Here is a 57,106-nt window from a genome sequence, read left to right as displayed (position 1 = left end):
CAGGAGGCGTAGCCATGACTTCACCCGATTTTGAAACCCACAAGATCATTTGTCCGGAGTGCGGCACCGTCAATTCGGTTATGTCGAACGCCATCATGGTGACCACACCGATCGATTGCTCGAAATGCCGCCTGCCGCTTGGCATGTGGGGCGAAGCCCGCACAAAATACGGCACCCTGCCTGCAGCCTTGCCCGAAGGCGCCTAACCCTCCGCGACAAACGCGTCCGCTTCGATCTCGACGAGAAAGTCGGGACCGATGAAGCGTGACACCTCGACCATCGTGGTTGCCGGCGGGTGCGCTGCGAAGACGCGTCCGTGTACCGCGCCGATCTCTTCCCAGCGGGCAATGTCGGTGACGAACATGCGGGTGCGCACGATGTCCTGAAGGCCGGCGCCAAGTTCGCCCAGCGCCCGGGCAATGATCTCGAAACACCGTTCCGCCTGCGCCCCGGCATCGCCGGGGACATGCGGGCTGCCGTCTTCATTGATCGCGACCGTGCCGGTCACCCAGATATGGGGACCGGCGCGGACCGCGCGGCAATAGCCGACCGTGGCTTCCCAGGGCGAGCCGGAGAAGACGCGCCGGACGTCGCTCACTCGGCGCCATCCGCGGAAGCGGCCGGAGCGAGATAGTCGAGCGCGAGTGCCGTCATCGCCTCGGTCGCCAGCGTGATCGAGCCTTCCGCGTCCGGGGCGAAAAAGGGTGAGTGGTTCGAGGGCGGCGTCTCGCCTCGCTCGCGATAGCTGTCCAGCACCTCCTGCGAGGTGCCGCCGACCCAGAACATGAAGACCGGGATCTCCTCCGCCGTGCGGTGATACTGGGCGAAGTCCTCACCGCCCATGACCGGGCTGGCTTCGCGCACGACCGTGGAACCGAACTGCTCGCGCAGCATTGCAGCCGCTTCCTCGGCGAGGCCCGGATCGTTGTAGAGCGAGGGCGTGTATTCCTCTTCCCAGTTCACATCCGGCCACAGGTTTTCCGGCAGGCCGTAGGATTCGGCCTGCGCGTGCGCGATGCGGCGAATGCCGTTCAGCAGATGGTCCCGCACATCGTCGGAATAGGACCGGACGGTCAGTTGCATATGGACCTGATCGGAGATGATGTTGTGCTTGGTCCCGCCATGGATCGCCCCGACCGTGATCACCGCCGGATCGAGCGGCGAGACTTCCCGCGACACCAGCGATTGCAGCGCCATGATGATCTGGGCGGAGAGATAGACCGGGTCCTTCGTCGTGTGCGGATACGCCCCGTGTCCGCCGACGCCGTGAACAATGATATCGACCGAATCGACATTCGCCATCGCATAGCCCGGCGCGTAATGAATCTGACCGGTCGGCACCCCTGCGAAGGTGTGGAAGGCGATCACCGCCTCCGGCGTCGGGAAGCGCTCATAGAGCCCGTCTTCCAGCATCGCCTGCGCGCCAAGTCCGATCTCTTCGGCCGGCTGGCCGATCAGGACCAGCGTGCCCGACCAGCTGTCGCGCCGCTCCATCATCTGGCGGGCCGTACCGACCAGCGCCGTCATGTGGGTGTCGTGCGCGCAGGCATGCATGACCGGAGACGTCTGGCCGCGCAGATCCGTGCCGGTGACGGTGGAGGCGTAGTCGAGCCCGGTCTGTTCCTCCACCGGCAGGCCGTCCATGTCCGCCCGCAGCATCAGCGTCGGTCCCTCGCCGTTCTCCAGCACGGCCACGATGCCGGTCTGGCCGACATTCTCCGTCACCTCGTAACCGAGCGCGCGCAGCTCTTCGGCCAGTCGCGCCGCCGTCTCGACCTCGCGGAAGGACAGTTCGGGGTTGGCGTGGAAGTGCTGGTAGAGCGCTTCGAGATTGGCGTCGTAATCCTCGGCGATCGAAGTGCGCAGATCGTCCTGCGCGAATGCCGGCGCGGCAAAGACAAGCGCCGCACAGGCGGCGAGATAGCGGATACGCATCGGAAGGCCCCTTCCCGGTCAGACAGATTTCGGCCATTCGAAAGGAGCCGCAACCATCCGTCAACGGGAGGGACGATTTACGCAACGTTCCCGGTAGGAGAAATTGCCGGACGAATGCCTCATAGCCGCATGAATGATTGGGTAATCGAAACCGAAGGCGTCAGCCGCCGCTTTGGCAGCATTCAGGCCGTCGACAGCCTCGACCTGCACGTGCCGAAAGGCGCGGTCGCGGGATTCCTCGGCCCGAACGGGGCCGGCAAGACCACGACGATTCGTATGCTGCTCGGCCTGATACGGCCGCAAGGCGGGTCCATCCGCCTCGGCGGTCACGACATCCACAGCGCACGCCGCAATGCGCTGACGGGAGTCGGATCGCTGGTCGAAACCCCGGCCCACTACCCGCACCTCACCGGCGCGGAGAATCTCGACATCGCCTGTCACATGGCCGGCCTGCCCCGACGGGAGCGTGACCGGGTGCTCGATCTCGTCGGACTCGCCGGCGCGGCAAGAAGACGGGTGAAGGGCTATTCGCTCGGCATGCGCCAGCGCCTCGGCCTCGCCCGCGCCCTGCTCGGCAACCCGAAACTCCTGATTCTCGACGAGCCGACCAATGGCCTCGACCCGTCCGGCATCCACGAGATGCGCACCCTGATCCGCGAAGCGCCGGAACGCTTCGGCGCAACCGTCCTCGTGTCCAGCCACCTGCTGGGCGAGATCGAGCAGACCGCCAACCACGTCGCCCTGATGCACCGTGGCAAGCTGCTCTTCCAGGACACGATCGCCGCCCTCATGGACGCCCATCCCGGCGGCCTGACCATCCGGCTCGACCGTCCGGCTGAAGCCCTGGCGCGCGTTCGGGCCAGCCATGCGGACGCGGCGCAACTCGAAGATGGCATCCGCCTGCCCGGACGCTTCACCGCGGCGGAGCGCGCTACGATCAACCGCGATCTCGTCGAGGCCGGCTTCGCCGTCTCCGACCTGACCTTGGTCAAGCCATCGCTGGAATCCATCTTCCTGGAACGCACCGGCGGCACGGGAGACCTGCAATGATCGGTGTAATGCGCGCGGAGGCGCTGAAACTCAGACGTTCCCTCGCCATCATCGTGATGGGCGTTGCCCCGGTCATGACCTTCATCCTGACCGTGCTGATCCAGCTGTCCGGGGAATCGCCGGGTATCTGGGCCTTCCAGATGATGTCGACCTCGGCGATCTGGGCCTATTTCCTGCTGCCGATGACGGCGACAGGTCTCACCGCCCTCCTCGCCCAGATGGAGCATGGACCGGGTACCTGGTCGCAAATCCTCGCAACCCCCGTCCCGAAATGGCAGGTCTTCACCGGCAAGGTCGTGATGGCGCTCGCCCTGATGGCGATCGTCACGGCGCTGATTTACGTCTCGATCTTCGCGTCGGGCTTTGTGGCGGGCTGGATCAATCCGGCCGAAGCGCTCGAAGGCAGCCCGCCCTGGTGGGACGCGGCTAAGCTGCTCGGCAAGATGTATCTCGCCTCATTCCTGCTGATTGCGGTCCAGCTCGGCGTCGCGCTGCGCTTCAACAGCTTCGCCCTGCCGGTCTCGGTCGGCATCGGCGGAACCTTCGTGGCCGTCGCGGCGACCTCGTCGAAATACGGGATCTTCTTCCCGTGGCTTCTGCCCGTGAACATGCTGGCGAGCGAACCGGAACGCGCCGAATTCGCGCTGATGCTCGGAGGCGTGGGCGGAGCGGCCTTGCTGGCCCTGATCGTGCTCTACCTGTCCCGGCGGGACTGGCACTAGGCGCGGTCAGTCCTTCGGCGCCCCGCCGAAGCGATCCGACCACTCCTCGACCTGCTCGTCGGCGATCTTGGCGAACAGGACGTCCGGCGGCGTGATCGGATGGCCCGACGCGAAGGCCGTCAGCATCGCCTTCGCCTCGTCGTCCGGCCAGTCGCGCTCGGTTGCCCCCACGGCATCGAGAATCTTGGCCGCGGCCTCTGGAATGATCGGCTGCGCCACACGGCCCATGATGGCCGCCAGCGCGATGCCGGTGCGCACACCGACCGCCGCCTTGTCGCGGTCGGTCTTGAAATGCGTCCACGGTTCGGCGCGGGTCAGATACTCATTTCCTGCAGCCCAGAGCGCGCGGGTTTCCGCCGCCGCCTTGCGGTAGTCCATCGCCTCATAGTGCGCAGCGATGGCCTTGAGGCGCGTTTCGACCTCGCCCGCCAGCCAGTCTTCCGCCTGGCTCCAGTCCCCGCCTTCGGGCACCTGCCCGTCGAAGCGGGAATGGGTGAAGCGCAGCAGGCGGTTCACGAAATTGCCCAGCACGTCCGCGAGATCCTTGTTCACCGTCGACTGGAAATGCTCCCAGGTGAATTGCGTGTCCGACCCTTCCGGCGCATTCGCCGTCAGATACCAGCGCCAATAGTCGCCCGGCAGCAGGTCCAGCGCCTGATCCATGAAGACGCCGCGCTTTTCGCTGGTCGAGAATTTCCCGCCATACCAGTTGAGCCAGTTGAACGCCTTCAGCCGGTCGACCGTCTTCCAGTCCTCGCCGGACCCCAGAATGGTCGCCGGGAAACTGACCGTGTGGAAGGCGACATTGTCCTTGCCCATGAACTGGACATAGGTGACGTCATCGGCGCCCTTGCCGGTCTTCCACCAGCTTTCCCAGTCGCCGCCATTCGCCTCGGCCCATTCCGCCGTCGCGCCGATATAGCCGATCGGCGCGTCGAACCAGACATAGAAGACCTTGGTTTCGAAGCCCGGGCGCGGCTTGCCGTTCTTGGTAACCGGGACGCCCCATTTCAGGTCGCGCGTGATCGATCGGTCGCGCAGTCCCTCGTCGAGCCATTTGTAGGCGATCGACTTGGCCAGGGACGGCCAGCCCTCGGCGGCATCGACCCAGGCGCGAAGCTTCTCCTCCATCTGCGTCTGCAGCAGGTAGAGATGCCGGGTCTCGCGCACTTCGAGATTCCGGCTGCCGGAAATCTTCGAATACGGATCCTTCAGATCGGTCGGCTCCAGGAGGCGGCCGCAATTGTCGCACTGGTCGCCGCGCGCGCGCTCGAAACCGCAATGCGGGCAGGTCCCCTCGACATAGCGGTCCGGCAGGAAGCGGTCGTCGTCGATGGAGAAAACCTGCTCGTCGCTGCGTTCCTCGATCAGACCGTTGGCTTCCAGCACTTCGGCAAAATGCTGCGTCAGCGCGTAATTCTGGGGCGAGGAGGTGCGGCCGAAATAATCATAGGACAGCGAGAAGCCCTCGCCCGCCTTCTTCTGGACCTCGTGCTCGCGGTCGCAATAGGTCCGCACGTCGAGCCCGGCTTCTGCGGCGGCGAGTTCGGCTGGCGTGCCGTGCTCGTCCGTGGCGCAGATATAGAGCACCTCGTGGCCCCTGAGGCGCAGATAGCGCGCATAGACATCCGCCGGCAGCATCGACCCGGCCAGATTGCCGAGATGCTTGACGCCGTTGATGTAGGGTAACGCGCTCGTGATCAGGTAGCGGGCCATGTTTTTTCTTCGTCCACGGATTGAGTCGGGTATAGCCTTTCGCCTCCGGCGCGAGTGACGCCGGTGACAGGATGCGGGCGTCTCCTTACCCGCCCGCGGCTGGGGAGGGAACATTCATATGGAATTCTACGGCATCAATATCATTGCCGCGCTGCTCGCCGCGCTCGGCTTCATGGTGGTCGGCTTTCTCTGGTACGGCCCGCTGTTCGGCAAGACGTGGATGAAGCTCCACGGCTGGACCGAGGCCGACTTCAAGGGCCAGAGCATGGCCCCGGTCCTCGTCCAGGGCGTGATCAATGCGCTGATCACCGCCATCGGCATGGCGCTGGTCTTCCATTGGCTGGGCGTGGATTCGGTCGGCGAAGCCCTGCACATCGCCTTCGTCCTGTGGATCGCCTTCTCGGCCACGACACAGGCCCTCGCCTACATCTATGAACGCCAGAAGCTGGGCCTGACGCTGATCCATTTCGGCAATCAGCTCGTCGGATTCCTGCTCGCCGCGACGATTCTCGCGCTGTTCTAGATTGCCTGCCGGAGGCGCTTGCCGCTTGCGGGCGGCGGCGCCTTCGGTCTATTCCGCCAGCCTGACACCAGGGCCGGCTTAGCTCAGCTGGTAGAGCAGCGGTTTTGTAAACCGAAGGTCGGGGGTTCGATTCCCTCAGCCGGCACCATAACCTCGCGTTTCCATGACCGGCCGACAGCACACTCTGGGGCTTGGCAGAGGGCGCGATGACACTCGACGACGCAAAGCAATTCGCCCGCAGGCTGGGTCTCCACCGGATCGAGCTGAAAACCGTCCTCGCCTTTGCGGCGATCGGTCTCGGACTGTGGGTCTTTGCCTCGATTGCCGACGAAGTCATGGAGGGCGAGAGCCATTGGCTCGATGGGGCCATCCTTCTGGCTTTGCGCGAGCCCGGCACGAATGACCCGATCGGTCCGGCCTGGTTCGAATACGCCGTGTCCGACATCACGGCTCTTGGCGGCTATGCCGTGCTGACGCTCCTCGTCGTGCTCAGCACCTTCTACCTGATCCTGCAGCGGCGCGCCGGAACGGCGGCCATGATGGTGGGCGGGATCATCTCGGGCACGTCCCTGGTGTCGCTGTTCAAGCTGTTCTTCGACCGCGACCGGCCCGATCTGGTCGAGCATCTGACGCACGCGACCAGTTCCAGCTTCCCGAGCGGGCATGCCTCGGCGGCGACGCTAACCTATCTCACGCTCGGCCTTCTGCTTGCCAGCGCACAGGAGCGTCGCCGCGCGCGGGTCTTCATCATCACAAGCGCCTTGCTCATCGCCGTCCTCGTCGGGTTCAGCCGGGTTTATCTCGGCGTCCATTGGCCCAGCGACGTGGTGGCCGGGTGGGGATTCGGCGCCTCCTGGGCGGTCGCATGGTGGTTCGCCGCGCGCCTTTTCAGCCGGTGGCGCGACTCGCGAAAAGTCAATTGACGAAAGCCTGCGACATCCGAACCACTGGCCTCGGCCCCGGAACCTTCTAATCTTCGCGGCGATTACCGGGACAAGGGAGATTTGCCATGCGTCACATCCTGCTTCTTACCGCCGCCGCCTTTGCCCTGACCGCCTGTGGCGGCTCCGGCGACAGCGAACCGGCTGCGTCGAACGCGGCCGCGCCTGCCCAGCAGTCCGCTGCGGTAGAGGATCCGGCCCCGGCAACCACCGACACGCCGACCGAAACCGAGGACGCCATCGAGGCGGCCGCCGTCGAAGCCGAGACCGACATGACCGCCGCTCTAGCCGCCCTGCCCGCGCCATACAGCGAGGCCGACCTTGCCAATGGCCGGCGCCAGTTCCGCCGCTGTTCCTCCTGTCACACGATCGCGGAAGACGCGCGCAATCTCGTCGGGCCGAACCTGCACGGCCTGTTTTCGCGTAATGCCGGCGAGGTCGAGGGCTTCAACTATTCGGCGGCGGTTCGCGACTCGGGCATCGAGTGGTCGCCGGAACATCTCGACAGCTGGCTGCAGGACCCGCGCGGCTACATCCCCGGCAACCGGATGAGCTTCGTCGGTCTGCGCGACGCCAACGATCGCCGTGACGTGATCGCCTATCTGATGATCGAGACGGCCGCCGAATAGCCTATTCGGCGGGCACGTCCGCCGCGCCGACCTGCTTTCCCGACTGGCTTTCCAGCTGTTTCGCCACCCAGTTCGGCGTCTTCGTGTAACGCCCGAGGACGCCGTACACGGCCGGAACGATGAACAGGGTGAAGAGCGTCGCAACCAGCACGCCGGTGAAGATCACCACGCCGATCGTGGCGCGGCTTTCCGCCCCCGCCCCGCTCGCCAGCATCAGCGGCAGAGCCCCGATGGCGGTTGAAATGCCGGTCATCAGGATCGGACGCAGACGCGTTTCCGCGGCATTGATCGTCGCCTCGGCGATATCCTGCCCTTCGTCGCGCAACTGGTTGGCGAACTCCACGATGAGGATGCCGTTCTTGGCCGCCAGGCCAATGAGCACGACCAGTCCGATCTGGCTGTAGATGTTCAGCGACGACCCGGCCATGTAGAGGCCGAACAGGCCGCCGGCGATGGCCAGAGGCACGGTCAGCATGATGACGAAGGGTTGGATCAGGCTCTCGAATTGGGCTGCGAGCACCAGGAAGACGATCAGCAATGCCATGGCGAAGGCGAAGAGCGCGGCCTGGTTGGCGTCGAGGAATTCGCGCGCATTGCCGAGGAAGCTGGTCTGGACATTTGCCGGCAGATTGTCGCTGGCATAGGTCTCGAACCATTCCACCGCCTCGCCGAGCGTATAGCCTTCCTCAAGCGTCGCCGAGATCGTGACCGACCGCAGGCGGTTCACCCGCGGACGCTCGGACGGCTCGCCGGCCTCGCGCAGATTGACGAGGTTCGACAGCGGGATCAGCTGCCCGCGGGACGACCGGACATAGAGCGTCTCGAGATCGCTGCGGTCGGATCGTGCCTCGCGGCGGTTCTGCAGGATGATGTCGTAATTCTCGCCCCGGTCGACGAAGAAGCCGACCCGGCGCGAGCCGAGATGCGATTCCAGCGTCCTCCCGATCGTCGCGACCGAAACGCCGAGATCGGCAGCGCGTTCGCGGTCGATATCGACCAGAACGCGCGGCGCGGTCGGCTCGTAGTCGCTCGACATGCGCAGAAGGTTCGGATTGGTCTCGCGCGCCGCCGCGATGATGTCCTCTGCCCAGGCCGCCAGCTCTTCATAGTCGCCGCCGCCGAGCACGAATTCGATGTCGGAATTGCCGCCGCCACCGCCGAGCGCGGAGCGCATCGAGGCGAAGGCGCGCACGCCGGTCAGCTGGCCCAGCCGGCCGTTCAGTTCACCGACGATCGCCTGGCCGTCGCGTTCACGTTCGTCCCACGGCGCGAGCGAGGCGAACATGATCCCGGTGGAATAGCCGCCCCCGCCCCAGCCGGGCACGCGGATCATCGCCCGGGTGATTTCGCCGCTCTCGACATAATCGAGCAGGATTTCCTCGATCTCCGCGGCTTCCTCCGCCGTGTAATCGAAGCCCGCGCCTTCGGGACCGGAGAAAAAGGCAAAGAAGGCGCCGCGGTCCTCGGTCGGGACAAGCTCACCCGGGATCTTGGTCAGGAAGAATCCGGACCCGGCAATCGCGACCAGCAGGATCGGCAGAACCGTCCACGGCCGGCCCATCACCACGCCCAGCGAATTGCGATAGGAGCGGCGCATCGCCTGCACCGCGTCATCGGTCCACTTGGCGATACCCTTGGTCTTGGTCGCCGGCACCACCAGCTTCGACGCCATCATCGGTGACAGGGTCAGAGCCACGAAGCTCGACAGGATCACCGCGCCCGAGACCGTGATCGCCAGCTCCACGAAGATCCGGCCGATCAGACCGGGCAGGAAGATAAGCGGCACGAAGACCGAGACGACCACCGCCGTCGTCGCAATCACGGCGAAGAAGACCTGACGGCCGCCCAGAAGAGCCGCGAGCTGGCGCGGCTCGCCGAGGTCGGCGCGCCGCTGGATATTCTCCAGCACCACGATGGAGTCGTCGACCACCAGACCGATCGACAGAACCAGGGCGAGCAGGGTCAGCGTATTGATGGAGAAGCCGAAGGCGGCGAGAATCCCGAACGTCCCGATCAGGCAGACCGGCACGACCAGTGCCGGGATCAGCGCCGCGCGGAACGACCCCAGGAAAAGATAGATCACCGCGATCACCAGCAGGGCGGCAACGATCAGCGTGCGCCACACCTCGGCGATCGATTCCTCGATGAAGACGGTGGAATCGAAGGCCGAAACCATGGTCATGCCTTCCGGCAGGCCCGGCGTCAGGGCTTCGACCTCCGCGCGGACGGCGGCCGCCACGGCAATGTCATTGGCCTGGCTCTGACGCACAATGCCGAGACCGACCTGGGTCACGCCATTGCCGCGGAAAAGCGACCGGGTTTCGGCCGCCGTCAGCTCGACATCGGCGACTTCGCCAAGGCGGATGACGTGGCCCTGGTCCGAAGCCCCGATCGGCAGGCGGCGGAAATCCTCCGGCGACTGGTAGCTGCGTTCGACGCGAACCGTGAGATCGACTTCCGCAGCCTCAAGCGAGCCGCCCGGCAATTCGATATTCTGGGCGCGCAGAGCGGTCTCGATATCCTCGACCGTCAGGCCGCGCGCGGCGAGTTGTTGCGGGTCGAGCCAGATCCGGATCGCGTAGCGGCGATCGCCGCCGATCATCACCTGCGATACGCCATCGAGCACCGAGAAACGGTCGACGACATAGCGCTGCGCGTAGTCGGTCAGTTCTTCGACAGACAGGCGTTCGGATGCGAGGCTGTACCAGATGATCGGCCGGGCATCGGCGTCCTGCTTGCGCACCCGCGGCGGATCGATTTCCAGCGGCAGACGGCCCTGTGCACGGGAGACGGCGTCGCGCACGTCATTGGCGGCGGCCTCGATATCGCGGTCGAGCGTGAAGGTGACATCGATATCGGCTTCGCCGTCCTGGCTCGTCGAGGTGATCAATTCGACCCCTTCGATGCCGGAGAGCTGGTCTTCGATCACCTGCGTCACGCGGTTCTCGACGACTTCCGCATTGGCACCGGGATACTGGACGTCCACCGAAACGACCGGGCGGTCGACATCGGGAAGCTCGCGCAGCGGCAGATTGCGATAGCCCAGCAGGCCGAACACCACGATCAGTGCACTGACCACCCCGGCCAGAACCGGGCGTTTGACGGCAATATCGGAAAGCGTCATGGCGCAGTCCCCACAGCGATCGCGCCTGTGGGCTGCCACTGGCGCGTGACCTGAACCGGCGCGCCTGGACGGACGCGGTGCGTGCCTTCAGAAACGACACGCTCACCGGGCTGGAGGCCCGAAATCACCTCGATCAACACGCCCGAGCGGACACCCAATTCGACATTGCGCGCTTCGAGAACCGGCGGGTCGCCCTCGGGGACGACATAGACGAAGGCCTGTTCGCTGCGGCGCATCACCGCGGTTTCCGGAATCGCCGGGTGTTCGCGCACATCGCGGCGGACCTCGATGGTCAGCAGCATTCCCGGAACCAGCCGGCCATCCTCATTGTCGATTTCGGCCCGCACCGTGACGGCCCGTGTCACCGGATCAATCCGCGAATCCACATTGGTGATCACCCCGTCGAAGGTTGCCCCCGGAAAGGCGTCGGACTGGGCGGCGACGTCCAGCCCGGGCGACATCACGGACAGGAAGCGCTCCGGCACGGTGAAATCGAGCTTGATCCGGGACACGTCGTCGAGTGTGGCAATGATGTCCCCCGGACCGACCAGCTCACCGGCCGACACATTGCGCAGGCCGACCACACCGTCGAACGGGGCCCGGATGATCCGGTTGGCGAGGCGCGCCTCGACGGCACGCACCCGGGCGGTCGCGCGATCGAGCGCCGCCTGGGTTTCCTGAACGCGCTGCGTCGGCGCAATGCCGCGCTCCGCCAGATCCTGAAAGCGTTCCTGCTCCTGGCGGGCTTCGCGCTCCGTCGCACGCGCCTCGTTCAGCGCGGCATATTCTTCGCCGCCCGCCTGCTCCACGAGAATCTGGCCCGCTGTCACGCGGTCGCCGGATTCAAAGGCGATACGGCCAATGATTTCACTGACCTGCGGGGAGATGGTGACCTGTTCATTGGCGCGCGCCGTTCCGATCGCCTCGAGCGTATCGGCAAACGTTGCGGTCGTGACCTCGGCCACCTCGACAGGCTGGGTTCCGCCGCCTGCGTAACTCTGTTCGGGCTCTCGCGTCAGTTCGCGCACGGCCACGGCGCCGGCCATCACCACGAAGATGGCCAGAGCGACAATCAGGAAAACGGCTTTGCGCATATCAGAAATCTACCCTTCGCATTGCCGCAGCATTTAGACCTCGGGCGCGCGGCGGCAAAGGCCTTTCAGGAACAAGTGCATTTCCGAGGTTCAGAAACGCCGCCACCAGGAGACGAGTATCGCCTCCTCGGCAATGGCGTTTCGTCCCGCTGGCGTGGCGATCAGCCCGGCCTGCAGCGTACCGCTTTCAAATTCCCAGGCTGCTGAAATCTGCAGCTTGTGCTGTGCGAATTCGCGCCGTCCCGGGACGATCTCGCCGACGCTCCAGGTCGAGAAGGATTGCGCCATGAACAGGAGTTGCGGCCTCGGCCGCCATCCCGCGGTCAGATCGAGCCTGACTTCATTGGGGTCCGGTGTTTCGCGCCAGCGACACGCAAGCTGCGCGTCGAAGAAGCTGTTCCGGCTTGCGGAATATCCGGCCAGGACCCGCATTTCACCGCCGAAACCGCCCTCTCCGAGGGGCAGGTCGGCGATATTCTCCGCTTCGCCCGGCAGCAGCACGACGCCCTGGATCGAGATCACGCCGCCGCCGCGCCGCCAGGCGGCGTAGCGCACGCCGGCCTCGCTCGACGCGAAGCCGTTCGCGCTGTCGACCAGACCGGCGTCGATTCTTGTGACGTCCTGCCAAGCCACCCGGCCGACCAGCGTGAACCGGTCCGTCAGCCCGTATTCGACGAAAAAGGCACTCTCGCGCTTGCGGTAATCGCCGCCCTCCCGGCGGTCGGACGTATCGTCAAACCAGGCCGTCGCCCGGTCGAACAGCGCGGTCGTGATGATCAGCCCTTCACCCTTGTCGAGCGGCCACGCCCCGGCAAAGGCCGGGGCGCCGGTCAGACCAAGGGAAACGGCAGCAGCTAGGTATCGAAGCCCGGAGACTCGCGGCGAACTCGGTCGAGCAGCGCCGCCCAGGCGATTTCGAGGAAGAATTCGTTGAGAATACCCTCCTCGCCCTGCTTGTAGACGCGGTCCTGCATCGCCTTGTCCCAATGGATCAGCTCCGCCCCACCCGACTGAGCCATTGTCTGAATCTTGCACGCACGTTCAAGTAGATAAATTCTGAGATACGCTTGGAACGGGTGCGCACCGACCGACAGCGTACCGTGATTGCGCAGGATCATCAGATGCTTGTCGCCGAGATCGGCGACGATGCGCGGCTTCTCGTCCTCGACCAGCGCGAGCCCCTCATAGTCGTGATAGGCCACGTCGCTCATGATGTTCATGGCGAGCTGGGAGATCGGCAGGAGGCCGCCCTTCTGCGCCGCCACGGCCACGCCCGCATCGGTGTGCAAATGCATGGCGACCGTCACGTCATGCCGCGCCGTGTGGATCGTGGAGTGGATGGTGAAGCCGGCCGGATTGATGCCGTAGCGCGAAGGCGGCAGCACATTGCCGTCCAGATCGACCTTCACGAGGTTTGATGCCGTGACGTCTTCGTAGAGCAGGCCGAACGGATTGAGCAGGAAATGCTCGGCCGGACCCGGCACCCGCATCGAGATGTGGGTGAAGAACAGATCGTCCCAGCCGTGCATGCGCACGAGGCGGTAGAGCGCTGCAAGGTCGCAGCGCGCCTTCCATTCCTCTTCCGTGACGAGGGATTTCACCGATGCCTGTTGGTCGTCCATGACCGTCTCCCCGGATGTTCCGCGTTTTTGCTGAACGCTGTTCACTGTGAAGAATTGCGCATCGGGGCGGGGTCCGTCAAACGTCGCGCGCCAGTCTCAGGCCCGAAAACTGCCACCGGGCGTTCGGTGGGAAGAAATTCCGGTAGGTCCGCCGGACATGGCCCTCCGGCGTGGCGCAGCTACCCCCGCGCAACACGTACTGACCGCACATGAATTTGCCATTGTATTCGCCGACCGCACCTTCCGGCGCGCGGAAGCCGGGATAGGGCGCATAGTCCGACCGCGTCCACTCCCAGACGCCGCCGAACATCTGGCGCAGCCCCGGTCCGGCGACGCCGGCAGGGTGCGTCGAAACGCCCGGGTCGAGGAAACGGCCCGGCTGGCCGGCCTTGCTGGCAGCATGTTCCCATTCCGCCTCGGTCGGCAGACGGTAGCCGGTCCACTCGGCAAAGGCGTTCGCCTCGTAGAAATCGAGATGGCTGACCGGGGCGTCCGGATCGATCTCCTGCGCGCCGTGCAGGGTGAACTCGAACCATTTCCCGTCCTGCTCACGCCAGTAAAGCGGCGCGCGGCGGCGATCTTCCTGGGTCCGCGCCCATCCGTCCGACAGCCACAAGGTCGCCGTCTCGTAACCGCCATCGGCAATGAATTCGGCATACTCCCGGTTCGTTACGGGATGATCGGCGAGCCCGAACGGTTCGAGCCAGATCTTGTGACGCGGCCCCTCATTGTCGAAGGCGAACTCGGCGCCGTCATATCCGACCTCGAACAGTCCGCCTTCGAAATCGACGAAGGACGTCTCGGCGATCCCGGCCGATCCCGGCAGAGGGGCCGGATAGGCCGCCGGTCCGAACGGGTGACGTGACAGCACGTGCTTGATGTCGGTGACCAGCAATTCCTGGTGCTGTTGCTCGTGCGCGATGCCGAGCTGGACGATGCCGATTGTCTTCGCGATCTCCTGATCATTGGCTGCCGACAGGAAGTCGGCGACCGCCTGGTCGACATGGCGCCGATAGTCGCCGATCTCGGCGCAGGAGGGCCGTGTCAGAAATCCGCGCTCCGGCCGAGGGTGACGCTCCCCCACCTGCTCGTAGTACGAGTTGAAGAGGTAGCAAAAACCCTCGTCGAAAACGCGGTAGTCCGGCCGGTTCGGTCCCAGCAGGAAAGTCTCCCAGAACCAAGTCGTATGCGCCCGGTGCCACTTCGTCGGGCTGACATCGGGCATGGTCTGTACGCACTGGTCTTCCGCACTCAACGGATCCGACAGGGCTTCGGTCGCCTGCCGCGTTCGTTCGAACGCCGTCAGCAGGGCCGTTCGCGCATCGTTGAAATCTTTCGCCATTCTTCCTGTCCTGCCGTCGCATTAATCAGTGAGAAACCATAAGGATTCACGAATGATTCGTGCGTATCCGCACGAAGGGCTCATTCGGGGGGCTGCCGTGAGCGGCATGATGACTGCGCTATCGAGTCTGGCCCGGGTCAAGGATCCGGCAAGCCGTGCGCAACTGGCACTGGGCGTGACTGATATCTGCGCTGCCTCCCCTCTTTCGCGCCGCGCCGAACCGATTGCCGATGAACTCCTTCTGACGCTCGCCCGAAAGGCGGAGCAGCGCGTCCGCATGGCGATGGCCGCGCGCCTTGCCGACTGCGCCTGGGCGCCCCACGAAGTCGTTCGCTTTCTCGCTTTCGATGCTCCAGCCGTCGCTGAACCTATCATTGCACGTTCGGTCCGGTTGACGGAAGGCGACCTCGTCCGGCTCGCCGATGAAGGCACGCGCGACCATCGCGTCCTGATCGCGAACCGGCCGAATATCACGATCGCCATTACCTCCGCCCTGTCGCGGCATTCCGAGATCGTCGTCATGCGCGCACTCGCCGCCAATACGACGGCCTCCCTGTCCGAACTGGCCTGCGAGACGCTCTCGGCCTGCGCACGGACTGACGCCATTCTGGCCCGCACCCTGAGCACGCGGCCCGACCTTCCAGAGATCCTCGCCGGCGAGATTGCCACCCATATCGCCGACGCTCTGGAAGACGAGCTCGTCGATGAATTCGGCAATGGCATTCAGCTTGATAACGCGGTGAAGCACGACACGGTTGCCTCTGCCATCGCAGACGATGACGACACGCTCGCACGCAAACTGGTCGAGAAACTCGTGGCGGCGGGAACGCTGAACGGAACCTTCGCCCTGCGATCCCTGACCGAAGGCAATGACGCGCTGTTCGACTATTCGATTGCCTCGCTTTGCACGATCTCGGCGACGCAATGGCGCAAGGCGCTCGCCGCCGGCGGGGTGCGTGCTGCGGCCCTCGCCTGCCGCTCGGCCCGGATCGACCGCAGCGTCTTCCCGACCATCCTGCGCGGCCTGCAACGCTCGGGGCGCATCCAGAGCGAACTCGGCGAGGATGCGATGACGGGCGCCGCGAAAGTGTTCGCGAACTACACCGTCGGCAGCGCACACGACGCCTTGCGCCGTCTCGCCGACAGCGTTTGAATGACCGCCAGTCAACGGCGGCCACAATGACTTCCAGCACCGAAAAGCCTTTGAAGCTGACCTTCATCGCCAGCCCGCGCCCGGCCGCGCAGGCCGCGTGCGACACGCTGACGGCACGCTATGGCCAGGCAGACCTCGCCGAGGCGGACATGATCGTCGCACTCGGCGGTGACGGGACGATGCTGGAAGCGCTGCACAAGTCGATGAAGCGCGGCCTGCCGGTCTTCGGCATGAATTTCGGCTCGGTCGGCTTCCTGATGAACGATTTCGCCGAGGACGACCTCCAGACGCGCCTGCGTGCCGCTGAACCGGCGCAAATCCATCCGCTGAAGGCGCGCGGCGAACGGATCGACGGGCACAGCTTCGAGGCGCTCGCCATCAACGAAGTCTCTCTCCTCCGGGAGAAGCGGCACACCGCCAAGATACGCATCTCGGTGGACGGGCGCGTCCGCCTCGAGGAATTGGCGGCCGACGGCGTGATGGTCGCTACCCCGGCCGGCTCGACCGCCTACAACGCGTCCGCCCACGGACCGATCCTCCCGCTAAGCTCCAGCGTGCTCGCCCTGACGCCGATTTCCGCCTTCCGCCCCCGGCGCTGGCGCGGTGCCTTGATCGGCAATGACAGCAAGGTCCGTTTCGACGTGATCGACGCCGAACTGCGACCGGTTTCCGCGGTCGCGGATTCCCGCGAGTTCCGGGAAGTCGCTTGGGTCGAGGTCGAAACCGACAAGGACCACACGCTGACCATGCTGTTCGACCCGGGCCGCCCGCTCGGCGAACGCATCCTGATCGAGCAGTTCCAGACCTGATTCCGGTTTAGCCGCCCGTTAAGCATCCTCCTCTATGGTCCCGGACAAGAAGATCGGAAAACTGCCGGGGTGAGCCGTGGGCAATCTTCAATTTGACACCAGCGAAATGCTGCGCGACCGCAAGATCATGCTGGTCGACGACAGTGCCGCGCTGCGCGGGGCGCTGCGTTCCATCCTGTCCTCTCTCGGGGCCGAACAGCTGACCGAAGCGGGCGATGCCGGCGAGGCACTCGGCGCGCTCTCCTGCGAGGGCATCGACCTCCTGATCACCGACTGGAAGATGGAGCCGCTCGACGGCCTGGCCCTCGTACGCGCCATCCGCGCCGGCAAGTCGGCCACCGCGCGCGACATTCCGATCGTGATGCTGACCTCCTACACGGATGCCCGCTACCAAGCAGAGGCGATGCGTGCCGGCGTGACCTGTTTCATGCCCAAGCCCTTTACCGCCCGCTCGCTGCTGGAGGGCCTGGCGGCCGTCCTGTCCGGCGAGGCGACCGAATCCGCACAATCCCCGGCCGAACTGGCCAAGACCGCTGAAGCCTGACCGGAGAGACGAGATGAAGCGCGAACAACCGATCGAAGTCATTACGCCTCCGAACATGCTGCGCGTGAAGGTTGGCGGCCGCGTCGGCCCGATCGACGAGGCGGCCATTGCCCGCGCCGAAGCGGCGCTGGAAGACATGAAGGACGACTTCAAGCTCTGGCTCGAGGATGAGGTCACCAAGCTCGAAAAGGCCGCCAAACTGGTTATGTCGGAAGGCGTGAACGGGGAAGCCGGCGAAGCCCTTTTCGGCTGCGCGCACGATCTGCGCGGCCTCGGCACGACCTACGACTACCCGATCATCACCCGCATGGCCGCGTCGCTGTGCCGGATGATCGAGACCGAGGAAAAGCGCGCCGAGGCTCCTGCCGCACTCGCCCTCGCCCACGCGCACGGTATTCGCGCGGCACTGCGTCAGGGGATCAAGTCGGACACCGACAAGATCGGTGCAATGCTGATCCATGAACTGGAAACCCAGGTCAGCGACTTCGTCGCGCCGTGGGAACCCGATCAGCCGGCGAGACGCGCCGCCGCGGGCTGAACCCCGATCTCGTCTTCGTCGAGCCGCGAGAGGATGTATTCCACGTCCTCGTCAGGCACGCCCTGAAACCGCGTGAACGCCCGCTCGGCGAGGATCTTGCGGAAGCGGGCGCGCCCTTCCGGGCTGTCTTCCATCTCGATTGTGTGAAGCGTGTCGATCGCGGCGCGGATCGCCGGGAAGAGACGCGCGGGCAGACCCGTCCGGTCGAAGATCGCCTTCATGCCCAGCGGCCCGGCATCGTGAATCAGCAGCCAGGCCTTGGCATGCGGCACGCTGCCAAGTTCCGCGAAGGCATGTTCCACGAAGCTGATATGTCCGCGGAAGGCCGCGCGCAGGATCAGTGACGGCGTCAGCCGGCCATTCATCTGCAATTGCTGCACGAAATGGCGCATGTCGGGGGCGATACCGGCCTGGTCGACAAGATCCACCGTCGCCCGTTCGCGCGTCGCCTCGGCCAGTTCCACTGCCAGCTGCGGCGGCAGGGCATGGCGCTTCACCAGGCGCTCCAGCGCCTCGTCGCTCACCCGGGAAATCAGCTTCTCGGTAAAGGCCAGCGGCAAGGCAGAGCGCGACACGAAGGAGTCCATGACCATCTTCGACTCGCAGAAGCGCGTGAAGGCTTTCTCGTAGGCCGCTTCGCCGAATTGCGCGCCATCATTGGCCGCGGTGATCGACACCGCCCGCTCGGTTCCGAACTCGACGATCGCCCCGACCACCTCCGCGGACACGGACTGGCGTGCGCCGATCGCCGACTGCTTCGCCTCGCCCTGCGACTTCACGATCTCGACCAGCTCGGCATCGGTGAAGACCGGGCTGCCGGCCAGCACGGGCACGGCGATGGAATCGATGTCGGCGGCGAGTTTCATCGCAACCGATTTCGGCAAGTTCGGAGACGTCCGGAGCGTGACGGCCAGAGCGCGGCGCACCAGCACCACGGCATCCTCAGCGATCATCTCGATGATCGAGTTCGCCGCGACGCGTTCTTCTTCGGTCAGATCGGGCGCATCTACACGCTGACAGATCTTGCGTGCCGCCATCGCCCGCTCTTCGGGGCTTTCGCCCTTCACCAGTCGGCGAATGTCGTCTTGCGTCAACTTGGCGCGCATTGTGACGAGGCTCATCGAGGCGCTCCCGGATCGAATCGTTTGTCCGGGTTAACTGTCGGCCCGCGGCCTTTAACGAAGCGTTGAGAAATTAAGCGCGATTTGCGCCGCGCGGCGCGTCGAGAGACGCAAGGATCTCGACCACGGCGGGAGACAGGACCGCGCCGCGCGGAATGGCGGCAAAGCCCTGCGATCCGCCGAACGTCCCGGCAAAACCACTCCCGATGCCCGTGTCCCGCACATCGCTGTCGCGGATCGTCCAGCTGCGCGATGGTGGCAGCGGCTGGTCGTCAATCGGATGCGGGGCGGCGCGCACCTCGCCCGGCAGGCGGGTGATGTTGGCCAGCACTTCGGACGCCGACCGGGCCCGCCCGTTCTCGTAGAAGATCGGACGGTTCGCGGATGCCGCCGCCGGGAAGAGTTGCGAAGCCGGCGTATCGGGTTCACTCCGCACGGTCTGGATCAGATCCGCCGCCCCGCTCGCACCCAGAAAGTGCGCGGCATAAAGTTCGCCGCTGGTCGGCTCGCGGCCGATCCGCGAACGCAGCACTTCGGCATTCGCCGCGGCCAGCTCGCCGGCCATCAGTGCGGATGTCTGCGCGTCGAAACGCATGTCGAGGATTTCCTGGCGCCGCGCCGGGTCACGCACCGTGTAACGCCCGTCCGCCCCGCGTTCGATCGCATTGGCCTCGCCGGCAAATCCGTGCGCCGCGCCCCGCGTATGCATCATGCCCAGCCAGGTCTGCTCCAGGAACTGGAACATGCCCGCCGCGCTCGATGTGCGCGCCTGCGCGCGCGCATCAAAGCCGCTCTCCCGTTCCGCAGTGCGGACGAGAAAGTCGAAATCCGCTCCCGTCGCCTGCGCTGCGCGGGCAATCAGGGTTTCGGGACGGTCCGAGGCCGGGGCAATCGTGGTCATGGCGCTCCTGCCGGGCGAGGCGGCGATTCCCGACGACACTCGCGCCTCGGAGCTAACCTTGTGTTAACGCTGTCAGCGGGCGGTCCGGAGCGAAGGCCGGGTCGGCCTTCCCCTGTTCCAGGACAATATCCCTTATCGTCTCCGCCATCGCCGGGGCCAGCAGCACCCCGTTCCGGAACGCACCGAGCCCCAGCACCACATGTTCAGCGACCGAACGGCCCAGTATCGGCAGACCATCCGATGTCCCTGGGCGCACGCCAGTCCAGACCTCGACTGTTGCCGCGTCCTTCAGTGCGGGCAGAATGGCTTCGGCGGCCTCTTGCAGGGCCGCTGTCAGATCAGGCTCGATCCGGTCATCACTCGCACCGGTCTCGCTGGTCGCGCCGATGACGATCCGCCCCGGCTTGCTGCTGAGATAGGCGTCGGCCGCCCTGATGCAGCCGGTCAGCGCGGCGACCGGCGCCACGCTCAGCATCTGGCCCTTCACCGGGACCATGAGGCGGGCCTCGGGCACGTCCTCGCTCAGATCGCGTGACTGCCAGCCGGCCGCGAGGATGACGCGGTCCACCTCCATCCGTCCGGCCGGACCGGACAGGACGACGCCGCCACTGCCGCTCGAAACCCGCGTCACAGGCCAGCTTGTGCGCACGTCTCCGCCTTCTGCGCGGATCGCGTTGACGAGCGCCGGGCCGAGCGCACGGTTGTCGATCTCGCCGTCACCGGGGAAACGCATCGCGCCAACCAGGCCATCGCCGAGACCGGGCTGGACGGCGCGGGCGGTGGCCGCGTCCAGCCGCTCGAAACCGATACCGTAGAGCGCCGCATTGGCCTCAAGCCGGTCGAGCCAGGCCTCGCCGCGCGCGCCGAAGCCCGGCGACAGCGACCCGCTTCGACGATAACCCAGCGGAGCGGTCGCATGCGGGGTGAGACGTTCGGCCCAGTCGTCCCAGAGCGACAGCGAGCGCTCCGCCAGCGCCACGAAGGCCCGGCCGGCATCTTCGTTCGCGCCCTCAAAGCCCTGCGCCAGCATGCCGCCCGAGGCAGCCAACGCCCCCTGTCCGGCCACCGGCCCGGCTTCCAGGACCGTGACCTGCGCCCCCTCGCGCGCCAGCGCCCACGCCGACGCAAGGCCGATGGCACCACCGCCCACGATGGCGACGCGGATTTGGCTGAGACCACTGCGGAACATTCAGGCTATGCTCATGTTGGATGAATTAGGGGTCCGTCCGGGACAGGACTCTATCCACCAGACAGAAGGCGTTGTCATGCAACCCGCTGCAATCCTCAAAACCGTCATCCTCGGTTCTGCCCTCGCCGCCGCGTCCGGCGCGGCTGCCTCGGCGGAATGCATCCGGATGACGAATGTTCACGGCTTCACCGTGATCGACGACACCCATGTCGTCCTCAATGGCGGAACCCGCCACCACTATCTCGTCACGACCCGTTCGCGCTGCCCCGACCTTCGCTGGGGCATGCAGATCGGCACGACCCTGCCGCGCACCGGCACGGTGTGTTCGCCGGTCGGCGAATACCTCGTGTCCGAAGACGGCTGGCGCTGCCCGATCGAGACGATCGAGGAAGTCGAGGATCTCGAAACCGCCCGGACGCTGGTCGAAGCGCGTAATGCTGCGGAGGGCGAAGTCGTCGTCGAGGAGGAAGACCGCTACGTTCCCGGCGGCACCGACGACATCTACGACGAAACCAACGAAGGCTGATCGCGCCATTGCCGCCTGCGCGCTTTCCTGATCCCCTGTGCGGGAAAGGGAGGCGCGCATGTGCGGACGCATCGGCATTCTGACGCTCAGCTGGCGTGAATATCACGAGCGGCTCAGCCTCATCCCCTCGCAGCCGCACTTCAATCTCCAGCCGAACTGGGACTGCGCCCCGACACAGGACGCGCCCATCGTCCGCCTCGCCGATGACGGCCGGCTGATGAGCATGGCGCGGTGGGGGCTCGTGCCCTTCTTCTGGCAGAAGCCGCTGAAGGAGATGAAATTCTCCACCTTCAACGCCCGTTGCGAGACCGCCGCCAGCGCCGCCAGCTTCCGCGAACCGTGGAAGAAGCGCCGCTGCCTCGTCGTGGCGGAGGGCTATTACGAATGGAACGGGCCGAAGGGATCGAAACGCCGCTTCTGCTTCCGCCCCACCGACGGTCCGCTCTTCACCTTCGCGGGGCTATGGGACCAGGTCACGGTCGAGGGCGAAGCCATCACCAGCTTCACTATCCTCACCTGCCCGCCGGGAGAGAAGGCCGGGCAGTATCACACCCGCATGCCGGTCATTCTCGATCAGGCCGGCCGTGAACGCTGGCTCGATCCGGACGCCGACCCCGAACCACTCTGCACCGCCGCACCGGATACGGCGATCGAGGTCTACGAAGTCGCCCGCCAGGGCCGCGGCCCGGAGCTGTTCGAGCCGAGGAAGAGCGAGTTGTTCTAGACTTTCGCGTTCAACCTTAAATAAGTTCACCCCTCATGCCGGGAGGTGCGAGGCTTGAACTCACGCAACTCATCAAACGACTTCGCAAGGAAGGCTGGGTTCAGATTGCTCAGGCAGGTTCGCACACGCAGTGGAAGCATCCCGATCGCGCTGGCCGCGTGACGATCAGCCACCCCAGCAAGGACATCCCGCTCGGTACGCTTCGGTCGATCTTTCGGCAGGCCGGTTCGACCTGGCCGCCACGGTAAAGATTGAAAGCAAAGCGGTGAGTAAGTATAGGATACACACCAAAGGAATGTGTCAGTGACCTATTTTGCGTTCATACATCGCAGTGAAAGCGGAGCGTTCGGCGTCTCCTTCCCCGACCTGCCGGGCTGTGTCGCGCTCGGAGACAGTTTCAAGGACGCGACGAACGAGGCACGCATTGCCCTGCGCTTGCACCTCGCCGGCCTGCACGAGGACGGCGAGGCAATCCCGTCCCCGCGCTCTTTCGAAGAACTCGAGCGTGATCCCGCCTTCCTCGAAGACCGGACCGATGCTGTCGCACTGGTGCAGATCGCGCCGCAACTCCGGACCGGTCAGGTCAAGCGCGTCAACATCACGCTGGATGAAGGCGTGCTGGAAGCCATCGACTGGCAGGCACGGCGGCTGGGCCTGACGCGTTCGGCCTTCATCGCGCGGAGCGCAACCGAAGCCGTCTCGGATTGATTGGAAAAATGGTACCGCCTCCCCGGATCGAACGGGGGACCTCTAGATCCACAATCTAGCGCTCTAACCTACTGAGCTAAGGCGGCACGGAAGGCGGCGGAACCTATACCCGGTCCGCGCGGGTTTCAAGCACCCCGCAAGGCCTGCTGCAGTGCCGTCCCGCGCCCCCGAAATCGCGTCCCGTCAGATATAGCCCATCGCGTCGATATGCGCGCGCATCGCCGCGATCCGGGCGTCGTCCGACGGGTGGGTCGAGGTGAATTCCAGCGCCCGCTCCTGGTGCATCGTCGACATGGCGAGCCAGACATCCATCGCGTCGCGCGCGGCATAACCCGCGCCCACCATGTAGTCGATTCCGAGCCGGTCGGCCTCGAATTCGTGCTCGCGCGAATAGGGCAGGATCACGCCGTACTGGATGCCCGCGCCCAGCGCCGCGGCCATGTCGGCGTCGTAGTCGACGCCCTGGGTCTGCAGCGCCATGCCGACAAGCTGCATGCCCATCTGCGCGGCGCGTTGCTGGCTCGCCCGCTCCGCCGCGTGCCGCCCGGCGACATGGCCCATCTCGTGGCCCATGATCGTGGCGACATGCCCGTCGGTTTCCACGAGGTCCATCAACCCCTTGTAGAAGGCGACCTTGCCGTTCGGCAGCACCCAGGCGTTCACCAGGTCGGAATCGATCACCACGAATTCCCAGTCGAGATGGCTGAGGCCGGACGTCTCGGCCATGCGCGTGCCCACGCGTTCCAGCCGGCGCGTATAGGCCGGATCGGTCAGAACCCGCTCGCGCTGGATCGTGTCGCGCCACGCCGTCGCCGACAGGCGCTCGATCTCCGCCTGGGAAACCAGCATCAGCTGGTTGCGTCCCAGCGCCGCATTGTCGGCGCATCCGGCGAGCGGAACGATGGTCCCGGCCGCGAGACCGATCACCAGTTCACGCCGGTCGAGCAGGATTTTTTTCGACATGACCGTATTCCCCCTGATCCCGTCACATTACCCCTGCTATACTAACCCGAGCGAAGGCCGGTCGCCATGAGTGATCGAACTGCCTGACGCAACGCCTGAATCTGAACGGAGGTCTCCCCGTGCGCCGCATCCTGACCATCCTCGGCATCCTGATCGTTCTGGTTCTGACGGTGGCCATCGCCCTGCCCTTCCTGATCCCGGAATCAGTCTACCGCGACCGCGCCCAGATCGCCGCCAGCGATACGTTGGGCCGCGAGGTCGTGCTGGCCGGGGATGTCTCGCTCTCCATCCTGCCACGGCTGGAGATTCGCGCGCACGATGTGACGATCGGCAATGCGGAAGGCTTCGGTGACGAGGCCTTCGCTGAGGCCGGCGAAATGCGCCTGGCCGTCCAGCTGTGGCCGCTGATCAATCGCCGTGTCGAGATTGACGAATTCGCGCTGATCGATCCGGTCATCCGCCTGACCGAGCAGGGTGGACGCAACAACTGGACGTTCGAACCCTATGGCGACCAGACCGATGCACCGGCCGCGTCCGGCACCGGCTTCCGCCAGGGTCCGGGCGCCCTGCCCTTCGATGGCACCATCTCCGACGTCCGCATCGAGAACGGTCTGATCATCTACACAAGCGGCGGCGAGACCCGCACGATCGAGGGGCTCGATCTCGGCCTGAGAATGCCGGGCGTCGACGAACCGGTCGAAATCGAAGGCGCTCTGACCGCCGAGGGCGAGAGCATCAGCTTCGACATCACGTTCGGCTCGCTGCGCGCCTTCTTCGAGGGCGCGCAGACAGAGCTCGACCTGACGCTCGGCGGCCGCCTCGTCACGCTGTCGCTCGACGGCGCGGTGCTGGAGGGCGAAGCCATCGCCTATGCCGGCGCGATGAACACGACCATTCCTTCGTTGCGCGACCTCGCCGATTTTCTCGGTTCGCCCATGCCGGACGGTGACACCTTCAACCGCTTCGAAGCCGTCGGCGACATCTCAGGCAGCCTCGAACGCGTCGCGCTGCAGAACGCCTCCCTCTCGCTCGATGATCTCGATGCGACGGGCAATTTCATCCTCACGCTTGGCGGCGCGCGCCCGGCAGTCTCGGGCGATCTCAACATCGCCGAGATCGACGTGAACCCCTACCTGCCTGCGGGCGGGGAAAGCACGGGCGGCGGCACCATCCAGCCCTGGCCGGAAACGCCGGTCGACCTGTCCCCGCTCGGCTTCGTCGATGCCGACTTCACGCTGACGACCGGGCGCATCCTGTTCGGCGATATCGTGATTGAGAGCGGCGACAGCCCGGTCCAGCTCGATCTCGACATCGTCAACAGCCGCCTCGCGGCCGCGATCACGAATTTCGTGCTCTACGAGGGCCGCGGGCGGATCGACTTCGTCGCCAACGGACGGGGCACGCCGTCCTTCTCGCTGAATGCCAATCTCGACCGGCTCGATGCCCTGCCCTTCCTCGAGGCAGCGGCCGGCTTCGACCGCCTGTCGGGGACCGGTGCGCTCAACCTCGACATCCTGACGACGGGCAACACCACGGCGGCACTGATGAACGGGCTGGGCGGCAATGGCCGTTTCCAGTTCGCCGACGGGGCGATCCGCGGCGTGAACCTGGCGCAGGTGCTGCGCAATATCCGCACGGCGATCACCTCCGGCTCCATGCCGGAAGGCTTCGGCGAGCAGGAGGAAACGGACTTTTCCTCGCTCAACGGCACTTTCACGCTGGCCAATGGCGTGGCGACGAACAATGACCTCCTGATGCTTTCCCCGCTCGTACGCGTGGCCGGTTCCGGCACGGTCGATATCGGCGGCCAGACGCTTGATTACAGCCTGCGGCCGCGCGCCGTCGCCTCGCTGCAGGGTCAGGGCGGCGACACGGATCTGCGCGGGATCGAGATTCCGATCCGCATTCGCGGCAGCTTTGCCGCCCCCTCCGTCTCGATCGATTTCGAAGCGATCAGCCGCGCACTGCTGCAGGGCGCGGTGACCGGTGCGATCAGCGGCGAAGATCCGGAAGACGCCATCCGCGGCGCGATCGGTGATGCGCTCGGCCTGGGTGGCCGCGACGATGGAGAGACCACCGGAGACGGCGAAGGCGAGGACGAACCCTCGACCGAGGAACAGATCATTCGCGGTCTTTTCGGCCTCGGCGGAAACCGGGATCGTCAGGAAGAAGAACAACCCGAAGACGGTGGACGCTAGGATTTACGTGAACCGTAACTGAAGATGACGCGTTAACGCGGTTAATATCGAACCGTTTAGTCTGAAGGTTCGATGCCCAAGAGGGAGGAGAAGACATGTCCTTGAAATCAAAGCTCGGCCTGTTGTGCGGAGCGCTGTTTATGTTGGCCCCGGCAGGCGCGCTTCAGGCACAGGAACCGCCGATCGCGGAATTCTATCCCGGCACGCCCGAGATCATCCTGTATTCGCAGCCCAATTTCGGAGGCCAGCGCGTCACGCTCAGCGATGACGCGGCCGATCTGCGCCGCCAGAACTTCAACGACCGCACCTGGTCGATCCAGGTCGAGGCGGGGGATTGGGAAGTCTGCGAGAACATCAATTATGGTGGCCGTTGCATCCGCGTGAACGGCGACGTGGCCAGTTTCTCTCCGGCCAACTGGGTGTCCTCGGTGCGGCTTGTCCGCAACGGGACCGGTCCCGGCGGCGGTGGCGGCGGTTTCGTCGACCGCCCGCTGAGCGGCATCCGCCTCTATGACGGCCCGAACTACACCGGCCAGCGCTTCGACACCCAGTCGGAAATCTACGATCTGAGCCGCACCGGCTTCAACGACCGCGCCTCGTCGATCGCGATCGCGCGCGGCGAAAGCTGGGAAGTCTGTCTCGACTCCAACTTCCGCAGCCAGTGCCAGGTCTTCTCGGACAATGTCCGCGACCTCGCCCAGTACGGCTATTTCAACAACTCGATCTCGTCCGTCCGCCGCGTCGGCGGAGGCGGCTGGCCCGGTGGTCCGGGTGGCCCCGGCGGTCCCGGCGGCAACTGGTACACCGACATTGACGGCGGCATCGAAGGCATCGGTACGATGTTCTTCCCGGTGCCGGAGATCAACGGAAGGTCGATCGACCGCTGCATGGCTTCGGGTGGCCGCGACTGCGACACGGCGGTCGCTGACGCCATCTGTCAGGAAGCGGGCTATCTGGAAGCAGCCTATTTCTCGGTTGATCGCGGACGCCGCTATCGCACCATTCACCTCGGTTCCGGCCAGGAGTGCCGAACCGGACGGTGCGAGGCGATGCTGAACGTGCTCTGCATTTCCGAGCGCTAGGCAAACCCGGCTGACATCTTGGACGCCGCCTCGGGCAACCGGGGCGGCGTTCGCATGTTTGCCCCTCGAAACCGGAACGATTCAGGTCTATAATAGTTACAAATGAAACTACCTTCAGGAGGTCAGCCATGCCTGTGAATGACCCCATCGTCGCCGAACAGACACCGCGCGCCGATCTGACGATCGACCAGAAATGGGATTTGTACTCGCGCGAGGAGCACGAGATCTGGAACACGCTCTATGAGCGCCAGATGGGCGTTCTCAAAGGGCGCGCCGCCCCGGAACATTTCCGCGGGCTGGAACTCCTGAATCTGAACGAAGGCGGCATCCCGGACTTCCGCCGGGTCAACGAGAAGCTGATGAAGCTGACCGGCTGGCAGGTCGTGACCGTGCCCGGCCTGATCCCGGAAAAGGAGTTCTACGACCACCTGGCCAACCGCCGCTTCGTGTCCGGCCGGTTCATCCGCGACGGAGACCGGCTCGACTACCTGCCCGAGCCCGACATCTTCCACGACGTCTTCGGCCATGTGCCGCTACTGACCCAGCCCGTCTTCGCCGACTACATGCAGGCCTATGGCGAGGGCGGGCTGCGCTCGCTGCAGTTCGATGCGATTAAGAGAATGGCCCGGCTCTACTGGTACACGGTGGAGTTCGGCCTGATCCGTTCCGATGAAGGCTTGCGTATCTACGGAGCCGGCATCGTGTCGTCGAAGGGCGAGTCAATCTTCTCGCTCGAGGCGCGATCGCCGAACCGGATCCATTTCGACCTCGAACGCGTCATGCGGACCGATTACCGGTATGATGACTACCAGCAGACCTATTTCGTCATCGACAGCTATGAAGAGTTGATGGAAGCGACCGCGGTCGATTTCGCCCCGCTCTACGAACGCCTGCCCACCCTGCCCGAGTTCAAACCGTCCGACGTGCAGGACGGCGACAAGATCTATCAGAAGGGCACGCAGGAATACGCCATGTCCGGCGGTCTCAAGGGCCACGCCATCGCGGTTTGATCCAATGGCTTTCTCCCCTCGCTTGCGGGGGGAGTGCCCCGGACCTGGTCCGGGGCGAGAGGGGCATTCCCCCCTCCACCACTTCGTGGTCCCCCTCCCCCGTAAACGGGGGAGGAAATACTAAACCCGCTGAAACGGATAGAAGCCTGAACCGAGTTCAAGAATCTGCGTCAGCGCATCAAGCGCGGCGCGGCTCTCATCCATCAGGGACGGATCACACAGATCATCGGGGGCCAGCGTCTCGCGATAATGCGTCTTCGCCCAGGCGATCAGCTGGTCGTAGACCGCATCGCTGAACAGCGCCGTCGGCGTCACCGCCTGGCGTTCCTCGTCCGTCAGCACGACGCGCAGCCGGAGACAGGCCGGCCCTCCGCCATTGCGCATCGATTGGCGCACATCCACGAAATCGACCCGTCCGATCGGACCGTTTCCTGCCACCATCGCCGCGCAATAGGCGCGCGTGGTTTCGGTTTCCTCGGTCTCCACCGGCGCGGACAGGACAAGACGGTCCTCGCCCGGCCATTCCAGAAGCTGGGAGTTGAAGAGATAGCTGGTGATCGCATCGGCGATCGGGACTTCGTTTTCCTTCACCTCGACGAATTGCGGCTCGAACAGACCATCAGCAGCCCGGCGGATCGCATCGAGCGTGCCCTCGCGGTCCTCGAACGCCAGCTCGTGGAAGAAAAGCGTCCTGTTCGTCCCGACACACACCACGTCATTGTGGAAGGCTCCGGCCTCGATTGCCGCCCGTCCCTGCCGCGCAATCACCGTGCGCTTCGGGTCGAGCCCGTGCGCCCGCGCAATCGCTTCACAGGCTTCCTTCGTCTGGCGCGCGGGAAATTTCGCGCTCCAGGCTTCGCTCGCCTCGCGGCCATAGATCAGGATGGAGACGCCCGGACTGCCCTGTCCGTCGCTGAGGCGGACATGATTGGCGGCGCCCTCATCGGCAAAGGCGGGCTGCATCGGCAAAAGCGGGTGAACACAGAAGCGGTCGTGGTCTGCAAACGCCCAGTCGAGCGCCCGCTTCGTCTGCGGACCTTCCAGCGACCGGTGCAGCGTGGTCAGCAGATTGGCCGGCGTGAAATGCACCCGCCCGTCGCGCGTCTCCGCCGAGGGGGAAACGGTCGCGGCATTGGCCGCCCACATCGGCGCCGCGGCGTAAGCGTTGCGCACCAGATCCGGGGCAGCTTTCCACGCCGATTCAAGCACCTGCTTGTCCGACCCGGAAAACCCCGCCGCGCGCAGGAAGGGAATGAAGGGTCGGTCGTGCGGCGGCAGCCAGCCCTGCACCAGGCCGGCCTCGTGAAGCCGCTTCATCTTGGCGAGGCCCTGCAGGACGCCGGCACGTGGCTCGCTCGTCAGGTTGCGGTTCTTCGCGCTGGCCAGATTGCCTTCCGACAACCCGCCATAATTGTGCGTCGGCCCGACAATGCCGTCGAAATTGGCTTCGACCGCGCTCACTTCAGCCCCTTGATCGCCAGCCGCTCCGGCTTCGCCGCGTTCTGGCTGGCGACCGGATAGGCGCAATAGTCTGCCGCGTAGTAGGCGCTCGGGCGCAGATTGCCCGACTGCCCCGGACCGCCGAACGGCATCGAACTGGCGGCGCCGGGCGTCGGCCGGTTGCGGTTCACGATCCCGGCCCGGCTTTCGGTCCAGAAGCGATTCCACAGCGCCTCGTCATCGCTGACGAGGCCCGCCGATAGGCCATAGGCCGTGTTGTTCGCCTCGGTCATTGCCGCGTCGAAACTGGCCACCCGGCAAACCTGCAGCATCGGGCCGAACACTTCGTCGTCTCCGGTGTCCATGCCGGTCACGTCGATCAGCGCCGGCGAGACGAAGGCGTCACCGCGATCAAGCCGCGCCGCGCTGACAATGGCCTTCCCACCACCGGAGATCAGCTTGTCCTGCGCCTTCAGCACCGTGCCGGCGGCATGACCCGAGACGAGCGGTCCCATGAAGGCCTCCTCGGCATCGTTCCACGCCCCGATGGTGAGTCGCCCGGCAAGGTCGGCGATCGCGTCGATCACCGCCTGCCCGGCTGCGCCGTCCGGCAGGATCAGACGGCGCGCGCAGGAGCAGCGCTGGCCGGTCGTGATATAGGCCGAATGCACGGCAATCCGCGCCGCAGCCTCGGCATCCTCGGCGTCCCAGACGACGAGCGGATTGTTGCCGCCCATTTCCAGTGCCAGCTGAACACCCGTACGGCCGGCGAACTTGCGGTGGATGAACTGCCCCGTCGCGTGCGAGCCGGTGAACAGCACGCCGTCGAGCTGATCGTGATCGAGCGCCGCCGCGCCGGTTTCGCGCGCACCGGGCACGAAGTTGAGCACGCCCGCCGGCAGGCCCGCCTCCTGCCATAGCGAAACCATGAACTGGCCCACCGCCGGGGTCAGTTCGGAGGGCTTGAACACCGCCGTATTGCCCGCGATCAGCGCCGGAACGATATGCCCGTTCGGCAGGTGTCCCGGGAAGTTGTACGGGCCGAGCACGAACATCACGCCAAGCGGCTTGTGCCGCAGCACCGCCTCGCCGAAATCGGTCGCATGGGCCTGTTCGCCGGTCCTTTCGTGATACGCCTTGACCGAGATGGCGATCTTGCCCGCCATGGCGGCGGCTTCGCCCTGGCTGTCCCACAACACCTTGCCGGTTTCCCGGGCGATCAGCTCCGCCAGCCTGTCCTTGTTCGCGGCCAGCAGCGCGCCGAAGCGTTCGACGATAGCGACACGTTCTTTCAGCGGCGTCTGCGCCCAGCCGGGAAAGGCCTTGCGCGCGGCGGTGAAGGCCGCATCGACATCACCGGCATCGGCGGCCGCGCCCTGCCAGACCGTCTCACCGCTGGCCGGATCGGTGGAGGTGAAGCTTCCGCCCCGTCCGCTGCGCCACTCGCCGTCAATAAAGCACTGACCTTGCATGACTATTCGCGCACCCAGATGCGCGCCCTTTCGCCTTCGGTGAGATTGAGTGCCCGCAGATCGTCCGGGCCGAGCGCCACACCGTCAGCGCTGACATCGGCCTGGGTCTGGATCGAGCGGAAATCGCTGAACCGGTCGGTCGTCACGATCACCCGCTTGGGATCATCGAATGCACGCGCCGCGCGGACCTTGACCTGCCGGCTCTCGCGCGCCGACCGCGCCTGGCGCGTCGGCACCGACATCAGCGGCCCGCCATCGAAAATGTCGATATAGCGGTCATAGGTGAAGCCTTCCCACTCGAGCAGGCGCCGTGCGCCGACACCCAGCTCGTGGGTCACGCCGATCACCTTCTTCGCCTCGGGCGACAGCAGGTCGACATAGATCGGATGCTTCGGCATCAGGTCGAGAATGAACTGGTTGTCGCTCGCCGCGCTCATCCGGTCGGCCTCGTCGAACGTCATCCGGAAGAAATGCCGCGTGACTGCATCGAAGAAGGGCGAGGATCCGTCGTCGCGGACCACGCCGCGCAATTCTGCCAGCACGCGCTCGCCGAAGCGGCGATAGTCCGCGGCCATCAGGAGATAGCGCGTCTGCGCGATCAATCGTCCGGCGCCGGTGCCGCGTGCCGCATCGCTGACAAAGAGCGAGCCGACCTCGCTGCAGCCGGCGAAGTCGTTCACGAGGAGCATCACGTCCATGTCGAAGCGGCGCTGCGCCGCGCGCGAGGATTGCGCCAGGGTGACGATCTTGAAGTCGTAATAGGGTTTCGACAGGCCCACGGCGGCCTTCACCGCTGCGCAGCCGACCACCTTGCCGCTTTCGGTGTCCTCCAGCATCAGCTGATAGACTTCCTCGCCAGGCTCCTCGGCGTCGCTCTCATAGGCGTTTGCCGACTTGTCGAGGCGTTCCGCCAGGTCGTCGCGGCTGAGCGCCAGGCTGGTAAAGCCCGTACCCGCGCCGGCGGCCAGGTCCACGAAAGCGTCGATATCGTCGCGGCGCGCCGCGCGCACTACCAGCATGCGTGTCTCCGTCAGGAACCGGCCAGCGACCGCGCCTCGCGCGCATCGAACTCGCCGGAGGCGAACTTCATCAGCATCAGCGCCGACAACCGCGCCCGTTCGGGCAGGCTCGGCAGGATGGCGATCTCGTCATGGGAATGGATGTTGGCCCCGCGCACACCGAGCGTATCCACATTGGGACAGCCCGCAGCCCAGAGATTGTTGCCTTCGCACACCCCGCCCGTGTCATTCCATCTTATGTCGAGTCCGAGCGCGGCACCGGCCGTCTTCGTCCACTCGAACATGCGCGCATTGGCCGGCGTCATGGGCTTGGCCGGGCGGGTGAAGCCGCCATGCAGCGTCGCCGTGATCCCGTCGCGCTGATTGATCAGGACTTCAAGCTTCGCAATCTCGCCCAGAACCCATTGTTCGTCGTCGGCATCCTTCACGCGCACATTGAACCGGGCGACGGCACTGGCCGGAACGACATTGGTCGGCCCACCGCCATCAATGCGGGAAAGATTGAAGGTCACGCCTTCACGCTGACCGTTGAGCGCGTCGATCCGCGTCGCGAACTCAGCCGCGGCGATCACCGCATTGCGCCCGACATGGTGCTCGCGCCCCGCATGAGCCGACTTGCCGCTGACCTTCAGCGCCCAGTTGCCCGAGCCCTTGCGCCCACCGGCCAGCGACCCGTCCGCCAGCGCGGGCTCATAGGTCATGCCGACATGGGCCTTCGAGCCAAGCTCGTGAATTTTCCCGGCGGAGCCGAGCGACCCGATTTCCTCGTCCGGGCTGATCAGCACGTCATAGCCGATGCGCTCGGCGTAGGGGCTGCGTTCCAGCGCCAGAAGCGCGTGCAGCATGACGAGTATGCCGCCCTTCATGTCGGCGGCGCCCGGCCCGTTCATCGTGTCCGAGTCGAGCATCTTCCAGTCCTGGAAGCTGTCCTCCTTCGGAAACACGGTGTCATGGTGGCCGGTCAGAACGATCTTCACCTCGGCGTCCGGACGCACGGACAGGTGAAAGCTCGGCGTATAGGCCTGCTGCATGACGCTGCCGTCCGGCGCAACGGCTTCACTTGGCGGAAGCTCGACCGCCTCGATGCGTCCCCCGGTTTCCGCGAAGACCCGCTCCAGTTCGCCGCGCATCCGCTCCAGCCCATCCGAATTGCGGCTGCCGGAATTGATGCGCACCCAGTCCTTCAGCGTCGCGACCATCCCGTCGGCCCGCGTATCGATCCAGTCGAGCGCGGCCTGTTCGCCGGGAGAAATATCGATCGGTTTCGCCATGACGGAGCGAGGGGCTGCTGCTTAGGGTGTGCGGATCAGACCTGGTCGAGCGCCTGGCCGATATCGGCGATCAGATCGTCGGGATCCTCGATACCGATGGAGATGCGCACCATGCCCGGTGTGTAGCCGCAGCGCTCTTGCAGCTCCGGATCGACCGCGGCGTGGGTCGTCGACCCCGGGTGGCAGATCAGCGTCTCGGTGCCGCCGAGGCTGACGGCCAGCTTCACGACCTGAAGGGAATTGAGGAATTTGAAGGCCCCGGCCTGACCGCCCGCCACGTCAAAAGCGAATGTCGACCCTGCGGCCTTCGACTGGCGCGCGTGGATCTCTGCCGCGCGCGAACCGGGTTCGAGGAAGCCGAGATAACGCACGCGCTCGATCTTCGGGTGCTTGGCCAGGAATTCGGCGACTTTCTTGGCATTCTCGGTGGCGGCATTCATCCGCAGCGTCACCGTCTCCAGCGACCGCATCAGCATCCAGGCCGTATGCGGATCGAGATTGGTGCCGATCGAGGAGCGCAGCGAGCGGATCTTGGCCATCAGATCGGAACGGCCCATCGCCGCGCCAGCGATGAGGTCGGAGTGGCCTCCGACATATTTGGTCAGCGAATAGACCAGAATGTCCGCGCCGAGATCGATCGGCTGCTGGTTGACCGGGCCGAGGAAGGTGTTGTCGACGACGACCGCCGGAACGGTGCCATTCTGCTTCTCGCCGATACGGTTCGCGATCTTGCGGATCATCTGGAGATCCACGAGGTCGTTCGTCGGATTGGTCGGCGTCTCGGTGTAGATCACCGTCACCGGCCCGAGCTTCATCGCCTCTTCAGCGGCGGCCCAGACTTCGTCTTCCTCGGCTGCCGCGAAGAAATCGACATTCCTGATGCCGTAATTCGGCATGACCTTGCGGATCAGCGTCTCGGTACCGCCATAGAGCGGTGTGGAGTGCAACACGACCGAACCGGCCGGGGCCAGCGCCATCAGCGTGGTGGAGATCGCGCCCATGCCCGAGGAGAAGACGGCCGCATCTTCGGCGTGGTCGAACAGGGTCAGGCGGTCTTCCAGGACTTCGACATTCGGGTTGTTGAACCGCGAATACATCAGTCCCGCCGATTCCGGGTCGCCTTCCTGGCGGCGTCCGCCCATCACCCGGAAGAAGGCCGCGCCCGCTTCCGCCGATTCGAACGCGAAGGTCGAGGTCAGGAAGACCGGCGCCTTGATCGACCATTCCGAGAGCTGGGGCGAATAGCCGTAGCTCATCATCATCGTTTCCGGCGACAGCTTGCGGCCGGCGATTTCGGTCTTGCGATACGGCGCCTTGGGTTTCGACATGGGTCGGCTCCTGAATGTCCGGGCGTGAATGAGGTCTTGTCCGGGTTTTGGGCCTGCCATGCGGCAGGGTCAAGCCATGCGGCCAGACCGTTTCATGCTGCATTTGCACAAAGAAAACGGCCCGGGGCGAACCCCGGGCCGTTCCATTTCGTCGCTTGAGCGATCAATCGCTTAGCGCAGGTCGATGAGGACCTCAGCGCGGCGGTTGAGCGGCTCACGCACGCCGTCCGGGGTCTGCACGGCCGGGCGGCTTTCGCCGAAGGCCTGCAGGGAGATGCCGGAAGCCGGCACGCCCAGGCGAACCATTTCGTCGCGAACCGCGCGGGCGCGGCGCTCGGAAAGGCCGACGTTGTAGGCGGCGGCACCCGAACGGTCAGCGTGACCGTCGATCTGCACCGCGGCAACGCCGCAGGTCGAAGCCTGCTGGACAGCCTGGTTGATAACCGCACGGGCCTGATCGGTGAGGTTCGAACGATCCCACTCGAAGTAGACCACGAAGCCAACGTCGTCACACGCCGGAGGCGGCGGGGGCGGCGGCGGCGGGGGCGGCGGCGGAGGCGGCGGAGCCGCGAACACGTACCGCAGGCCGAGCCACACTTCGTGGCCGCGCAGCGCGTCGACGTCGACACCCGGGTCGAAGTCGAGGTCCAGGGTCGAGAAGTAGCGATACTGGGTATCGAAATACCAGTTGTCGCCCAGACCCCAGCCCACGCCGGCGATCAGCTGCCACATGAAGCCGATGTCGTCGTCACGCGACACGACGTAGCGCGTATCAGCAACGCCGCCATTCGGAACCGGACGCGAACCAGTGGTCCAGCCCGTCATGGAACCGTTGACCTGACCGAAACCGGCACCGGCACCGAGGTACGGGTGGTACCAGCCGTCCGGATTGAAGTCGCGGTACAGGTTCAGCATCGCCGACCAGATGTGGAAATCGCTCGAGGAATCCTCGAACGAACCAATCGCGCCGGTGTCGTTGTAGCGGTGAGCCGCTTCGGCTTCGAGACGCCAGCCATTGGCGTAGTCGTAACCGAACGCCAGGGCCTGGCGCCAATCGGATTCACCATTGATTTCACGGGCGCCGCTGGCTTGCAGATCGACGTCCGAATCGCCAGGGCCGCCGTAACCGACGGAAGCGCTGACATACCAGCCTTCATCGGCACCCGCCGACGACCAGGCCGGAACCGACAGGGCAAGACCAATGGCAGCCGCTGTCAGAAACCGTTTCTTCATCATTCCCCCTCTGGAGGCGGAAGCCCCCATCGCGTGAGTGTTTTGGCTGCCGTGACCCTGCGCCACGGCACATTGACCACCTGCTCGCACAGGTGCTCTGCCGAATTGACTACAGGATATTCGACGCTTGTGCCACCCAAAAGCGCTTGCGCGCGAAGGTCGGTCCGCAATTGTGGCAAGCGTGCAATGGCTTGCCGCACAGCGCGGCGAGGCCGTTTTCGACAGCGCTCCAATATCTCCCGTTTCCCCTTGTTTTTATTGCCAGTTTTGTCAATTATCCGACCGGAAAACGGTAACGGTCATGCAGCGTAGCGAGCCGTCTCTGCGTCCGGAGCGTGCGAATTCGCGTGGATGTCCTTGCCCGTTCGCCGGTCAGTTTCGCGCCCCGGATCATGGAAACCGCGCGAGTGTGTCCTGCCGGCCACATTGTCGCGGGTCCTGATTCCCGTTGGATTTACAATGCGTTTGGCACAACCCGGCGGGGTGGTTGCGGTGCCGGGCAAACCGGGCTTACGGTGGTCTCCGAGGGGGGCTGGCGATGAAGTTGATGCGTCTTGGACTGATCGTTGCGGGACTCGCACTCCTGCTCGGTGCCGCCGTATTCTTCTTCTATCTCCCCGCCCGCGTCGACAACCAGATGAATGTGGTCGTCGACCACCCGGTTTACGCGATCTCTGAGGAAGCCCGGGCGCTCCACGCCGAAATCCCCGTCGCCGACCTTCATGCCGATACGCTGCTGTGGGCCCGCGATCCGGCGCGGCGGCATGACCGCGGGCATACCGACCTCCCGCGCCTGGGAGAAGGCGGTGTTTTCCTTCAGGTTTTCGCGTCGGTGACCAAGACGCCCTCGAACCTGAACTACAACGAGAACACCTCGGATTCGGACGACATCACCCTGCTCGCCATCGCCCAGCGCTGGCCGGTCGACACCTGGGGATCACTCTATAACCGCGCCCGTTTTCATGCCCGGCGGCTTAACCGGCTTGCCGAGGAATCGGACGGCCGCTTCATCGTCGCCCGGACATCCGGTGACGTCGCTTCCGCACTCGAGGCACGCGAGACGGACAGTGGCATCATGGTCGGGATATTGGCGACGGAGGGCGCGCATCCACTGGAGGGCGACCTTGCGAACATCCAGCGCCTTTATGACGAGGGATACCGCGTTATCGGCCTGCAGCACTTCTTCGACAACGAACTGGGCGGATCGCTTCACGGCACGTCCGGGGTAGGCCTGACGGACTTCGGACGCGAGGCTGTGACGGCAATGGTCGAGCGCGGCCTGATCATCGACGTGGCGCATTCGTCCGAGGCCGTCGTCCGCGACGTTCTGGAACTGACGGACGCGCCGCTGATCGTGTCGCACACGGGAATCAGGAGTCTGTGCGAGTCCCCCCGCAACATTCCGGATGAATTGCTGCAGCAGATCGCGGATCGCGGCGGCCTGATCGGCATCGGCTTCTGGGCTGACGTCATCTGCTACGACACACCGGCCGGAGTGGCTCGCGCGATCGCATACGCTGCAGAGACGCTTGGGGTCGACGCGATTGCCCTCGGTTCGGATTTCGACGGCACGGTCACGACGCGCTTCGACGCCTCGGAACTGGCCGCCCTTACCGACGCCCTGATCGGCACCGGAATGAGCGCGGACGACATTCGCGCCGTGATGGGCGAGAATGCCGTCCGCTTCTTCACCGAGAACCTGCCTGAAGGCTAGGCTCTACCAGCCCCAGCGTACGCCGGCGCGCGCGCCGACCTCGCCGGTATCCGCACCGAAGCCGAAGCCCGCATTCACCGAAACGCGTTCGGTCAGCCGGGCCGCACCGGCGAAGGCCAGCGCATTGGCATCGTCATAGAAGCCGTAATTCGCGGACAAGGCGAAATTCTCGCCGCTCTGCAGTCCGGCGGTTCCGGCCATGGCCAGCGCCAGGGCAACACCGTCGCGATTGATCTCGACCTGATCGCCCTGCTGCCAGACTTCCGTCTGCAGATCGCTCAGATCGGTCCGCAACGTGGCGACATCGTCCTCCAGCGCCAGGATGCCGTCGGCATTCGCCATGATCGCGTCGGCGTTCGCACTGACAGCTCCCTCGTACGGATCGCCCGTATAGCGGAATCCGCCCCCGCCGCCGCGGGTCGCGACTTCACCGCCGCCGCCAGTGGACGGTCCGGGTCCCTCACCGGTCCGGCTGCGACCGTCAGGCAACCCCGACTCGCCGCGGTCGGCGACATCGACTTCACCGCCGGCAGAAGTGGCACCGCCGAGTTCGGCACGGATGGCCTGCATCTCGGCACGCATCGCCTCGACCTGAGCCCGCAGCGCGGCGACCTGGGCGTTCTCCACGCTCCGGCTAGCCGCCATCTCGGGATCGTCGGCACTGAAGCTGGACATCGCCATGGATTTCAGATTCCCGGCCGTGTCGGAGACGATCACATAATCGGCGCTGCCGACCTGGTTGCCCGGCGAGACGACGCCCGGCATGGCGTAGGAATAGGCCGAATTGCCGAGCATGATCTGCGTTTCCAGCGTCGTCATGGCGCCGGCGCCGATAGCCACGGAATTGAGATGATTGGCCTGGGCCTGACGGCCGAGCGCGATGGCATTCGTGGCCGTGGCGCGGGTGGCGTGGCCGAGCGCCATAGCAGCTTCGGCATCGGCTTGGGCCGTCGCACCGATCGCAGTGGCACGATCGCCGCTGGCAATGGTCAATTCGTCGCCATCCGTGTCGCCCTCTCCATCGAGGTCGTACCAGCCGCCGATCGCGACCGACCGGTTGCCGGTGGCATAGGTCAGCGCGCCATTGGCCAGGCTGTAGGTGCCGCTGGCCTGCGAGAAATAACCCTGGGCCACGCTGGCAAAGCCCGACGAACTCGACTGATAGCCAGTCGCCGTGGCGAGATAGCCGGACGCATTGGCAAATGCTCCGGTCGCAAGGCTGTAATCGCCCGACGCAGTCGCGTCCTGACCCATCGCGAAGGCGCTCGTGCCGGAGGCGGTCGTGCCGCCACCGATTGCCGTGGCACCTGACGCCATCGCACGCGAGTCGAGACCGAAGGCGATCGCGTTTTCCGCATCGGCGAGGGAATCGACGCCGAGAGCGATCGCATTCTCGGCATCAGCACGAGCGCCAGTGCTGTCGCCGTCATCGCCGTCGCCGCCGATCGAGATGGCGCCAACCCCGCCGGAATTCGCCATCCGCCCGATGGCGATCGCGTCGGTGGCGTTGCTCGCCGTCTCGGCGCGCGCACCGATCACGACGACACCATCTGCGTTCGTCGAGATGGAATCGCCGATCACGATCGCATCGTCTCCACCTGTTGACGCGAAATAGCCCAGCGCGATGGAGCGCTCGCCCAGTGCGTTCGACAGGGCACCAACGGCAGTGGAATCGTCTGCCGTGGCATCGGCAAGTGCCCCGATCGCAACAGCCTGAGGACCCGACGCCACAGCCTCCTGGCCAATCGCGACATTCTGATTGGACGTCGCGCTCGCCTGCGTGCCCAACGCCAGGGAATCCGTGGTCGTGACTTCGGCGCGGTCGCCGATCGCGATTGACGAAGATGCGCCAGCATCGGCCTGCCGCCCGATGGCGATACCGGCGACACCGCTCGAGACCGCGTCCTGGCCCAGGGCGATAGCCGCCGCAGCCGTCGCTTGCGCGCCCACGCTGTCAGGATCCGAGCCCTCGCCGCCGATCGCGATGGCACCGCCTCCGGATGCCGTCGTATCGACGCCGAGCGCAATGTCGTTGGAATCTTCGGCCGCCGCATTCTGCCCGATCGCGATGGCTGAGATGCCACCGGCGAACGCATCGTGGCCCAGTGCCGTTGCGTTGACGAAATTGGCGTCGGCATCGTGCCCGAGCGCTGTTGCGCGGTCTGCTGTCGCAGACGCAAATTGCCCGATCGCAACCGTTTCCGTGCCGGAGGCAAGGGCGGACTCACCCACCGCCGATGCACCCGAGCCGGTTGCGTCGGCCGAATAGCCCACAGCGACCGAGTTGGCCCCTCCGGCGTCGGCAAACCGGCCCAGGGCGGATGCCCGGATGGCATCGGCAGTCGAGTTGCTGCCGATCGCGGTTGTGTAGTCAGCGGTGCCGGTATCCGCGCCCTCCCCGCATTCCGTGCTGCCGATGCCTGACGCGGTATTGCAGCCGACATTGGCATCCGCCGGCTGGGAAACATCACCCGCTGCGGTCTGGACACGTACCACCCTGGGCACGACGTCCGCTACAGCGCGGAACCGCTCGCGGTCTTCGTCTTCCGATGGCTCCGGCGGCACGGTGAAGAGATAGCTTTCAGCGACCCGCTCGGCATCGGTTATTGCATCAATCCCAGAGTTTGAGGGCAGCTCATCGGCAGCAGCGGGGAATGCCAGCCCGGCAGCCATCACCAGGGTAAACACGGATGTGAATGTCGAAATCTTCAATTCAGCCTCCCTACGGCACATCCCGCGCCAAAAGGAAGTAGAAAGGAAACGGGGCGGCGCGGGGCGACCCCAGACTATTCACCGCGCAATCCCTCACCCTGCGCGAATATGTGCGCATACAAACATTTTGATTTTATCAAACAAGGGGGTTTTTATTACTTATTTCTATATCGCTTTGATAAGAAAATTGATTCTTTTTATATCTCTGAATCAGGGATCGGATCCGGCCGCCGGCCTGGCTCCCGCCTGCTCCCTTTCCTGTGCGTCCGGCAAACGGCATCGGCGCTTCCTTGGCGGGGCGACCCCGCGAAGGCGAACCTCAAACGCCTGCAACAAGGCCCGCCGGATCGCTCCGGCGGGCCTGATCACACTTGAACAGTCTGTGTTGGCAGTGCGGCTACCACCCCCACCGGACGCCGGCGCGGGCGCCGACCTCGCCGGTCTCCGCGCCCCAGCCCAGGCCGGCATTGAGCGTGAATTGCTCATTGATCCGCGCCGCGCCGGAAAAGGCCATCGCGTGGGCGTCGTCATAGAAGCCCCAGTTGGCCGACAGCGAGAAATTCTCCCCGCTCTCCAGCCCAGACATGCCGGACATGGCCAGCGCGATGGCGACGCCGTCGCGGTTGACCTCGATCTGATCGGCCTGGCTCCAGACCTGGGTTTGCAGCGTCGACAGATCGGTGCGCAGCGCGTTGACATCGTCCTGGATCGCCGTGATCGCACCGGTATTGGCCGTGATCGCGGCGAGATAGGTGTCCGACGTGCCCGTCGTGCGATAGCCGCCGCCACCACCGCCGACGGTCTGGAAACCACCGCCGCCCCCGGTTTCCGCTCCCGGATTGGTACCGTCCCCGGCACCCGGACGGCCATCACCTCCACCGTCGACGACATCAATGCCGCCGGCTTCCATCTGCGGCTCGCCGAAGATCTGCGCCCGGATCGCGGCCATCTCTGCTCGCATCTGCTCGACCTGCGCCTGCAGGGCGGCGACCTGGGCGTCACGCACGGACGTTGCCGTGTCGGGGCGATCCGAGGCCACGAGATTGGAAAAGGCGTAGGACTTCAGATTGCCCGCCGAGTCCGCGACCACGAAATAGTCGGCGCTGCCGACCTGGTTCGAGGGCGAGACCACGCCCGGCATGGCGTAGTTGAAGAAGCTGTTGCCGAACATGATCTGTTCGGTGGCTGTGGTCACCGCGCCGGGTCCGATCGCGACCGAATTGGTGTGCAGCGCCTGCGCTTGGCGCCCCAGCGCAATCGCGTTGACCGCCGAGGCCCGCGTCCCGAAGCCCAGCGCGAGAGCCGCTTCGGAATTGGCTTGCGCCATCGCGCCCAGCGCCAGCGAGCGGTCGCCGCTGGCGATGGTCAACTCGTCGGAATCGGTGTCGCCGCCGCCGTCATTGTCATACCAGCCACCGATCGCCACCGAGCGGTTGCCGGTGGCATAGGTCAGCGTGCCATTGGCCATCGAATAGGCGCCGCTGGAATAGGCGAAATAGCCCTGCGCCACGCTGCCCGTCCCGACCGCCTGCGCCCGGTGACCCGTCGCCGAGGAGAGATAGCCCGACGCGATGGCGTAGGACCCGATCGCCGCGGAATAGTCGCCAGAGGCGGTCGCATTCGGGCCCATGGCAAAGGCGTCCGTGCCGGACGCGTTGGCCTGATTGCCGATTGCGGCAGATCGGACCCCGGAACCGGTCGCATTGGAACCGAGCGCAATCGCGTAGTTCGCGGATGCGGCCGCCTCGTCACCCATGGCGATGGACGCGATCCCGGAGCCGTTCGCATTATCGCCGATCGCGATGGCGTTGGCCGCCGCGCCTTGTGCGTTGTTGCCGATCGCGACCGCGTCACTGGCAACGGCATCGGCGCTGAACCCGAGCCCGACAGCGCGGTCTCCTGTCGCCGAACCCACAGGGGCAATCGCGACCGAATTGGCACCGGACGCGACGGCATTCTGACCCATTGCTATGGCGAGTGTGCCGCTGGCCGTCGAATTGTTGCCGATCGCGATGGAATTGGCTTGCGACGCAACCGTGCTGTAGCCGATCGCGATCGAATAATTGTTCGAGGCCGCGCTTTGATAGCCCATGGCCACGCTGTAAAGGCCGCTGCCCGTCGCCTCGTAACCCACCGCGGTCGAGATCACACCGCTGGCTGTCGCTCTGCCTCCGAACGCGGTCCCTCCGGCCGCCGATGCGACAGCATCATTGCCGATCGCGATCGTATCGTCACCGGTCGCCTGAGCCCCGTTCGTGTCGCCATCCAAACCATCGCCGCCGATGGCGATCGACCGGGCTCCTCCGGCATTGGCACCGGCGCCAAGCGCCACGGTGTCGGACCCGGTCGCCGTTGCGTCCGGCCCGACGGCCACGGCATAAGTGCCCGTTGCCAAGGCACCGACCACGCCAGCATCGATACCGTCACCGCCAAGCGCCACGGAGCCGAGGCCAGTGGCTGAGCTCGACCGGCCAACGGCGACGGAACTCTCACCGGACGCTTGGGCGGCCTGACCGAAGGCCGACGCATTGATGGCGCCCGCGATGGCACTCTGCCCGACCGCCACAGTATTGATCGCTATCGCGTCCGCGTTGTGACCGAGCGCGGTCGCATCGGCGGCCGTCGCATCCGCCAGCCGCCCGAAGGCCGAGGACCGGTCTGCGGTAGCGTTTGAAGATGATCCGACTGCAGTCGCGAATTGCGCGGTTCCGGTGTTGGAATTGACGCCGCATTCGGTCGAAGAGTTACCACCCCCCCCCGTTGCACAGCCGACTCCTGCGGCTTGCGGGCTCGATACATCGCCCCCCGATGCGGCGACCAGCGGGAGGCGCACGACCAGCAGATCGCGGTCCTCGTCACGTTCGAACAGCCAGCTGTAGATCGGCAGGACGGACGACAGGCGGAATTCGCCGCCATTCTCGGCAATCCCGGCATCGGCCTCATCCTCCACCGTCACGGTATCGGCCGCCGTGTCGGCAAGCACCGCAGGAGTCTGGGCCAGTGCCAGTGTCATCAGACTGACCCCGGCAAGCAGGTGCTTCGCCCCGGAAACCGGCCAACGCTTCAGCTCCGCATCGGCGCGGAGAAAGGCAATTTCGCAAGACATGACGTACTCCCCTGTGACCGAGTCCGCTGCTGCGCGGCCTCTTCCCTCGGGAAAGTTTATCGTCTTTTTTCTGGTGCCTAAGCGAAATTTACCCGAACGGACCGGATGCCGCTCAGGTCATGACCTCGCTGGTCATGCCGCGTGTTGTCAGGTCACACACTCCCCGGCGGCCGCTTCGATGGGGCGTCCGGTCGCAGAATGCCGGGCAGCCTGAACCCACCCGTCGCGCGCTTGGAGCGGAGCGGCGGAGGATCAGAGCCCCGGACCATCAGGTCCGCAAGCGCGACCGCGCGACCGCAGCGGAGGCCGGCTCGTCCGGCCGAAAGCGAGGAGCGAAGCCCCGGAGGGACTGAGCATCGGAAGATTTGGTGAGCCCACAGGGATTCGAACCCTGGACCTACTGATTAAAAGTCAGTTGCTCTACCGGCTGAGCTATGGGCTCCCATAGGAGACGGGGAGGCCTATAGCGAAGCGCCTGCCCGGTCAACCGCGAGCCGCGCCCCGTTCCCATTCCCGGCCCCGTTCCCGGCCGTATTCTCGGCACTCCCATCGTCAGAAAAATGCCAGATTGCGCGTCCAGCCTTGTGCGCATGATCGGGATTCGAACCTTCACCGCCCTCGCCTTGGCTGCCCTCATCGTGACGGCTTGCGCCAGTTCGCGCCCCACGACCGGGGAGGCCGCCTATATCGGCATGAGCGAAACCCGCTCGGCCGTGTCCGACGCGATCGGCCTGCCGCGCGACCGCCCGGGCCCGGTGATGGTCGACCCGGGCGACGACACCGTCCCGACCCCCTATGGCGGGGAAGGCTCCCGCCGCGTCTGCTCGACGACCGCGCGCGACATTGCCCGGCTGACCGCCGTGCTCGGCCCCGACCAGATGCATGTGCCGGAAGAACGCAACGACGAGACCGCGGACGAGCGCGACTGGCGCGAGCGCGCCCAGATGTGGAGCGAACGCGGCGGCGGTGCCCTGGCAAGCGGCGCGCGCGACTTCTACCACTCCACCATCGTCGGCCTGAATCCGGCCCGCCCGGTGATCCGCTTTGTCGGCCGTGCCGGCGAGATCGAGCGCGAAGCCCGCGAACGCCGCGAAATGGCCGACAGCCGCCGCGCCTATCTGCGCGGCCTCTATGACGGTTTCGGTTGCGAGGAACGCTACCTCACGGAAGCGTTCGAGGAATACGGGCTGAATTGATTGTCCTCATACTGAGGAGCCGCCCTGTCCTGAGGAGCCGCCGCAGGCGGCGTCTCGAAGGGCGGGCGGCCTCGAAGGGCGAGGACAATCACTCGAACGCCCCGCTCTCCCAGCGCGCGTTGAAGTCCTTGCGGAATTCCGCGAACCGCCCCTCGGCGATCGCCGCGCGCATCCGCGCCATCAGCGACTGGTAGTAGGCGATATTGTGCCAGCTCAAGAGCATGGCCGCGAGATATTCGCCCGAGCGCACGAGGTGGTGCAGATAGGCACGGGAATAGTCCCGGCTGGCCGGGCAATCGAGGCGCTCGTCCAGCGGCTGCACGTCTTCCGCGAAGCGGGCATTCTTCAGATTGACCGGCCCGAAATCGCTCCACGCCTGGCCGTGCCGGCCCGAGCGCGTCGGCATCACGCAGTCGAACATGTCGATCCCGCGCGCCACGGCCTCGACGAGATCAATCGGCTTGCCGACGCCCATCAGATAGCGCGGCCGCTCCCCCGGCAGGTGCGGCACGACCGCATCCAGAACCGAACACATTGTCTCGAACCCCTCGCCCACGGCGAGCCCGCCGACGGCGTAACCGTCGAACCCGGTCTCGATCAGGCGTTCGGCGCTCTCCCGGCGGAGGTCTTCGTAGACACTGCCCTGCACGATGCCGAACAAATTCTGCCCGGCGCGCTCGCCGAAGGCGGCTTTCGAACGCTTGCCCCAGCGCAGCGACAGCTCCATCGAGGCGCGCGCCTCATCCTTCTCGCAGGGGAAGGGCGTGCATTCATCGAGCTGCATCGAGATGTCCGCGCCGAGGAGGTCCGCCTGGATCTCGATCGAGCGTTCCGGCGTCAGCATGTGCCGCGACCCGTCGATATGGCTGGAGAATTGAACACCTTCCTCACTCATCTTCCGCAGGGAAGCGAGCGACCAGACCTGGAACCCGCCAGAGTCGGTCAGCATCGGTCCGGACCAGCCGGAGAATGTGTGCAGACCGCCCAGCTTGTGGACCCGCTCCGCGCCCGGGCGCAGCATCAGGTGATAGGTGTTCCCGAGGATGATATCCGCCCCGGCCTCCCTCACCTGGTCCATGTAGAGCGCCTTCACCGTGCCGGCCGTGCCGACCGGCATGAAGGCAGGCGTACGGATCGTGCCGCGCGGCGTTTCGATCATGCCGGTGCGGGCCTCGCCATCCGTGGCGGCCAGTTTGAAGGGAAAAGCGGTCATGGCGCGGGGTGAAACCCGATTGCCGCGCCGAAGGCAAGCGCCCTCACCCGCGCCTCCACCACAACCGCCACGCCACCAGCGTGTAACCGATCGCCATTCCGGTACCCAGAACCGGTGCGATCAGGTGCGCCACCTCGTTGAGGAAGAACAGGTCCCTGACCCAGCGGTCGGTCCCGGCGACATGCTGCGCCAGCGACTGCAGCGGACAGACCCGGCCATTGATCGCAAGCCCCAGCGCAATGAAGGCGGAATAGCCGATCGAAACCCAAGTCCAGACGCCGATCCGGCCGGTCAGTCCGCTATAAATGACGTAGACAATGGCGAGCGCGTTCAGCGCGACGGCGAAGGTGTGGACACCGCGGATCAGGTCGAGCTGCAGCTCGGCACTCACGAACCCGCCTTCTCGATCAGACAGGCATCGCCATAGGAGAAGAAGCGGTATTCCGCGTCGATCGCGTGCCGGTAGGCGCGCATGATCGTCTCGTGCCCGGCCATCGCGCTGACCAGCATCATCAGCGTCGATTTCGGCAGGTGGAAGTTCGTGATCAGCGCGTCGGCAATGCGGAACTCATAGCCCGGCGTGATGAAGATTGCCGTCTCGCCGACCTCCGCGCCGATCCGTCCGTCCTCGTTCGCCGCGCTTTCCAGCGTGCGCAGCGCGGTCGTCCCGATCGGGATGACGCGCCGGCCTTCGTCTTTCGCACGCGAAATGGAGGCTGCGGCTTCTGCGGAGACCTCATACCACTCGGCATGCATCTTGTGCTCGGCGATGGCTTCGGACTTCACGGGCAGGAAGGTTCCCGCGCCGACATGCAGCGTCACGTCGACGAAGCCGACATCGGCGGCCTTCAGCGCGTCCATCAGCCGGTCGGTGAAATGCAGCCCCGCTGTCGGCGCGGCGACCGACCCGGTCTTGTCCGGCTTGGCGAACAGCGTCTGGTAGTCCGCCCTGTCCTGCTCGTCGGGCGCGCGCTTCGAGGCGATATAGGGGGGCAGGGGCGGCGCGCCGGCAATAGCGATGGCGGCATCGAGTTCTCCGCCTTCGCGGTCAAACTCCAGCACCACCTCGCCGCCCTCGCGCCTGGCTTCGACGCTCGCGGTCAGCGAACCGAAGCGGATCACATCGCCGACTTTCAGCCGTTTGGCCGGTTTCACGAAGGCGCGCCAGCTTTTCGCGTCGTCGCGGGTATGGAGATTGACTGAAATCCTCGCCGGTCCGCCCCCGCCCTCCGCGCGGGCATCGCGCTCCCCGGTCAGCGCGGCCGGCAGGACGTGCGTGTCATTGCACACCAGAAGATCGCCGGGGCGGAGGAGTTTCGGCAATTCCCGCACGCCGTGATCGGACAGGCTGCCGTCGCCGCGGACGTGCAGCAGCCGCGCGGAATCCCGCGGCCGCGCGGGGCGCAGCGCAATGCGCTCGTCAGGCAGGTGAAAGTCGAAATCAGAAAGTCGCAAGATTGCGGCCCGTGTATTGCCTCTGTGTCAGCATCCTGTTCATAGGACGGGTGTAATTTTTCCCGCCACCGTTTTTATCCGCAAGGATGTGTTTGTGCGCAGCTTCCTCGCCTTCACCGCGACGCTCGGCCTTGGCGTGCTCGCCGCCCTGATCTGGCTCGCACCGGTCTGGAATTTCGCCGACCTGTTCCGGCAGTTCTGGGCGCCGTTGACGCTGGCGTCCATCCTCGCCGCCATCACCGTGGTGATCTTCGGCAGGAAGCGCCAGCGTTGGGGCGCGCCATTGCTGGCCGCTCTGATCGCGGCACCGGGGATCCCGGAAACCCTGACGCCGGTTCTCGACATTCCGGTCACGCCGGCGTCCGGCACGCCCTTCACCGTGGCGACCCACAATGCCTGGGGCCGTAACGCGACGGTCGAAGCGGCGGCCGACCTGCTCACCGACACGAATGCCGACATCATCGCGCTCCAGGAGACCTGGGGGAATGCGTGGGGCTTGCCGACGCTTCTCGAGGAGAACTATCCCAATCAGGCGGCTTGCGACCGCTATGCCGTGGCGCTGGTCACGCGCTTCGAAATCGTGGACTCCGGATGCCTTGACTGGTGGTGGTGGATCACGCGTGAAGGGGCAGAGGATACGCCCTTCTTCCACGCGCCTCCCGCCGCCTGGGCGACGATCCGCCTTCTCGATGGACGCGAGATCACCGTCGCCTCGGTTCACCTCACCTGGCCTGATCCGCTGCGGCACCAGAACGAGCAGCGCGAGGGCCTCGCCCTCATGCTGGAGGCCTTTCCCCAGGACCGGCTGATCGTGATGGGCGACTTCAACTCCGCTGCTCCGTCACGCGCCCTCGCCCGCATCGAGGACGATCTCGGACTGCGGCGCATCACGCACGCTCTGTCCACCTGGCCGTCGGAAAGCATGTGGGCCGGCTATGCCGGCCGCACCGTGACAATTCCGACCATGATGGCGGGGATCGACCACATTCTGGTCGGCAGGGACTTCGAGGACCGCGCGGTCGAGCGCCTGCCCGACTCCGGCAGCGACCACCGTCCGATCTTGGCGCGATTGACGCTCATGATGGACCCGAACGCCGACTGATCAGCCGCCGCAGCGCTGCGCCGCCATCTGGTCGAGATCGCGCTGGACGGGACCGAGCCCCATCGTGCCGCGCCGGGCATCGAGCGTGTCCGGGTCTTCGACCGGTTTCAGGTCCAGCGTCCCGTCCGCATTGCAGGCATCCATCGGCTGCGTGCCATAGCGTTGCAGCTGTCCGGTATTCACCGCCACCCGGTCCCAGAGATAGGCATAGTCCTGCCGCCGGACTCCGCCGCTTTCCAGATAGGGCTCCATCCGGGTCAGCACATCGCGCTGGAAGTGCGGATCGTGATCGGCATGCTGCGCAATCAGCCAGGCCTGACTGGATGTACGCGGGCCAAACCGCTCGCGGTCGATCCAGTCGTAAAGCTCGAGCGCCTCGCGCAAGCCCTCGGTCGCGTTGTAGTCGTTCGCGATGACATGCGCCGTCGCCCGGCGGTAGGCCCACCAGGCCGCACCCGTCCGGTCTTCCGTGTTGAGTTGGAGATAGGCCAGCCGGCCGGCCTGGTCGGTCACCCACAGATCGCGCAGCATCACCTGGATGCGGGCAATGTCCGGGTCGCGGGACTCCCGGAAACGGGACTCCCGGCGAAGCCGGTTCTCGTGCGGCTCCAGCGCGTCGGCGAGCCAGTTGCTGCCCGCGGCGAATAGGGCATAGCAATCACTCGTGCCTTCGGGCTGCGCTGCCGCGATATCCATGCCGGCCGTGACCAGCGCCGCGGCGGCCCGCTCGCGCGGGTGGATGTCGGTCTTGTCGCGCGTGAGCGCTTCGCGGGCCAGGGCCAGAACGTCGTCCGGCACCGGCTCTTCGCAATAATCATGCGTGCCGGCGACCACAGGGTCGCTCAAGAGATGGGCGGGGAGCCCCTCGGGCATCTGGAACACCATCGCCGCGATCAGCCCCCCGAACCCGAACACTGCCTCAGGCCGCTTCCGTGCGGGCCTTCACGATCTTGCCCGGCGAGCGCGGCGGCTCACCCTTGGGCAGCGCGTCGACATGTTCCATGCCGTCCACGACCTCGCCCCAGACCGTGTATTGCCGGTCGAGATAGGGCACCGCGTCGAGGCAAATGAAGAACTGGCTGTCGGCGGAATTCGGATCGCTGGCGCGGGCCATCGAACACGCGCCGCGCACATGCTTGCCTTCGTTGAACTCGGCCGGAATGTGCTGGCCGGAACCGCCCATGCCATTCCCGTTCGGGCAACCGCCCTGTGCAACGAAGCCGTCGATCACGCGATGAAAGGTCAGGCCGTCATAGAAGCCGTCATTGGCCAGCTCCTTGATGCGGGCCACATGCTTCGGCGCCAGATCCGGGCGCAGCTTGATCGTGACGTCGCCGCTTTCCAGCGTGAAGATCAGGTTGTCATCAGCCATTCTGGGCTTACTCCTCGATACGGACAGGGATGTCGATTTCACAGATGTCGGGCAGTTCGCCGTTGGACGCGCGCTGCGTGTCCAGCCAGCTGGCAAACGCCGCGGAATTGGTGTCGGCGACCTGGACGGTCACCTGCTGCTCTTCCGGCAGGTCGGAGCCGACGCGAATGATGCGGATCGTGTCCGGCTGGAAGCCCGGATTTTCGCCCATCGTACCGACATTGATGTCGTCGACCGCGCCCTGGCCCACGCGCACCCGGCCCCAGACAGTGTACTGCGCGTTCAAATGCTCGGCATTGCCGCGGGTGATGTAGAACTGGCTGCCCGCGCTGTCGGGATTGGACGTCCGCGCCATCGCGGCCGCGCCCTGGCAGTGCAGCAGCCAGGAATTCACCCGGCCATCACCGGTGATCGCGGCCTGCACCGACGGGTCGGTGCCGATCGGGAAGCCGTTCCAGAAGCCGGCCTTGGCGATGCGGCGGTCGGAGCGGTCATTGACCATGCGGTCCTGGATCTCGACGACCGGCTCTGCATTCGGATCGCGGCGGGTGGTGAATTCGGCCTGCATGTCCGGCAGATCGGTCGACCAGGCGGGATTGGTCCGCGCGCCGCCGGCCTGCGCCATGAAGCCGTCGATCACCCGGTGGAAGACCAGCCCGTCATAAAAGCGCGCATCGGCCAGTTCACGCATCCGCTCGACATGGTTGGGCGCGAATTCCGGGGCCATCTCGACGATGATCCGGCCATGATCGGTGTCGATATAGAGCAGGTTGTCCTGATCGACCGTGCGCCAGGCGTCATCCGGCAGATCGTAATCCGGCAGGGTTTCGTTGATCGGCGCATAGGTCGGCGTCGACTGCATCAGCGCCGCCATGCGGGTGGACGGGCTGCCATCGGCTTCCGCTGCAGCGGAGGGGTTTTCCGCTTCGGCTTCCGTCAGTTCAGTCGTTTCCGAACCGCAGGCGGTTGCGGACATGGACAGCACGATCAGGCTGACCGGCCAGAGTGTCTTGATCACGCGAACTTCTCCATCAGCTTGTCTTGCACGGCGGGCGGTACGAAGGCCCGCGTGTCCCCGCCGAGGCGGGCAATTTCCTTCACGAGGCGCGACGCCACCGCCTGGTGGCGGGGGTCGGCCATGAGGAACACGGTTTCGATGTCGGGATTGAGGCGCTGGTTCATCCCGACCATCTGGAATTCGTATTCGAAGTCCGACACGGCCCTGAGGCCGCGCACGATGATCTGCGCCCCCACCTCCTCCGCGAAATGCATCAGCAGGGAGGAGAACGGCTTCACCTCGATCGTGGTGTCGCCGGGGATGCGCGCCGCTTCGGCCTCGGTCATGGCGACGCGTTCCTCGAGCGAGAAGAGCGGTCCCTTGCCCTCGTTGATCGCAACGCCAATCACCAGATGATCGACCAGCTTCACGGCCCGCTTCATGATGTCGAGATGACCATTGGTCAGCGGGTCGAACGTGCCCGGGTAGAGCGCGACGCGGCGGGGCATGTCGGGCCTCCTTCAGGCTGGCATCCGGCCGGTGCGGACCCTAGCCGCACTCGGCGCGAACCGGCAAGGCGGTCGGGCTTCTATTCCTCGCCGCCCGTTTCGCCGGCGTCCGGCGCATTGCCTTCCGGTGCCTCACCGGCGGCTTCTGCACCGTCCTCGTCCTCGCTCTCCTCGATCCGGATCACCGAGGCGACGTTTTCGCCTTCGTTGAGACGGATCAGGCGAACGCCCTTGGTGGCCCGCGCCGCGATGCGCACCGTATCGACCGGGAAGCGGATCAGCTGCCCGCCATCGGTCACGGCCATCACCGTGTCGCCCTCACCCACGATGAAGCAGGCGGCGAGCGGCTCTGGGAAGCGCTTGTCCTTCGTCCAGACGCCCTGGCCGCCACGGCCCTGACGGAAGTATTCGTAGGACATGACGCGCTTGCCGAGGCCCGACTGGGCCACGGTCAGCAAGAGCTGCTCATTGCTCTTCATTTCCATGTAGCGGACCGGCGACAGCGTGATCTCCTCGCCGTCCTCGCCCTCGTCGCCATCGGCCTCGACGACCTCGTCGATCATCTCGGCATCCTCGTCATCGCTGCGCAATTCGGCGCGGCGCTGCTTGAGGTAGGCGCGAACTTCGGCGCGCGACACGTCGAGCGCGTTGAGGATCGCCATCGAGATCAGCGCGTCGCCCTTCTCCATCCGGATCCCGCGCACGCCGGTCGAATTGCGGCTGGCGAAGACGCGGACATCGTCGACCGGGAAGCGGATCGCCTTGCCCTTGGCGGTGACCAGAAGCACGTCCTGATCGGCGGTACACAAACGCACGCCGACAATCCCGCCATCGCCCTCGTCGAGCTTCATGGCAATCTTGCCGTTGCGGTTCACCTGCACGAAATCGGACAGCTTGTTGCGGCGCACCGTGCCTGCCGTCGTGGCGAACATGACGTCCAGCTTGTCCCACTCGCTCTCGTCTTCCGGCAGCGCCATCACCGAGGTGATGATCTCGCCCTCGTCGAGCGGGAACATGTTGACCAGCGCCTTGCCGCGCGTGTTCGGCGCGCCCTGCGGGAGGCGCCAGGTCTTGGTCTTGTAGACCATGCCGTTTGACGAGAAGAACAGCAGCGGCGCGTGCGTCGAGGCGACGAACAGCGTCGCGACGAAATCCTCGTCCTTCATCGACATGCCGGACCGGCCCTTGCCGCCGCGGCGCTGCGCCCTGTATTCGGTCAGCGGCGTGCGCTTGACGTAGCCGCCATGCGTCACCGTCACGACCATTTCCTCGCGGGCGATCAGGTCTTCGTCCTCGATCTCCAGCTCGACATCGAGGATTTCGGTCCGCCGCGGGACGGCGAATTTCTCGCGTGCCTCGGTCAGCTCGTCGCGAATGATCTGGATCACGCGCGGGCGCGACCGGAGAATGTCGAGCAGGTCGCGGATCTGCTCGGCGAGACCCTCGGCCTCATTGCCGATTTCCTCGCGGCCGAGACCCGTCAGGCGGTTCAGGCGCAGGTCGAGAATGGCCTTGGCCTGTTCCTCGGTCAGCTTCAGCGTCTGACCGTCCGAGATCACCGAACGCGGATCGGCCACCAGCTTCACCAGCGGCGCGACATCGGCCGCCGGCCAGTCGCGCGACATCAGCTGTTCGCGCGCCGTCGCCGGGTTCGGCGCTGCGCGGATAAGCGCGATGACCTCGTCGATATTCGCCACGGCCAGCGCGAGACCGATCAGGACGTGGGCGCGGTCGCGGGCCTTCGACAGTTCGAACTTGGCGCGGCGCGCCACGACCTGTTCGCGGAATTTCAGGAAGGTTTCGAGATAGCCCCGAAGCCCCATCAGCTGCGGGCGTCCGCCGACCAGAGACAGCATGTTCACGCCGAAACTCTGCTGCATCGGCGACCAGCGGTAGAGCTGGTTCAGGATCACTTCCGGATTGGCGTCGCGCTTCATCTCGATCACGACGCGCATGCCCGAACGGTCGCTCTCGTCACGCAGATCGGCGATCCCCTCGATGCGCTTCTCGCGCACGAGATCGGCGATCTTCTCGATCATCGACGCCTTGTTCACCTGGTAGGGGATGGCGTGAACGATGATCGCCTCGCGCTCCTTGCGGACCGTTTCGATCGTCGTCTTCGCGCGCATTATCACCGAGCCGCGCCCGGTCATCAGCGCACTGCGCGAACCCGCGCGGCCGACGATCTGCGCGCCGGTCGGGAAGTCCGGGGCCGGGACGATGTCGAGAAGCTCGATATCGGTCAGTTCGGGATTGTCGAGCAGCGCCAGCGCCGCGTCGACGACTTCGCCCAGATTGTGCGGCGGGATGTTGGTCGCCATGCCGACGGCGATACCGCCGCCGCCATTGACCAGGAGGTTCGGATAGCGCGCCGGCAGGACCACCGGCTCCTTTTCCGAGCCGTCATAGTTCTCGGTGAAATCGACCGTCGCCTTGTCGATGTCGGCCAGCAGCGCCTCGGCCGGCTTGTCCATGCGCACTTCGGTGTAACGCATCGCGGCGGGCGGATCGCCGTCGACCGAGCCGAAATTGCCCTGACCGTCGAGCAGGGTCAGGCCCATCGAGAAGTCCTGCGCCATGCGCGCCAGCGCGTCATAGACCGCCTGGTCGCCGTGCGGGTGGTATTTACCGATCACGTCACCGACGACGCGGGCCGACTTCCGGTACTGCTTGTCGTGGGTATAGCCCTGCTCGTGCATCGACCACAGGATGCGGCGGTGCACCGGCTTCAGCCCGTCGCGCGCATCGGGAATGGCGCGGCTCACGATCACGCTCATCGCATAATCGAGATAGGAGCGCCGCATCTCGTCTTCGATCGCGATGCTCGGTCCGCTGTCTCCGCCCGGCGGAATGGCGCCCGGGGTCAGATCGTCGTTCTCGTCGCTCAAGGAAGCCCTCTTGCCGGGTCGCGGCCGGATCGCAAATCCGGCCCTGAAACGGGAGCGCCGCAAGCAGAATCGCGCGGCGCTGTTCTGGCCTCGTTTCTAGCAATTCGGGGCATGTGGGGCAAACGCGGGAGACCGCCCGTGTGCAGACGATTTCCGCGCCAGATAGCGGGCGAGAATCCGGCCGCTTACTGCTCGGCGATCGCCGTCGCCAGCGCGTTGATGTTCGCCAGCATGTTGTTGCGGATCGTGTCCTGGATCGGCGGCCACTGGTTCGGCAGCTTCAGCCACTCGTTCCGCGTCAGCGTCGCGCCGTTCTGCGCAGCGTAGAAGGCGCTGTCACCCGACGAGCAGATCCACCAGGGCGAGGTCGTATGCGTGAAGCTTTCGCCCGACGAATAGACTTCCGACAGTTGCGCCCGGACCATTTCCGCGTCCGCCATCAGCGGCGCGATGTCTTCCTGCGCGAACTGGTCGACCAGCGCGATCGCCTCAAGCGCCGAGGAATCGACGCAGCGCTGACCGTCATAGATCATTCGCGAGCGGGCGAGGAAATAGGCGTAGAGCGCCTGCTCCGGCGCGTAGGACGCATAGCGGCGCGCGGCCTCCATCAGGAAGATCGGCGCGGTGTTGTTGCGTTCTTCCCAGATCCGGGACGCGATCTCGGCATCGCGTTCGCGCGGCAGGTCGTGCAGCAGCGCGACTTCCATGAACACGTCACCGAACGCGTCCTGCCCGACAATCATGATGTTCACCGCGTTCTCGCCGATCTGCGAATGCATCAGCTCCGGCGTACGCGTGCCGTCATCGGACTGCGCAAGCGCGGGTCCGGCGAGGCTGGCAGCGGCAACAGTGGCAAGGGCGAAACGACGCAACATGGGTGAACTCCGTCCTGGTGTCTGGCTCAGTCTAGCAAAAGGCGGGCCGGTTGCCCGGCCCGCCTGCAGTAAATCCCGGACAGGTTCGGATCAGAACGGAATTTCGTCGTCGAGATCGTCATTGCGGAAGTCTTCGCGGCCACCGCCGCCGCCTCCGCTGGAACGGCCACCGCCGCCAGCGCCGCCGCCGAAGCTGTCGTCGGAGTCATAGCCTCCGCCGCCACCGCCGCCACGGCTGTCGAGCATGTGCAGTTCGCCGCGGAAACGTTGCAGGACGACTTCCGTTGTATAGCGGTCATTGCCGTCGCGATCCTGCCACTTGCGCGTCTGCAGCTGGCCCTCGACGTAAACCTTGGAGCCCTTCTTCAGATAGTTCTCCGCCACCTTCACGAGGTTCTGGTCGAACATGACGACGTTGTGCCATTCCGTCTTTTCGCGGCGTTCGCCGGAATTCTTGTCGCGCCACGTCTCCGACGTCGCGATGCGGATATTGGCAACCTTGTCGCCCGAATTGAGCGAGCGGATTTCCGGGTCGGCGCCCAGATTGCCCACCAGGATGACTTTGTTGACGCTTCCGGCCATAACCCCATCTTCTCCATGCTCGCGTGCGTTTCCAGGATGGACGCACGATATTTGTTCACATAATGTTCCGCAGGTCAAACGCCCGCGAGTCGGGGCGATGTTGAACCCACCGGGGTAGCGAAGTCCACATGGCCGAACCGCTGAAATCCATCCGCGTGCAGGGTGCGCGCGAACACAATCTGAAAAACGTCTCGGTGGAACTGCCGCGCGACGAACTGATCGTGTTCACCGGCCTGTCGGGATCGGGCAAGTCCTCCCTCGCCTTCGACACCATCTACGCCGAGGGTCAGCGCCGCTATGTGGAAAGCCTGTCGGCCTATGCGCGCCAGTTTCTGGAGCTGATGTCGAAGCCGGACGTGGACTCAATCGAGGGCCTCTCCCCGGCAATTTCGATCGAGCAGAAGACGACGTCGAAGAATCCGCGCTCCACTGTCGCGACGGTCACCGAGATCTACGACTACATGCGCCTGCTCTGGGCGCGGGTCGGCATCCCCTATTCGCCAGCGACCGGCCTGCCGATTGAAAGCCAGACCGTCAGCCAGATGGTCGACCGGCTGATGGAATTGCCGGAAGGCACGCGCCTCTACCTGCTCGCCCCGGTCGTCCGAGGCCGCAAGGGCGAATACCGCAAGGAATTCGCCGAGTGGTTGAAGGCCGGCTTCCAGCGCGTGAAGGTCGACGGCGAATTCTACCCGCTTGAAGAGGCCCCGGCGCTCGACAAGAAATACAAGCACGACATCGATGTGGTTGTGGACCGCGTCGTCGTGCGCGAAGGCATGGAACAGCGCTTCGCGGAATCGCTCGAAGCCGCCCTGCGCCTCGCCGACGGCCTCGCCGCGGCGGAATTCGCCGATGCGGTCGACCTGCCCGAAGCTCAGGCCGGGGCCGGCGGCTTGAAGGAAGCGCCCGCCGCCTTCCTGTCCCCCGATGCCGAGGCGGAACAGGCCGCCGCGCCTTCGGACGTTCAGTGGGGCCAGAAGTCGCGCTACGAGAAGGGCGACCGGCTGATCTTCTCGGAAAATTTCGCCTGCCCGGTCTCCGGTTTCACCATCCCGGAGATCGAGCCGCGCCTGTTCTCGTTCAACAATCCCTTCGGCGCCTGCCCGGCTTGTGACGGGCTCGGCCAGTCGCTGAAATTCGACGAGGACCTCGTTGTCCCGGACCGTGAGAAAAGCCTCTATGACGGCGCCATCGCGCCGTGGAACCGGGCGACCTCGAAACTCTACCAGCAGACGCTCGACGCGCTGGCCAAGCATTTCGGCGCCGACATGTTCAAGCCCTGGCGCGAACTGCCCGAGGCCTTCCGCCAGACCGTGCTGCAGGGCACGCCCGACAAGATCAGATTCCGCTACGAGGACGGGCTTCGCACCTTCGAGACGACCAAGTCATTCGAGGGCGTGATCCCGAACCTGGAACGCCGCTGGCGCGAGACCGATTCCAGCTGGGTGCGCGAGGATC

Annotated in this window: 50 protein-coding genes and 3 tRNA genes (1 of these 53 running past the window's edge); 22 read left to right on the top strand and 31 right to left on the bottom strand. The window is 65.4% G+C overall.

What is annotated here, in order from left to right:
- Window positions 1-14: 14 nt before the first annotated feature.
- Window positions 15-206 carry a hypothetical protein gene (locus tag L5876_RS06335; protein WP_236955304.1) on the top strand — a complete coding sequence of 64 codons (192 nt, stop codon included), beginning with the start codon at window positions 15-17 and terminating at the stop codon, window positions 204-206.
- Here L5876_RS06335 and L5876_RS06330 read toward each other — a convergent pair.
- Complete coding sequence (locus L5876_RS06330) at window positions 203-598, bottom strand: RidA family protein (RefSeq protein ID WP_236955303.1); 396 nt, start codon at window positions 596-598, stop codon at window positions 203-205. The two genes, L5876_RS06335 and L5876_RS06330, sit on opposite strands and share 4 nt — an antisense overlap.
- Entirely contained in the window at window positions 595-1,935 is a 1,341-nt protein-coding gene (locus L5876_RS06325; RefSeq protein ID WP_236955302.1) for a M20 family metallopeptidase, read from the bottom strand. Before L5876_RS06325 ends, L5876_RS06330 begins: the two co-directional genes overlap by 4 nt.
- 129 nt (window positions 1,936-2,064) lie before the next feature.
- Between L5876_RS06325 and L5876_RS06320 the strand changes: the two genes are divergently transcribed.
- Window positions 2,065-2,985: an ABC transporter ATP-binding protein gene (locus L5876_RS06320; RefSeq protein ID WP_236955301.1), complete on the top strand. Its 921-nt coding sequence runs from the start codon at window positions 2,065-2,067 to the stop codon at window positions 2,983-2,985.
- Complete coding sequence (locus tag L5876_RS06315; RefSeq protein WP_236955300.1) at window positions 2,982-3,707, top strand: ABC transporter permease; 726 nt, start codon at window positions 2,982-2,984, stop codon at window positions 3,705-3,707. Before L5876_RS06320 ends, L5876_RS06315 begins: the two co-directional genes overlap by 4 nt.
- A 6-nt stretch (window positions 3,708-3,713) precedes the next feature.
- On the opposite strand, the gene metG is transcribed toward L5876_RS06315, so the two are convergent.
- Complete coding sequence (metG, locus tag L5876_RS06310) at window positions 3,714-5,423, bottom strand: methionine--tRNA ligase (protein ID WP_236955299.1); 1,710 nt, start codon at window positions 5,421-5,423, stop codon at window positions 3,714-3,716.
- Between the two features lie 118 nt (window positions 5,424-5,541).
- Here metG and L5876_RS06305 point away from each other — a divergent pair, with 118 nt between their 5' ends.
- From L5876_RS06305 to L5876_RS06290, 4 genes are all read left to right on the top strand, one after another.
- Window positions 5,542-5,946 (top strand): DUF1761 domain-containing protein, encoded by a 405-nt coding sequence (locus tag L5876_RS06305; protein ID WP_236955297.1) that lies wholly within the window; start codon window positions 5,542-5,544, stop codon window positions 5,944-5,946.
- A 72-nt stretch (window positions 5,947-6,018) separates the two neighbouring features.
- A tRNA-Thr gene (locus tag L5876_RS06300) sits at window positions 6,019-6,094 on the top strand.
- A gap of 58 nt (window positions 6,095-6,152) precedes the next feature.
- The gene (locus L5876_RS06295; protein WP_236955296.1) at window positions 6,153-6,869 is read left to right on the top strand and encodes a phosphatase PAP2 family protein; all 717 of its coding nucleotides are present in this window, start codon (window positions 6,153-6,155) and stop codon (window positions 6,867-6,869) included.
- Between the two features lie 86 nt (window positions 6,870-6,955).
- Entirely contained in the window at window positions 6,956-7,516 is a 561-nt protein-coding gene (locus tag L5876_RS06290) for a cytochrome c family protein (protein WP_236955294.1), read from the top strand.
- A 1-nt stretch (window position 7,517) separates the two neighbouring features.
- Here the strand turns inward: L5876_RS06290 and L5876_RS06285 are convergent, their stop codons facing one another.
- The 4 genes from L5876_RS06285 to egtB form a co-directional block, all read right to left on the bottom strand.
- Window positions 7,518-10,640 (bottom strand): efflux RND transporter permease subunit, encoded by a 3,123-nt coding sequence (locus L5876_RS06285; protein WP_236955292.1) that lies wholly within the window; start codon window positions 10,638-10,640, stop codon window positions 7,518-7,520.
- A complete protein-coding gene (locus tag L5876_RS06280) occupies window positions 10,637-11,734 on the bottom strand; it encodes an efflux RND transporter periplasmic adaptor subunit (protein ID WP_236955290.1) in 1,098 nt (365 codons plus the stop codon). The genes L5876_RS06285 and L5876_RS06280 overlap by 4 nt, the downstream gene beginning before the upstream one ends.
- Window positions 11,735-12,588: 854 nt before the next feature.
- Entirely contained in the window at window positions 12,589-13,356 is a 768-nt protein-coding gene (locus tag L5876_RS06275; protein ID WP_236955289.1) for a class II aldolase/adducin family protein, read from the bottom strand.
- Between the two features lie 76 nt (window positions 13,357-13,432).
- On the bottom strand, window positions 13,433-14,698 hold the full coding sequence (gene egtB / locus L5876_RS06270; protein ID WP_236955288.1) for an ergothioneine biosynthesis protein EgtB: 1,266 nt from the start codon (window positions 14,696-14,698) through the stop codon (window positions 13,433-13,435).
- Window positions 14,699-14,804: 106 nt separating this feature from the next.
- Here egtB and L5876_RS06265 point away from each other — a divergent pair, with 106 nt between their 5' ends.
- The 4 genes from L5876_RS06265 to L5876_RS06250 all read left to right on the top strand — a co-directional run bounded on the left by L5876_RS06265 (window position 14,805) and on the right by L5876_RS06250 (window position 17,742).
- Window positions 14,805-15,851, top strand: coding sequence for a DUF2336 domain-containing protein (locus L5876_RS06265; protein WP_236955368.1), 1,047 nt, complete (start codon window positions 14,805-14,807; stop codon window positions 15,849-15,851).
- A 26-nt stretch (window positions 15,852-15,877) separates the two neighbouring features.
- The gene (locus L5876_RS06260) at window positions 15,878-16,660 is read left to right on the top strand and encodes an NAD kinase (protein ID WP_236955287.1); all 783 of its coding nucleotides are present in this window, start codon (window positions 15,878-15,880) and stop codon (window positions 16,658-16,660) included.
- Between the two features lie 76 nt (window positions 16,661-16,736).
- On the top strand, window positions 16,737-17,204 hold the full coding sequence (locus tag L5876_RS06255) for a response regulator (protein ID WP_236955286.1): 468 nt from the start codon (window positions 16,737-16,739) through the stop codon (window positions 17,202-17,204).
- A gap of 13 nt (window positions 17,205-17,217) precedes the next feature.
- Complete coding sequence (locus tag L5876_RS06250) at window positions 17,218-17,742, top strand: Hpt domain-containing protein (RefSeq protein WP_236955285.1); 525 nt, start codon at window positions 17,218-17,220, stop codon at window positions 17,740-17,742.
- Here the strand turns inward: L5876_RS06250 and L5876_RS06245 are convergent.
- The 3 genes from L5876_RS06245 to L5876_RS06235 all read right to left on the bottom strand — a co-directional run bounded on the left by L5876_RS06245 (window position 17,712) and on the right by L5876_RS06235 (window position 20,953).
- Window positions 17,712-18,863: a DUF2336 domain-containing protein gene (locus L5876_RS06245; RefSeq protein WP_236955284.1), complete on the bottom strand. Its 1,152-nt coding sequence runs from the start codon at window positions 18,861-18,863 to the stop codon at window positions 17,712-17,714. The genes L5876_RS06250 and L5876_RS06245 overlap by 31 nt on opposite strands.
- Before the next feature lie 73 nt (window positions 18,864-18,936).
- Window positions 18,937-19,764, bottom strand: coding sequence for a hypothetical protein (locus tag L5876_RS06240; RefSeq protein WP_236955283.1), 828 nt, complete (start codon window positions 19,762-19,764; stop codon window positions 18,937-18,939).
- Window positions 19,765-19,816: 52 nt separating this feature from the next.
- The gene (locus L5876_RS06235) at window positions 19,817-20,953 is read right to left on the bottom strand and encodes an FAD-binding oxidoreductase (RefSeq protein WP_236955282.1); all 1,137 of its coding nucleotides are present in this window, start codon (window positions 20,951-20,953) and stop codon (window positions 19,817-19,819) included.
- 76 nt (window positions 20,954-21,029) lie between these two features.
- Here L5876_RS06235 and L5876_RS06230 point away from each other — a divergent pair, with 76 nt between their 5' ends.
- Genes L5876_RS06230 through L5876_RS06215 form a run of 4 tightly spaced genes read left to right on the top strand, consistent with a single transcriptional unit; the run spans window position 21,030 to window position 22,911 of the window.
- On the top strand, window positions 21,030-21,479 hold the full coding sequence (locus tag L5876_RS06230; RefSeq protein ID WP_236955281.1) for a DUF6491 family protein: 450 nt from the start codon (window positions 21,030-21,032) through the stop codon (window positions 21,477-21,479).
- A 58-nt stretch (window positions 21,480-21,537) separates the two neighbouring features.
- Window positions 21,538-22,203: an SOS response-associated peptidase gene (locus tag L5876_RS06225; RefSeq protein ID WP_236955280.1), complete on the top strand. Its 666-nt coding sequence runs from the start codon at window positions 21,538-21,540 to the stop codon at window positions 22,201-22,203.
- A gap of 35 nt (window positions 22,204-22,238) precedes the next feature.
- Window positions 22,239-22,451, top strand: coding sequence for a type II toxin-antitoxin system HicA family toxin (locus tag L5876_RS06220; protein WP_236955279.1), 213 nt, complete (start codon window positions 22,239-22,241; stop codon window positions 22,449-22,451).
- A gap of 55 nt (window positions 22,452-22,506) precedes the next feature.
- Entirely contained in the window at window positions 22,507-22,911 is a 405-nt protein-coding gene (locus L5876_RS06215; RefSeq protein ID WP_236955278.1) for a type II toxin-antitoxin system HicB family antitoxin, read from the top strand.
- Window positions 22,912-22,920: 9 nt separating this feature from the next.
- On the opposite strand, the gene L5876_RS06210 is transcribed toward L5876_RS06215, so the two are convergent.
- Together L5876_RS06210 and L5876_RS06205 are read right to left on the bottom strand one after the other, a co-directional pair.
- Window positions 22,921-22,997 (bottom strand) — tRNA-His (locus tag L5876_RS06210).
- A gap of 97 nt (window positions 22,998-23,094) precedes the next feature.
- Window positions 23,095-23,874 (bottom strand): M48 family metallopeptidase, encoded by a 780-nt coding sequence (locus L5876_RS06205; protein ID WP_236955277.1) that lies wholly within the window; start codon window positions 23,872-23,874, stop codon window positions 23,095-23,097.
- A 119-nt stretch (window positions 23,875-23,993) separates the two neighbouring features.
- Between L5876_RS06205 and L5876_RS06200 the strand changes: the two genes are divergently transcribed.
- The 3 genes from L5876_RS06200 (at window position 23,994) to phhA (ending at window position 28,164) form a co-directional block, all read left to right on the top strand.
- Window positions 23,994-26,072: an AsmA family protein gene (locus tag L5876_RS06200; protein ID WP_236955276.1), complete on the top strand. Its 2,079-nt coding sequence runs from the start codon at window positions 23,994-23,996 to the stop codon at window positions 26,070-26,072.
- Window positions 26,073-26,167: 95 nt separating this feature from the next.
- Window positions 26,168-27,154 (top strand): beta/gamma crystallin-related protein, encoded by a 987-nt coding sequence (locus L5876_RS06195; protein ID WP_236955275.1) that lies wholly within the window; start codon window positions 26,168-26,170, stop codon window positions 27,152-27,154.
- A gap of 128 nt (window positions 27,155-27,282) precedes the next feature.
- The gene (gene phhA, locus L5876_RS06190) at window positions 27,283-28,164 is read left to right on the top strand and encodes a phenylalanine 4-monooxygenase (RefSeq protein WP_236955274.1); all 882 of its coding nucleotides are present in this window, start codon (window positions 27,283-27,285) and stop codon (window positions 28,162-28,164) included.
- Window positions 28,165-28,284: 120 nt separating this feature from the next.
- Here phhA and astB read toward each other — a convergent pair whose 3' ends face one another.
- From astB to L5876_RS06160, 6 genes are all read right to left on the bottom strand, one after another.
- A complete protein-coding gene (astB, locus tag L5876_RS06185) occupies window positions 28,285-29,625 on the bottom strand; it encodes an N-succinylarginine dihydrolase (protein ID WP_236955273.1) in 1,341 nt (446 codons plus the stop codon).
- Window positions 29,622-31,076: a succinylglutamate-semialdehyde dehydrogenase gene (gene astD / locus L5876_RS06180; protein ID WP_236955272.1), complete on the bottom strand. Its 1,455-nt coding sequence runs from the start codon at window positions 31,074-31,076 to the stop codon at window positions 29,622-29,624. The genes astB and astD overlap by 4 nt, the downstream gene beginning before the upstream one ends.
- 2 nt (window positions 31,077-31,078) lie before the next feature.
- Window positions 31,079-32,095, bottom strand: coding sequence for an arginine N-succinyltransferase (locus L5876_RS06175; protein WP_236955271.1), 1,017 nt, complete (start codon window positions 32,093-32,095; stop codon window positions 31,079-31,081).
- 11 nt (window positions 32,096-32,106) lie between these two features.
- Window positions 32,107-33,366, bottom strand: coding sequence for a hydrolase (locus L5876_RS06170; RefSeq protein WP_236955270.1), 1,260 nt, complete (start codon window positions 33,364-33,366; stop codon window positions 32,107-32,109).
- Between the two features lie 35 nt (window positions 33,367-33,401).
- The gene (locus tag L5876_RS06165; protein ID WP_236955269.1) at window positions 33,402-34,694 is read right to left on the bottom strand and encodes a cystathionine gamma-synthase family protein; all 1,293 of its coding nucleotides are present in this window, start codon (window positions 34,692-34,694) and stop codon (window positions 33,402-33,404) included.
- Window positions 34,695-34,865: 171 nt separating this feature from the next.
- Complete coding sequence (locus L5876_RS06160) at window positions 34,866-35,930, bottom strand: OmpA family protein (RefSeq protein WP_236955268.1); 1,065 nt, start codon at window positions 35,928-35,930, stop codon at window positions 34,866-34,868.
- A 544-nt stretch (window positions 35,931-36,474) separates the two neighbouring features.
- On the opposite strand from L5876_RS06160, the gene L5876_RS06155 reads away from it, so the two are divergent.
- Complete coding sequence (locus L5876_RS06155; protein WP_236955267.1) at window positions 36,475-37,641, top strand: dipeptidase; 1,167 nt, start codon at window positions 36,475-36,477, stop codon at window positions 37,639-37,641.
- Between the two features lie 3 nt (window positions 37,642-37,644).
- Here L5876_RS06155 and L5876_RS06150 read toward each other — a convergent pair whose 3' ends face one another.
- From L5876_RS06150 to L5876_RS06140, 3 genes are all read right to left on the bottom strand, one after another.
- Window positions 37,645-40,353 carry a YadA-like family protein gene (locus L5876_RS06150; protein WP_236955266.1) on the bottom strand — a complete coding sequence of 903 codons (2,709 nt, stop codon included), beginning with the start codon at window positions 40,351-40,353 and terminating at the stop codon, window positions 37,645-37,647.
- Window positions 40,354-40,750: 397 nt separating this feature from the next.
- Window positions 40,751-43,459 (bottom strand): YadA-like family protein, encoded by a 2,709-nt coding sequence (locus L5876_RS06145; protein ID WP_236955265.1) that lies wholly within the window; start codon window positions 43,457-43,459, stop codon window positions 40,751-40,753.
- A 366-nt stretch (window positions 43,460-43,825) separates the two neighbouring features.
- A tRNA-Lys gene (locus tag L5876_RS06140) sits at window positions 43,826-43,901 on the bottom strand.
- A 148-nt stretch (window positions 43,902-44,049) separates the two neighbouring features.
- Between L5876_RS06140 and L5876_RS06135 the strand changes: the two genes are divergently transcribed.
- Window positions 44,050-44,655 carry a hypothetical protein gene (locus tag L5876_RS06135; RefSeq protein WP_236955264.1) on the top strand — a complete coding sequence of 202 codons (606 nt, stop codon included), beginning with the start codon at window positions 44,050-44,052 and terminating at the stop codon, window positions 44,653-44,655.
- An 88-nt stretch (window positions 44,656-44,743) separates the two neighbouring features.
- On the opposite strand, the gene tgt is transcribed toward L5876_RS06135, so the two are convergent.
- Genes tgt through queA form a run of 3 tightly spaced genes read right to left on the bottom strand, consistent with a single transcriptional unit; the run spans window position 44,744 to window position 47,323 of the window.
- Complete coding sequence (gene tgt / locus L5876_RS06130; protein WP_236955262.1) at window positions 44,744-45,868, bottom strand: tRNA guanosine(34) transglycosylase Tgt; 1,125 nt, start codon at window positions 45,866-45,868, stop codon at window positions 44,744-44,746.
- A 43-nt stretch (window positions 45,869-45,911) separates the two neighbouring features.
- Complete coding sequence (locus tag L5876_RS06125; RefSeq protein ID WP_236955260.1) at window positions 45,912-46,259, bottom strand: hypothetical protein; 348 nt, start codon at window positions 46,257-46,259, stop codon at window positions 45,912-45,914.
- Window positions 46,256-47,323 carry a tRNA preQ1(34) S-adenosylmethionine ribosyltransferase-isomerase QueA gene (queA, locus tag L5876_RS06120; RefSeq protein WP_236955258.1) on the bottom strand — a complete coding sequence of 356 codons (1,068 nt, stop codon included), beginning with the start codon at window positions 47,321-47,323 and terminating at the stop codon, window positions 46,256-46,258. The genes L5876_RS06125 and queA overlap by 4 nt, the downstream gene beginning before the upstream one ends.
- A gap of 94 nt (window positions 47,324-47,417) precedes the next feature.
- On the opposite strand from queA, the gene L5876_RS06115 reads away from it, so the two are divergent.
- Window positions 47,418-48,425, top strand: coding sequence for an endonuclease/exonuclease/phosphatase family protein (locus L5876_RS06115; RefSeq protein ID WP_236955257.1), 1,008 nt, complete (start codon window positions 47,418-47,420; stop codon window positions 48,423-48,425).
- Here L5876_RS06115 and L5876_RS06110 read toward each other — a convergent pair whose 3' ends face one another.
- From L5876_RS06110 to ssb, 7 genes are all read right to left on the bottom strand, one after another.
- Complete coding sequence (locus tag L5876_RS06110; RefSeq protein WP_236955256.1) at window positions 48,426-49,340, bottom strand: DUF6624 domain-containing protein; 915 nt, start codon at window positions 49,338-49,340, stop codon at window positions 48,426-48,428. It abuts the gene before it with no gap.
- A gap of 4 nt (window positions 49,341-49,344) precedes the next feature.
- Complete coding sequence (locus tag L5876_RS06105; protein WP_236955255.1) at window positions 49,345-49,797, bottom strand: peptidylprolyl isomerase; 453 nt, start codon at window positions 49,795-49,797, stop codon at window positions 49,345-49,347.
- 7 nt (window positions 49,798-49,804) lie between these two features.
- A complete protein-coding gene (locus tag L5876_RS06100; RefSeq protein ID WP_236955254.1) occupies window positions 49,805-50,815 on the bottom strand; it encodes a peptidylprolyl isomerase in 1,011 nt (336 codons plus the stop codon).
- Window positions 50,812-51,303 (bottom strand): pantetheine-phosphate adenylyltransferase, encoded by a 492-nt coding sequence (coaD, locus tag L5876_RS06095; RefSeq protein ID WP_039719011.1) that lies wholly within the window; start codon window positions 51,301-51,303, stop codon window positions 50,812-50,814. The genes L5876_RS06100 and coaD overlap by 4 nt, the downstream gene beginning before the upstream one ends.
- Window positions 51,304-51,383: 80 nt before the next feature.
- The gene (gyrA, locus tag L5876_RS06090) at window positions 51,384-54,191 is read right to left on the bottom strand and encodes a DNA gyrase subunit A (RefSeq protein ID WP_236955253.1); all 2,808 of its coding nucleotides are present in this window, start codon (window positions 54,189-54,191) and stop codon (window positions 51,384-51,386) included.
- Between the two features lie 185 nt (window positions 54,192-54,376).
- Complete coding sequence (locus tag L5876_RS06085) at window positions 54,377-55,066, bottom strand: hypothetical protein (RefSeq protein ID WP_236955252.1); 690 nt, start codon at window positions 55,064-55,066, stop codon at window positions 54,377-54,379.
- A gap of 90 nt (window positions 55,067-55,156) precedes the next feature.
- Window positions 55,157-55,648 carry a single-stranded DNA-binding protein gene (ssb, locus tag L5876_RS06080; RefSeq protein ID WP_236955251.1) on the bottom strand — a complete coding sequence of 164 codons (492 nt, stop codon included), beginning with the start codon at window positions 55,646-55,648 and terminating at the stop codon, window positions 55,157-55,159.
- 128 nt (window positions 55,649-55,776) lie between these two features.
- Between ssb and uvrA the strand changes: the two genes are divergently transcribed.
- Window positions 55,777-57,106, top strand: partial view of an excinuclease ABC subunit UvrA gene (gene uvrA, locus L5876_RS06075; protein WP_236955249.1) — the 5' portion only. 1,676 nt of this gene lie beyond the right edge of the window; the window shows 1,330 of its 3,006 coding nt (coding positions 1-1,330); its start codon is at window positions 55,777-55,779; its stop codon lies off the right edge, out of view.

This window comes from Hyphobacterium sp. SN044 (assembly GCF_021864465.1).
Lineage (GTDB): Bacteria > Pseudomonadota > Alphaproteobacteria > Caulobacterales > Maricaulaceae > Hyphobacterium.
The sequence above is the reverse complement of the archived record's forward strand: the minus strand, read 5'-3'. Positions and strand labels throughout refer to the sequence as shown.

What these genes read in the sequence shown, in the direction of transcription:
- L5876_RS06335 (WP_236955304.1), top strand. Translation starts at nt 15, where the DNA reads ATGACTTCACCCGATTTTGAAACCCACAAGATCATTTGTCCGGAGTGC.
- L5876_RS06325 (WP_236955302.1), bottom strand. Translation starts at nt 1,935, where the DNA reads ATGCGTATCCGCTATCTCGCCGCCTGTGCGGCGCTTGTCTTTGCCGCG.
- L5876_RS06320 (WP_236955301.1), top strand. Translation starts at nt 2,065, where the DNA reads ATGAATGATTGGGTAATCGAAACCGAAGGCGTCAGCCGCCGCTTTGGC.
- L5876_RS06315 (WP_236955300.1), top strand. Translation starts at nt 2,982, where the DNA reads ATGATCGGTGTAATGCGCGCGGAGGCGCTGAAACTCAGACGTTCCCTC.
- metG (WP_236955299.1), bottom strand. Translation starts at nt 5,423, where the DNA reads ATGGCCCGCTACCTGATCACGAGCGCGTTACCCTACATCAACGGCGTC.
- L5876_RS06305 (WP_236955297.1), top strand. Translation starts at nt 5,542, where the DNA reads ATGGAATTCTACGGCATCAATATCATTGCCGCGCTGCTCGCCGCGCTC.
- L5876_RS06295 (WP_236955296.1), top strand. Translation starts at nt 6,153, where the DNA reads ATGACACTCGACGACGCAAAGCAATTCGCCCGCAGGCTGGGTCTCCAC.
- L5876_RS06290 (WP_236955294.1), top strand. Translation starts at nt 6,956, where the DNA reads ATGCGTCACATCCTGCTTCTTACCGCCGCCGCCTTTGCCCTGACCGCC.
- L5876_RS06285 (WP_236955292.1), bottom strand. Translation starts at nt 10,640, where the DNA reads ATGACGCTTTCCGATATTGCCGTCAAACGCCCGGTTCTGGCCGGGGTG.
- L5876_RS06280 (WP_236955290.1), bottom strand. Translation starts at nt 11,734, where the DNA reads ATGCGCAAAGCCGTTTTCCTGATTGTCGCTCTGGCCATCTTCGTGGTG.
- L5876_RS06275 (WP_236955289.1), bottom strand. Translation starts at nt 13,356, where the DNA reads ATGGACGACCAACAGGCATCGGTGAAATCCCTCGTCACGGAAGAGGAA.
- egtB (WP_236955288.1), bottom strand. Translation starts at nt 14,698, where the DNA reads ATGGCGAAAGATTTCAACGATGCGCGAACGGCCCTGCTGACGGCGTTC.
- L5876_RS06265 (WP_236955368.1), top strand. Translation starts at nt 14,805, where the DNA reads ATGATGACTGCGCTATCGAGTCTGGCCCGGGTCAAGGATCCGGCAAGC.
- L5876_RS06260 (WP_236955287.1), top strand. Translation starts at nt 15,878, where the DNA reads ATGACTTCCAGCACCGAAAAGCCTTTGAAGCTGACCTTCATCGCCAGC.
- L5876_RS06250 (WP_236955285.1), top strand. Translation starts at nt 17,218, where the DNA reads ATGAAGCGCGAACAACCGATCGAAGTCATTACGCCTCCGAACATGCTG.
- L5876_RS06245 (WP_236955284.1), bottom strand. Translation starts at nt 18,863, where the DNA reads ATGAGCCTCGTCACAATGCGCGCCAAGTTGACGCAAGACGACATTCGC.
- L5876_RS06240 (WP_236955283.1), bottom strand. Translation starts at nt 19,764, where the DNA reads ATGACCACGATTGCCCCGGCCTCGGACCGTCCCGAAACCCTGATTGCC.
- L5876_RS06235 (WP_236955282.1), bottom strand. Translation starts at nt 20,953, where the DNA reads ATGTTCCGCAGTGGTCTCAGCCAAATCCGCGTCGCCATCGTGGGCGGT.
- L5876_RS06230 (WP_236955281.1), top strand. Translation starts at nt 21,030, where the DNA reads ATGCAACCCGCTGCAATCCTCAAAACCGTCATCCTCGGTTCTGCCCTC.
- L5876_RS06225 (WP_236955280.1), top strand. Translation starts at nt 21,538, where the DNA reads ATGTGCGGACGCATCGGCATTCTGACGCTCAGCTGGCGTGAATATCAC.
- L5876_RS06220 (WP_236955279.1), top strand. Translation starts at nt 22,239, where the DNA reads ATGCCGGGAGGTGCGAGGCTTGAACTCACGCAACTCATCAAACGACTT.
- L5876_RS06205 (WP_236955277.1), bottom strand. Translation starts at nt 23,874, where the DNA reads ATGTCGAAAAAAATCCTGCTCGACCGGCGTGAACTGGTGATCGGTCTC.
- L5876_RS06195 (WP_236955275.1), top strand. Translation starts at nt 26,168, where the DNA reads ATGTCCTTGAAATCAAAGCTCGGCCTGTTGTGCGGAGCGCTGTTTATG.
- phhA (WP_236955274.1), top strand. Translation starts at nt 27,283, where the DNA reads ATGCCTGTGAATGACCCCATCGTCGCCGAACAGACACCGCGCGCCGAT.
- astD (WP_236955272.1), bottom strand. Translation starts at nt 31,076, where the DNA reads ATGCAAGGTCAGTGCTTTATTGACGGCGAGTGGCGCAGCGGACGGGGC.
- L5876_RS06175 (WP_236955271.1), bottom strand. Translation starts at nt 32,095, where the DNA reads ATGCTGGTAGTGCGCGCGGCGCGCCGCGACGATATCGACGCTTTCGTG.
- L5876_RS06170 (WP_236955270.1), bottom strand. Translation starts at nt 33,366, where the DNA reads ATGGCGAAACCGATCGATATTTCTCCCGGCGAACAGGCCGCGCTCGAC.
- L5876_RS06165 (WP_236955269.1), bottom strand. Translation starts at nt 34,694, where the DNA reads ATGTCGAAACCCAAGGCGCCGTATCGCAAGACCGAAATCGCCGGCCGC.
- L5876_RS06160 (WP_236955268.1), bottom strand. Translation starts at nt 35,930, where the DNA reads ATGATGAAGAAACGGTTTCTGACAGCGGCTGCCATTGGTCTTGCCCTG.
- L5876_RS06155 (WP_236955267.1), top strand. Translation starts at nt 36,475, where the DNA reads ATGCGTCTTGGACTGATCGTTGCGGGACTCGCACTCCTGCTCGGTGCC.
- L5876_RS06145 (WP_236955265.1), bottom strand. Translation starts at nt 43,459, where the DNA reads ATGTCTTGCGAAATTGCCTTTCTCCGCGCCGATGCGGAGCTGAAGCGT.
- L5876_RS06135 (WP_236955264.1), top strand. Translation starts at nt 44,050, where the DNA reads ATGATCGGGATTCGAACCTTCACCGCCCTCGCCTTGGCTGCCCTCATC.
- tgt (WP_236955262.1), bottom strand. Translation starts at nt 45,868, where the DNA reads ATGACCGCTTTTCCCTTCAAACTGGCCGCCACGGATGGCGAGGCCCGC.
- L5876_RS06105 (WP_236955255.1), bottom strand. Translation starts at nt 49,797, where the DNA reads ATGGCTGATGACAACCTGATCTTCACGCTGGAAAGCGGCGACGTCACG.
- coaD (WP_039719011.1), bottom strand. Translation starts at nt 51,303, where the DNA reads ATGCCCCGCCGCGTCGCGCTCTACCCGGGCACGTTCGACCCGCTGACC.
- L5876_RS06085 (WP_236955252.1), bottom strand. Translation starts at nt 55,066, where the DNA reads ATGTTGCGTCGTTTCGCCCTTGCCACTGTTGCCGCTGCCAGCCTCGCC.
- ssb (WP_236955251.1), bottom strand. Translation starts at nt 55,648, where the DNA reads ATGGCCGGAAGCGTCAACAAAGTCATCCTGGTGGGCAATCTGGGCGCC.